Origin of the sequence: Microseira sp. BLCC-F43, assembly GCF_041929235.1 — a bacterium.
Lineage (GTDB): Bacteria > Cyanobacteriota > Cyanobacteriia > Cyanobacteriales > Aerosakkonemataceae > Microseira.
This window is the reverse complement of record NZ_JBHFNP010000337.1, coordinates 1-53,244: the sequence shown is the minus strand read 5'-3', so window position 1 is coordinate 53,244 and position 53,244 is coordinate 1. Positions and strand designations below refer to the sequence as shown.

The 53,244-nt window shown below is 45.5% G+C and carries 48 protein-coding genes; 22 read left to right on the top strand and 26 right to left on the bottom strand.

Annotated elements, in window-relative coordinates; translation table 11 throughout:
* Positions 1 to 1,746, bottom strand: a 1,746-nt coding sequence (locus ACE1CM_RS44610) for an HAD-IC family P-type ATPase (protein WP_374885933.1), incomplete at its 3' end; no start/stop codon positions are given.
* 445 nt (positions 1,747 to 2,191) lie between these two features.
* On the opposite strand from ACE1CM_RS44610, the gene ACE1CM_RS44605 reads away from it, so the two are divergent.
* From ACE1CM_RS44605 to ACE1CM_RS44585, 5 genes are all read left to right on the top strand, one after another.
* Positions 2,192 to 2,665 (top strand): Nif11-like leader peptide family RiPP precursor, encoded by a 474-nt coding sequence (locus ACE1CM_RS44605; RefSeq protein ID WP_374885932.1) that lies wholly within the window; start codon positions 2,192 to 2,194, stop codon positions 2,663 to 2,665.
* Positions 2,666 to 3,249: 584 nt separating this feature from the next.
* Entirely contained in the window at positions 3,250 to 3,723 is a 474-nt protein-coding gene (locus ACE1CM_RS44600) for a Nif11-like leader peptide family RiPP precursor (RefSeq protein WP_374885931.1), read from the top strand.
* A gap of 288 nt (positions 3,724 to 4,011) precedes the next feature.
* Complete coding sequence (locus ACE1CM_RS44595; protein WP_374885929.1) at positions 4,012 to 5,301, top strand: nif11-class peptide radical SAM maturase 3; 1,290 nt, start codon at positions 4,012 to 4,014, stop codon at positions 5,299 to 5,301.
* 93 nt (positions 5,302 to 5,394) lie between these two features.
* Positions 5,395 to 5,541, top strand: coding sequence for a hypothetical protein (locus tag ACE1CM_RS44590; RefSeq protein WP_374885927.1), 147 nt, complete (start codon positions 5,395 to 5,397; stop codon positions 5,539 to 5,541).
* A 337-nt stretch (positions 5,542 to 5,878) separates the two neighbouring features.
* Positions 5,879 to 6,148 (top strand): hypothetical protein, encoded by a 270-nt coding sequence (locus ACE1CM_RS44585; protein ID WP_226577851.1) that lies wholly within the window; start codon positions 5,879 to 5,881, stop codon positions 6,146 to 6,148.
* A gap of 405 nt (positions 6,149 to 6,553) precedes the next feature.
* Here ACE1CM_RS44585 and ACE1CM_RS44580 read toward each other — a convergent pair whose 3' ends face one another.
* A complete protein-coding gene (locus ACE1CM_RS44580) occupies positions 6,554 to 7,087 on the bottom strand; it encodes a hydrogenase maturation protease (RefSeq protein WP_374885925.1) in 534 nt (177 codons plus the stop codon).
* Positions 7,088 to 7,748: 661 nt separating this feature from the next.
* On the opposite strand from ACE1CM_RS44580, the gene ACE1CM_RS44575 reads away from it, so the two are divergent.
* Positions 7,749 to 8,537: a PEP-CTERM sorting domain-containing protein gene (locus tag ACE1CM_RS44575; RefSeq protein ID WP_374885923.1), complete on the top strand. Its 789-nt coding sequence runs from the start codon at positions 7,749 to 7,751 to the stop codon at positions 8,535 to 8,537.
* 149 nt (positions 8,538 to 8,686) lie between these two features.
* Here the strand turns inward: ACE1CM_RS44575 and ACE1CM_RS44570 are convergent, their stop codons facing one another.
* The 14 genes from ACE1CM_RS44570 to ppsA form a co-directional block, all read right to left on the bottom strand.
* Positions 8,687 to 10,027: a polymer-forming cytoskeletal protein gene (locus ACE1CM_RS44570; RefSeq protein ID WP_374885922.1), complete on the bottom strand. Its 1,341-nt coding sequence runs from the start codon at positions 10,025 to 10,027 to the stop codon at positions 8,687 to 8,689.
* A 125-nt stretch (positions 10,028 to 10,152) separates the two neighbouring features.
* Complete coding sequence (locus tag ACE1CM_RS44565) at positions 10,153 to 11,739, bottom strand: hypothetical protein (RefSeq protein ID WP_374885921.1); 1,587 nt, start codon at positions 11,737 to 11,739, stop codon at positions 10,153 to 10,155.
* A gap of 245 nt (positions 11,740 to 11,984) precedes the next feature.
* Entirely contained in the window at positions 11,985 to 12,521 is a 537-nt protein-coding gene (locus ACE1CM_RS44560; protein ID WP_374885919.1) for a universal stress protein, read from the bottom strand.
* Positions 12,522 to 12,998: 477 nt separating this feature from the next.
* The gene (locus ACE1CM_RS44555) at positions 12,999 to 13,142 is read right to left on the bottom strand and encodes a hypothetical protein (protein WP_374885917.1); all 144 of its coding nucleotides are present in this window, start codon (positions 13,140 to 13,142) and stop codon (positions 12,999 to 13,001) included.
* Between the two features lie 24 nt (positions 13,143 to 13,166).
* Positions 13,167 to 14,327: a SpoIIE family protein phosphatase gene (locus ACE1CM_RS44550; RefSeq protein WP_374885915.1), complete on the bottom strand. Its 1,161-nt coding sequence runs from the start codon at positions 14,325 to 14,327 to the stop codon at positions 13,167 to 13,169.
* Complete coding sequence (locus tag ACE1CM_RS44545) at positions 14,320 to 14,838, bottom strand: PAS domain-containing protein (RefSeq protein ID WP_374885914.1); 519 nt, start codon at positions 14,836 to 14,838, stop codon at positions 14,320 to 14,322. Before ACE1CM_RS44545 ends, ACE1CM_RS44550 begins: the two co-directional genes overlap by 8 nt.
* A gap of 12 nt (positions 14,839 to 14,850) precedes the next feature.
* On the bottom strand, positions 14,851 to 15,102 hold the full coding sequence (locus ACE1CM_RS44540; RefSeq protein WP_374885913.1) for a (2Fe-2S) ferredoxin domain-containing protein: 252 nt from the start codon (positions 15,100 to 15,102) through the stop codon (positions 14,851 to 14,853).
* Between the two features lie 91 nt (positions 15,103 to 15,193).
* Positions 15,194 to 16,621, bottom strand: a complete 1,428-nt coding sequence (locus tag ACE1CM_RS44535; RefSeq protein ID WP_374885912.1) for a Ni/Fe hydrogenase subunit alpha — start codon at positions 16,619 to 16,621, stop codon at positions 15,194 to 15,196.
* A gap of 90 nt (positions 16,622 to 16,711) precedes the next feature.
* Positions 16,712 to 17,260 carry an oxidoreductase gene (locus ACE1CM_RS44530; protein WP_374885910.1) on the bottom strand — a complete coding sequence of 183 codons (549 nt, stop codon included), beginning with the start codon at positions 17,258 to 17,260 and terminating at the stop codon, positions 16,712 to 16,714.
* A gap of 127 nt (positions 17,261 to 17,387) precedes the next feature.
* Positions 17,388 to 18,104, bottom strand: a complete 717-nt coding sequence (hoxU, locus tag ACE1CM_RS44525; protein WP_374885908.1) for a bidirectional hydrogenase complex protein HoxU — start codon at positions 18,102 to 18,104, stop codon at positions 17,388 to 17,390.
* A 62-nt stretch (positions 18,105 to 18,166) separates the two neighbouring features.
* Entirely contained in the window at positions 18,167 to 19,753 is a 1,587-nt protein-coding gene (locus tag ACE1CM_RS44520; RefSeq protein WP_374885907.1) for a NuoF family protein, read from the bottom strand.
* 95 nt (positions 19,754 to 19,848) lie between these two features.
* Positions 19,849 to 20,364 carry a bidirectional hydrogenase complex protein HoxE gene (gene hoxE, locus ACE1CM_RS44515; RefSeq protein ID WP_374885906.1) on the bottom strand — a complete coding sequence of 172 codons (516 nt, stop codon included), beginning with the start codon at positions 20,362 to 20,364 and terminating at the stop codon, positions 19,849 to 19,851.
* 180 nt (positions 20,365 to 20,544) lie between these two features.
* Complete coding sequence (locus ACE1CM_RS44510; RefSeq protein WP_374885904.1) at positions 20,545 to 21,081, bottom strand: universal stress protein; 537 nt, start codon at positions 21,079 to 21,081, stop codon at positions 20,545 to 20,547.
* Between the two features lie 223 nt (positions 21,082 to 21,304).
* A complete protein-coding gene (gene ppsA, locus ACE1CM_RS44505) occupies positions 21,305 to 23,812 on the bottom strand; it encodes a phosphoenolpyruvate synthase (RefSeq protein ID WP_374885902.1) in 2,508 nt (835 codons plus the stop codon).
* 736 nt (positions 23,813 to 24,548) lie between these two features.
* On the opposite strand from ppsA, the gene ACE1CM_RS44500 reads away from it, so the two are divergent.
* The 7 genes from ACE1CM_RS44500 (at position 24,549) to ACE1CM_RS44470 (ending at position 34,374) form a co-directional block, all read left to right on the top strand.
* Positions 24,549 to 26,009: a hypothetical protein gene (locus ACE1CM_RS44500; protein WP_374885901.1), complete on the top strand. Its 1,461-nt coding sequence runs from the start codon at positions 24,549 to 24,551 to the stop codon at positions 26,007 to 26,009.
* Between the two features lie 15 nt (positions 26,010 to 26,024).
* Positions 26,025 to 27,383 carry a DUF1822 family protein gene (locus ACE1CM_RS44495; protein WP_374885899.1) on the top strand — a complete coding sequence of 453 codons (1,359 nt, stop codon included), beginning with the start codon at positions 26,025 to 26,027 and terminating at the stop codon, positions 27,381 to 27,383.
* 253 nt (positions 27,384 to 27,636) lie between these two features.
* Complete coding sequence (locus tag ACE1CM_RS44490; RefSeq protein WP_374885896.1) at positions 27,637 to 28,440, top strand: hypothetical protein; 804 nt, start codon at positions 27,637 to 27,639, stop codon at positions 28,438 to 28,440.
* Positions 28,441 to 28,469: 29 nt separating this feature from the next.
* Positions 28,470 to 30,983: an ABC transporter substrate-binding protein gene (locus ACE1CM_RS44485; protein WP_374885894.1), complete on the top strand. Its 2,514-nt coding sequence runs from the start codon at positions 28,470 to 28,472 to the stop codon at positions 30,981 to 30,983.
* A 577-nt stretch (positions 30,984 to 31,560) separates the two neighbouring features.
* Entirely contained in the window at positions 31,561 to 32,160 is a 600-nt protein-coding gene (locus ACE1CM_RS44480) for a calcium-binding protein (protein ID WP_374885892.1), read from the top strand.
* A gap of 105 nt (positions 32,161 to 32,265) precedes the next feature.
* Positions 32,266 to 33,003 (top strand): PspA/IM30 family protein, encoded by a 738-nt coding sequence (locus tag ACE1CM_RS44475; RefSeq protein WP_374885891.1) that lies wholly within the window; start codon positions 32,266 to 32,268, stop codon positions 33,001 to 33,003.
* Between the two features lie 27 nt (positions 33,004 to 33,030).
* The gene (locus ACE1CM_RS44470) at positions 33,031 to 34,374 is read left to right on the top strand and encodes an ABC transporter substrate-binding protein (RefSeq protein WP_374885889.1); all 1,344 of its coding nucleotides are present in this window, start codon (positions 33,031 to 33,033) and stop codon (positions 34,372 to 34,374) included.
* Between the two features lie 48 nt (positions 34,375 to 34,422).
* Here ACE1CM_RS44470 and ACE1CM_RS44465 read toward each other — a convergent pair whose 3' ends face one another.
* From ACE1CM_RS44465 to ACE1CM_RS44455, 3 genes are all read right to left on the bottom strand, one after another.
* Positions 34,423 to 35,142 carry a DevA family ABC transporter ATP-binding protein gene (locus ACE1CM_RS44465; RefSeq protein WP_374885887.1) on the bottom strand — a complete coding sequence of 240 codons (720 nt, stop codon included), beginning with the start codon at positions 35,140 to 35,142 and terminating at the stop codon, positions 34,423 to 34,425.
* A 13-nt stretch (positions 35,143 to 35,155) separates the two neighbouring features.
* Positions 35,156 to 36,331: an ABC transporter permease DevC gene (gene devC, locus ACE1CM_RS44460; protein ID WP_374885885.1), complete on the bottom strand. Its 1,176-nt coding sequence runs from the start codon at positions 36,329 to 36,331 to the stop codon at positions 35,156 to 35,158.
* A gap of 216 nt (positions 36,332 to 36,547) precedes the next feature.
* Positions 36,548 to 38,188: an efflux RND transporter periplasmic adaptor subunit gene (locus ACE1CM_RS44455; protein ID WP_374885883.1), complete on the bottom strand. Its 1,641-nt coding sequence runs from the start codon at positions 38,186 to 38,188 to the stop codon at positions 36,548 to 36,550.
* 145 nt (positions 38,189 to 38,333) lie between these two features.
* On the opposite strand from ACE1CM_RS44455, the gene ACE1CM_RS44450 reads away from it, so the two are divergent.
* Entirely contained in the window at positions 38,334 to 38,960 is a 627-nt protein-coding gene (locus ACE1CM_RS44450; protein WP_374885881.1) for a TetR/AcrR family transcriptional regulator, read from the top strand.
* A gap of 164 nt (positions 38,961 to 39,124) precedes the next feature.
* On the opposite strand, the gene ACE1CM_RS44445 is transcribed toward ACE1CM_RS44450, so the two are convergent.
* Positions 39,125 to 39,340: a hypothetical protein gene (locus tag ACE1CM_RS44445; protein WP_374885879.1), complete on the bottom strand. Its 216-nt coding sequence runs from the start codon at positions 39,338 to 39,340 to the stop codon at positions 39,125 to 39,127.
* A gap of 101 nt (positions 39,341 to 39,441) precedes the next feature.
* On the opposite strand from ACE1CM_RS44445, the gene ACE1CM_RS44440 reads away from it, so the two are divergent.
* The 3 genes from ACE1CM_RS44440 (at position 39,442) to ACE1CM_RS44430 (ending at position 40,891) form a co-directional block, all read left to right on the top strand.
* On the top strand, positions 39,442 to 39,630 hold the full coding sequence (locus tag ACE1CM_RS44440; RefSeq protein WP_374885877.1) for a CsbD family protein: 189 nt from the start codon (positions 39,442 to 39,444) through the stop codon (positions 39,628 to 39,630).
* 165 nt (positions 39,631 to 39,795) lie between these two features.
* Entirely contained in the window at positions 39,796 to 40,233 is a 438-nt protein-coding gene (locus ACE1CM_RS44435) for a hypothetical protein (protein WP_374885875.1), read from the top strand.
* A 127-nt stretch (positions 40,234 to 40,360) separates the two neighbouring features.
* Entirely contained in the window at positions 40,361 to 40,891 is a 531-nt protein-coding gene (locus ACE1CM_RS44430; protein WP_374885874.1) for a hypothetical protein, read from the top strand.
* Between the two features lie 257 nt (positions 40,892 to 41,148).
* Here ACE1CM_RS44430 and ACE1CM_RS44425 read toward each other — a convergent pair whose 3' ends face one another.
* The gene (locus ACE1CM_RS44425; RefSeq protein ID WP_374885872.1) at positions 41,149 to 41,625 is read right to left on the bottom strand and encodes a hypothetical protein; all 477 of its coding nucleotides are present in this window, start codon (positions 41,623 to 41,625) and stop codon (positions 41,149 to 41,151) included.
* Positions 41,626 to 41,678: 53 nt separating this feature from the next.
* On the opposite strand from ACE1CM_RS44425, the gene ACE1CM_RS44420 reads away from it, so the two are divergent.
* The gene (locus tag ACE1CM_RS44420; protein WP_374885870.1) at positions 41,679 to 42,128 is read left to right on the top strand and encodes a GNAT family N-acetyltransferase; all 450 of its coding nucleotides are present in this window, start codon (positions 41,679 to 41,681) and stop codon (positions 42,126 to 42,128) included.
* On the opposite strand, the gene ACE1CM_RS44415 is transcribed toward ACE1CM_RS44420, so the two are convergent.
* The 3 genes from ACE1CM_RS44415 to ACE1CM_RS44405 all read right to left on the bottom strand — a co-directional run bounded on the left by ACE1CM_RS44415 (position 42,094) and on the right by ACE1CM_RS44405 (position 44,656).
* Positions 42,094 to 43,074: a sucrase ferredoxin gene (locus ACE1CM_RS44415; RefSeq protein WP_374885868.1), complete on the bottom strand. Its 981-nt coding sequence runs from the start codon at positions 43,072 to 43,074 to the stop codon at positions 42,094 to 42,096. The two genes, ACE1CM_RS44420 and ACE1CM_RS44415, sit on opposite strands and share 35 nt — an antisense overlap.
* 131 nt (positions 43,075 to 43,205) lie before the next feature.
* On the bottom strand, positions 43,206 to 44,357 hold the full coding sequence (locus tag ACE1CM_RS44410) for a cupin domain-containing protein (RefSeq protein ID WP_374885866.1): 1,152 nt from the start codon (positions 44,355 to 44,357) through the stop codon (positions 43,206 to 43,208).
* A gap of 146 nt (positions 44,358 to 44,503) precedes the next feature.
* Positions 44,504 to 44,656, bottom strand: a complete 153-nt coding sequence (locus ACE1CM_RS44405) for a hypothetical protein (RefSeq protein WP_374885864.1) — start codon at positions 44,654 to 44,656, stop codon at positions 44,504 to 44,506.
* A 271-nt stretch (positions 44,657 to 44,927) separates the two neighbouring features.
* Between ACE1CM_RS44405 and ACE1CM_RS44400 the strand changes: the two genes are divergently transcribed.
* Positions 44,928 to 45,116 (top strand): CsbD family protein, encoded by a 189-nt coding sequence (locus ACE1CM_RS44400; RefSeq protein WP_374885862.1) that lies wholly within the window; start codon positions 44,928 to 44,930, stop codon positions 45,114 to 45,116.
* 205 nt (positions 45,117 to 45,321) lie between these two features.
* Here ACE1CM_RS44400 and rpe read toward each other — a convergent pair whose 3' ends face one another.
* Positions 45,322 to 46,023 (bottom strand): ribulose-phosphate 3-epimerase, encoded by a 702-nt coding sequence (rpe, locus tag ACE1CM_RS44395; protein ID WP_374885861.1) that lies wholly within the window; start codon positions 46,021 to 46,023, stop codon positions 45,322 to 45,324.
* Positions 46,024 to 46,138: 115 nt separating this feature from the next.
* Here rpe and ACE1CM_RS44390 point away from each other — a divergent pair, with 115 nt between their 5' ends.
* Entirely contained in the window at positions 46,139 to 47,743 is a 1,605-nt protein-coding gene (locus ACE1CM_RS44390) for a S8 family serine peptidase (protein WP_374885859.1), read from the top strand.
* A gap of 277 nt (positions 47,744 to 48,020) precedes the next feature.
* Here ACE1CM_RS44390 and ACE1CM_RS44385 read toward each other — a convergent pair whose 3' ends face one another.
* Positions 48,021 to 50,729 (bottom strand): EAL domain-containing protein, encoded by a 2,709-nt coding sequence (locus tag ACE1CM_RS44385; protein ID WP_374885935.1) that lies wholly within the window; start codon positions 50,727 to 50,729, stop codon positions 48,021 to 48,023.
* A 309-nt stretch (positions 50,730 to 51,038) separates the two neighbouring features.
* On the opposite strand from ACE1CM_RS44385, the gene ACE1CM_RS44380 reads away from it, so the two are divergent.
* On the top strand, positions 51,039 to 51,383 hold the full coding sequence (locus ACE1CM_RS44380) for a hypothetical protein (RefSeq protein ID WP_374885857.1): 345 nt from the start codon (positions 51,039 to 51,041) through the stop codon (positions 51,381 to 51,383).
* Between the two features lie 263 nt (positions 51,384 to 51,646).
* On the top strand, positions 51,647 to 52,987 hold the full coding sequence (locus tag ACE1CM_RS44375; RefSeq protein WP_374885934.1) for an LCP family protein: 1,341 nt from the start codon (positions 51,647 to 51,649) through the stop codon (positions 52,985 to 52,987).
* Positions 52,988 to 53,244 lie beyond the last annotated feature (257 nt).

Genomic DNA, 53,244 nt, shown 5'->3' with positions numbered 1-53,244 from the left:
TAACTCTGTATTGGGGAGAGGTTGAAGAGAATTAAGTTCCCACTCTTGTGGGGTAGGCATCTTGCCTGCCCTTAACTCTGTATTGGGGAGAGGTTGAAGAGAATTAAGTTCCCACTCTTGTGGGGTAGGCGTCTCGCCTGCGCTTAACTTTGTATTGGGGAGCAATCTAATAAATTGACCCTCAGAAACCTTGATGCATTGATTATTCGTGCATACTTCCACCACCGACATTTTGTTTGCCGTCAGCGTTCCGGTTTTATCCATGCAAATAACCTGAACCGAACCCAAGGTTTCTACGGCATCGAGGCGGCGGATGAGGACGTTGTGCTGCCGCATCTTGGCAATACCCAGGGCGAGGGTGGTGGTAGCAACTGCTGGTAGTCCTTCGGGAACTGCTGCAACTGCTAGGGATATGGATGTTTTGAGCATTTCCAGGAAACCATATCCGCGCCAAAGTCCGATAGCAAAGACAACGCCGCAAACTGCCCCGGATATGAATACGAGTTGATTTCCAGCTTGGTCGAGTTGTTTTTGCATTGGGGTTTCGGGTATTTCCGCTTCGCCTACGAGGGTTTGGATCTTGCCCATTTCGGTATATTTTCCCGTGGCGACGACAACGGCATAACCTTGTCCCCCGGTGACTAATGTTCCCATGTAAACCATGTTCGCGCGATCGCCCAAAGGAACATCTTCCCCGACGAGGGTTTCAATTGTTTTGTTCACCGGCATACTTTCACCCGTCAGGGCAGACTCATCCACACTCAAACGATTTGCTTCAATTAATCTGGCATCTGCGGCGACATAACTGCCCGGTTTAAGTACTAAAATATCCCCCGGAACAACTTCAGCAGCGCTAATTTCTATTTGAGTCCCATCTCGGATTGCCAATGCTGATGGTTTAACCAGACTTTTCAGCGAATGAATTATCTTTTCTGATTTGCTTTCTGTGGCGTAACCGATGATGGCATTAATAACAACCACGCCCATAATCACCAGTGCATCTGCAATTCCTCCCGTGACAACCGAACAAGCCGCCGCGACGGTTAAAAGACCGACTGGAAGGGATTTAAACTGTTCGATAAAAATACTTAATCCCGAGCGCGGAACGGATTCTGATAAAACATTTTCCCCGTATTTCTTGAGCTTTTCTCTCGCAGATTTGCTCGATAATCCCGCTTTTTTTGATGTTTTAAACTCCGCCATGACAGAGTCTGGCGATTTTAGATGCCAGGGTGCAATTTTTTGCCCTTGAGTCGCAGCGGGCGGGTTTTCCACATAAACCATAATTTGGCTTAAATTGCTTCTATCTTTAGGTAGATTTTTGACCCGTTCTTGAGTTGAGACAACAGGGGAATCTGTTCCTACTATATATTTCCGGGTGCGGTCAATTGTAGTTAGTGAAAGTTGGGGCTCTGCTCCTAGTTGCATCCTACCAACTTGTTGCGACCACAGCCGATATTTCCCGCCTTGTTTTCTGTAGTCTAATACAAGGCGTTCGATCTCGGTGGCGATATGGTAAAAGCTGCGATTTGGAGCGAAAAAGACGAGAATATTGCCAGTTAAGGGGTTGGCACGAACTTGCACGATGCCAAAGTCCTTAGCCAGGTTGAATTCTAGGTGTTGTTTGAGAGATTCCGAATGGTAAAGTCCGTTGACTTTAAACCTAGCCCTTCCCTTGACAGCGGTGTGGATTGGCTGAACCAAAGGGTGGTTATTTTTATGGGTAGTTTCTGTGCGAGCGCTCATTTTTCTAATTGCACCTTGTCCGTCGCTCTCTTAACAATTCCGCATTTTAAGATACAGAAAGAATGTGAGTAATTTGTGAGGTTTTTGTCAATAAATGTTACAAAATCCTAATATACCGAGGTGAGCGCTCGCTAAGCAGCAAACAAAGTATGTGCCAAAAATTACTAATACACGACTTACGCAAGGGCGTTCATATCACTAAAGTTTCTGGGTAGATCTCTAGTTGCCTTGACCGACGATTTTGCCAAGAAACTTTGGCGATATCCGTAATTCCTGTAAATAATTTAGTTGCCAAATTGGCAACCAGCCTTTGATTTTCTTAGCTACATTTTTGAGAACGACTTACTTGCCAGATAAATCTAGAGAGATCGACTGTATGCACGCGAGCTTACAGAGCAGAAAGCAGTGAGGTAAGTCGGGTTTTTTAATAGCTAAGGAGAATGTAATGTCGTTAGAAATTTTCGCAAAAGTCAAAGAGTTCATTGTCAGAATGGTGAAAGACCAAGATTTCCGCGCCGAACTAATGAGCGGGAAAGTCGAACAAATTAGAACAGCGATGCTAGAAAGTGGCTATAACTTTTCCACTGAAGAATTTGAAACAGCCACGCTCAAAATATTGGAGTTAAAAGAAGCGGGTGAATTCCACGAACTCTCTGAAGCAGAATTAGTGGGAGCCGTGGGTGGGTATATAAGAAGGCCTCCTACGATGCAGCCAATGTACGGGGTAATCTGGTGGCCTCCAAAACCATATCCAAAACCGCTACCGCAACCGGAACCGGAGCCTTGTCCGAAGCCAATCGAGCCGATCTATCAAGCGTTGTATGGAGTGGTAATCGAGCCAATCGAGCCGATCGAGCCGTATCCACCGGCGCAAGCGGAGTACGGAGTTGTGATAATTGATCCAAATCAATTAATGTAAGTTGCTAGTGACATAGAGCCAAAGAAACCCGGTTGCTGAGCCCTCGCCCAGAAGCAAACCAAGTACGTGCCAAAAATTAGTAATAGTTACATCCCAAGGCATTGAAACTTTGGTGAGCGGAAAAATCGTGGTTTTGACGCTAAAGAAACCCGGTTTCTCTGAAAAATCGTGGGTTTCTTGCGAGAAATCTACTCAGAAACCAACCGGGTTGATGACTGGGGTAATGGATAATTGTACTGAGCAGACTGCCAATCAATCCAATTACCAATTACCTATTACCAACTTATAACTAGCAACTTGAGTTAATACAGGACTGACGCACGACGAGCGTATCATCAAAGTTTGTTGCTACAATCTCTAGTTGCCTTGACCGACGATTTTTCCAAGAAACTTTGGCTATCTCCGTAAGTCATGTAAATAATTTAGTTGCCAATTTGGCAACCCGCCTTTGATTTTCTGAGATACAGTTTTGAGAACGGCTTACTTGCAAGCTCAATCTAGAGCTCCTCGACTGTATGCACCCGCTCTGACACAGCAGAAAGCAGCCAGGTAGGTCGGTTTCTTTACTGTCTAAGGAGAATGTAATGTCGTTAGAAATTTTGGCAAAAGTCAAAGAGTTCATTGTCAGAATGGTGAAAGACGAAGATTTCCGCGCCCAACTAATGAGCGGGAAAGTCGAACAAATTAGAACAGCGATGCTAGAAAGTGGCTATAACTTTTCCACTGAAGAATTTGAAACAGCCACGCTGAAAATATTGGAGTTAAAAGAAGCGGGTGAATTCCACGACCTGACTGAAGAAGAATTAGTGGGAGCCGTGGGTGGGTATATAGGAAGGGGTCGTAGGATCCAGCCAATGGACAAGGTAATCAGGTGGCGTCCAAAGCCGGAACCAAAACCGCTACCGGAACCGGAACCTTGTCCAAAACCAATCGACGTGCAGCCGGTTTATGGGGTGGAGATCGATTGGAGCGCTCTGGACGGATTGATGGGTCAAGCGGCGTATGGAGTGGTAACCGATCCAATGGACGAATTTATTATTGCAACTGTAGCAGAGTAAAAGTTGCTAGTGACATCGAGCCAAAGAAACTTTGGTGAGCGGAAAAATCGTGGGTTTGACGCTAAAGAAACCCGGTTTCTCGAAAAAATCGTGGGTTTGACCTAAAGAAACCCGGTTTCTCGAAAAAATCGTGGGTTTCTTGCGAGAAATCTCGGAAGAAACCGGGTTTCTGACTCAGGGGTTTCTGACGCTCGGTAATTGTACAGAGGGCAATTAGCAATTAGCAATTACCCATTACCAATTACCGCTGTTAATGATAACTAAAACTCAAAATGAGGGTTAGCACCAATGCAATATCGTCGCACCAGTTATGCTGTCTGGGAAATTACTTTAAAATGCAATTTAGCTTGTAGCCACTGCGGTTCCAGAGCGGGAGATGCACGCAGCAAAGAACTTTCTACAGAAGAAGCTTTGGATCTCGTCCGGCAGATGGCAGAAGTGGGAATTAAAGAAGTGACTTTGATCGGCGGTGAAGCGTTTCTGCGTCCAGACTGGCTGGAAATTGCTGCCGCTATTAACCAGGCGGGAATGCGTTGCACCATGACAACTGGCGGCTATGGCATCACGTTAGAAACCGCAGGCAAAATGAAGCAAGCGGGTATTGTAACGGTTTCAGTTTCGATTGATGGTTTAGAAGAAACCCACGATCGCTTGCGGGGCAGAAAAGGGTCTTGGAAATACGCTTTTAAAACCATGAGCCACCTGAAAGAAGTGGGGATTCCATTTGGTTGCAACACTCAAATTAACCGCCTGTCTGCACCGGAATTTCCCCGCATTTACGAATGCATTCGCGATGCGGGTGCGCGGGCGTGGCAAATTCAGCTGACCGTGCCGATGGGAAATGCCGCAGACAACGCACATATACTGCTGCAACCCCATGAATTACTCGATATCTACCCAATGATTACCCGCGTCGCCCGTCGTGCTTACAGTGAAGGCGTGCAGTTGCAGCCGGGAAATAACATCGGTTACTATGGCCCGGAAGAGCGAATGTTACGTAGTCGCGGCAAAGCTAATGAATGGGCATTTTGGCAAGGATGCGGCGCCGGACTTTCCACGTTGGGAATTGAAGCTGACGGTGCGATCAAAGGTTGTCCTTCCCTACCGACTGCTGCTTATACGGGTGGCAATATCAGAGATCGAAGCTTGAGAGACATTGTCGAACATGCAGAAGAATTGCGCTTTAATTTAGGCGCAGGGACACCCGAAGGCACAAAACACATGTGGGGTTTCTGCAAAACCTGTGAATTCGCCGAACTTTGTCGGGGAGGTTGTTCTTGGACGGCGCATGTTTTCTTTAACCGTCGAGGTAACAATCCTTACTGCCATCACCGGGCGCTAGTTCAAGCCGAACGAGGCGTCAGAGAGCGGGTCGTTCCTAAAGTTCGCGCACAAGGACTGCCGTTTGACAATGGTGAATTTGAATTAATTGAGGAGCCAATTGATACTCCCTGGCCCGAAAACGATCCGCTGCACTTTACAGCCGACCGCATTCAGTGGCCTGAAAGTTGGCAGGATGAAGCCGACGTTTCTTCAGAACTTACGCAGGACGAACCGATCGCTAAAGTTTCTGCCTAGATCTCTAGTTGCCTTTCCCGACGATTTTTCATAGAAACAAAGGTTCCTGTTCTTATTCGTTAGTTGCTGGTTAATTAAAGGAGGGTATAGATCGTGACAGAAAATTCTTCTAGCCAAAATGCAAAATTTGATGGGGAACCCTCCCTGCTTCCCCGCCAAGCTTGGAACAGTCAATTAGCTTATTTCAAAGCAGTTTTGAAAGCAAAGCAAGCCTTAGATCGAAGGCAAAAATTTAATTGAGTAGCGAAGAAACAAAGTAAATCCGAGGGATAAGCGAGCAATCTAGAATCCCCCGCTACGCCAGCGCCACCCAAAAGTTGCGGTGCCGCTTGAAAGGTGACGATCTCAATGGGATTTTCTCAGCTTAAAGATAGCTAGTCCCAAGCGATCCGGGGCGGAACATTGCCTAGTTTCTGAAGGTGAAACACCGACCCCACTACCTTGCCCCAAAGCAAGAGCGAAGCAAACTTAACCCAGTCATGGAGATGCAGAAATACAGAACTTTGTATTCCTTCATCAAGATATTCGTGATTTCCTAGCAGGCAAACCCGATCTATTGCAGCGAATTTTGGCACACATGAAGCGCCCCTTAGCTGATGCGGCTGCGGTGAATTCTACCCGATTTGCCATGGTCAAAATGACGCAGCATCTGTGTGACACGGTGAAGTGTTGCACGGGTGGCAGAACAAAATTTAACCGCACTCAGCAGGGGTTTGAAAAGGCTCACAGTATTGATGCTGCCTGGGTTGGGGAGTCTGGCGCCCGGGTTCAACTGCGAACAAACCAGCCTTTAATCGTGACTTGTAAGGGTGATGGAAATCGCCAAGCTCGTCGCGTCAATGGGTGAGGATTCCCGGCAGTTGAAAAGGCGAAAGACTTGTTTCATCACGTCAGTGCAGGTGACATCGTTAAAGTTCATCTCGTAAAGCACAGAAAGAAGGTGAAACCACCCGACTTACACGACGCAGGTCAAGACCCCGACCCAGAAAGGATGCGAAGTTCTGATTAATGGAAATCCTATCACTTTATCGACGATGAAAGACATTGTTTTTGTACACCGTAGTGATGGGTATGGATATGTATTCTAAAATGCTACTTTTTGCGCGAAATTACTCCGATATGACGCTACTAACTCAAGTTGCTAGTTATCTCTCTGGGAGCGGCTAATGGCTAATGTCAGTAAAAATCCAAGATTAGCAATTAGCAATTAGCAATTAGCAACGCCGTTGTTTATAACTAGCAACTTGCGTTACTAGATGATATCGACCAGCTGCTTTTTGCCATTTGGCAAGGTGGTATGGGGTGGGGAAGGCTGGTGTTTAATTAGGCGGTCAATTTCCTCTAAAGCTTCTTCCATACCTTGAGAGGCGATGGGTGAGAGGTCATTGCTTAACTCAAAGTTGACCGCCGGTATGCCTACCCACCAAGCTTGGGGATGAGCATTGTACAGTGCTTGCGCGATCGCTAACAACATTTGCGGGTCGCTGGTATGTCCCGTTGTGGCTACGGAATGGGCGGGTTCTAAGGGACATACCCTTACTTCCTGCGGTGTCGCCTCGGTATAAGCATCTACAAAGATCGCGCGATCGACAACAGCAAGTTCCTCCGCCAATTCCGGGGTGAGTTGGTGAACCGCAAGACTTCGCAGGTTAGGCACTCTCCATTCTGCCACCGCACGTGCTACCCTTTGTCCCACCCCGTCGTCGCCCCGCAGTTCGTTACCGTAGCCAATCACCAGAATAGACTGACGCAGGGTTTTTAGCGTAGCTGTTAAATGGCAACTCATAATTATTCCCTCAATTTCTCCCTTTTTTCGTTGAGCAGGACATTATTTGAGCTTTTGCGCGCGAGGCGACCTGCTTTCGTCCAAAGCCAACTCTACTTTCAGCTTAGGAGGAAAATTTGAGGAAGCCGTGAGGAATCGTTTCTCTGTAAAACTACGCAGATAACGGTAAACTTAGATATTCGTTCTTAGGTTAGATCTAAAGTACCAGCGGCATTGTGCCGCGAGCGCTCAAATCCCTCCTCTCAGTAATTATACGGTAATGCACTTCTAAGTAAGTGTTAAATTTTTATAATAATTTACGTAAATTTTAAAATAACGGTTAGATTAATAATTTTTTGATGAAGATTGGGTACAGGTGCTGGAACAGCGGCAGGGAAAAACCTTAGATTTAGTAGATGGGTAAAGCTTGAGCGATCGCCAGCTTTTGGCTTTCAGTAATTACCACAGGTACAACTGGCGGAAAAACTTTGGCGATACGCAAGGGCAGGCACAGTTAGAGATCGCATCTATTTCAAGCTTTATACACCTAGATAGATGCCAATTACCTGAGATTTGGTGCAAATTCTTGGCATGGTAAAATTGCTTTGCAGGAAGATGCTTGGTGTCGCTTTTTACCCTTTAATAGAAACCAATTCATAAATTCCCTGGAGAGACTCGATTAATGACGAAGAATCTATCAGTAGTAGCTGCTGGAGCTGCTTTGCTTACTTTTGGGACGGGTGCAGTGGGTGGGGCGGCGATCGTTCCTGGTAATCTGGAGAATATTGAAGGTAACGCTAACAGGGGTTTACCGTTCAATAGTTCTTATTTTCCCATGTCTTCGCTGCGGTATCAGCAAGTATTTGCCGCCAGGGAATTTTCATCCCTATCCGAACCATTCCTGATTACCCAAATTCTCTTTCGCCCTGATGCCGTTTGGGGCTGGTCTTTTTCCTCGACTCTGCCCAATATTCAAATTAACCTTTCCACAACAAAGAAAGCCCCTGATAGTTTAAGTACGATTTTTGCACAGAATGTCGGTTCAGATGAAAGGGTAGTTTTCAACGGGCGACTGTCGCTTAAGAGCGCATTTACTGGCGCTGCAACAGCGCCGAAAAATTTTGATATCGCCATTAATTTGGCGACGCCATTTCTCTATAACCCCAGTGCGGGAAATCTTTTACTCGATGTGAGAAACTTTTCAGGAGGCTTTTCAACTCAGTTTGATGCTGAGGACACTTTTGGAGATTCTATATCCCGCGTTCTCAGCACTCGTGTCGGTGCATCTACAGGTACGGCAGATACTTCGGGATTAGTAACAAAATTTGTCACAACATCAGCAGTACCCAGAGTACCAAACAAGGCAGTTCCCGAACCTGCCTCGGTGCTGGGTATACTGGCTGTTGCTGCTTTCGGTGCAACTTCAGCACGCAAGCGCAAGGGTTGTTTAAGTAGTAACTCAAGTTGCTAGTTAGCTAATGGCTAATTGCTAATGGCTAATTGGGTAGCATTGTTCTTTCCATTAGCAATTAGTGGTTGCGGTGCGTTACGCGCAACGCTTACGCACCCTACATTTACTGGGAACGCAATTAGCAATTAGCAATTAGCAACTTGGGTTAATTAAACTGCCATCAGTTGTCGATCTTCTGGCGCAAGATTGAGTTTTGTTCGCCCCCAGATCCAAATAGCACCCAAACCTAGCAAGACGACAATCAAATCGAGAATGCCACCCAGCACGGGTATTGCTGTCAAGATGACAAATGCTACCAAGCCAACAACTAGCGCCACAAAACTCCTATATGTGGCGTGAGGGCGCAGTTTTTGCAGTAGCCACCGCCCACCCAAAAAGCTGAGGACAATTTGAGGCACGAAGCTGGTAACAATTCCGAATCCAATTAATAAGGCGAAATTAGCCAACATACCAATGCCGATGGCAGGCAAAATTAAGTTTGGTAGGGTGAAAGCCAATACCATCATCAACAGCATCGTGACGATAGCGATGGCGATCGCCGCCGCAAACACGGTAACAAATGTCACAACACCCCATCCCAAACTCGGCAGTGGCTTCGCTTGCACAGTCCCTGCCAAGGTGCGAGTCCAACCGGGGACGAACCGCAGCAGCAGCCAGCCAATTAGCACCAACGCACCAAAACGCTGTAATTGATAGAGCAGATTGTTAGTTGAACGCTGCGGCGTTGAGGTTGCAACCCCTTCCCTCTGCAACGGCTCTCGTACCACACCGCCTGCTAGTTGGGCTTTTGGACTAATTTTTGCTTCATTAACCGATTGGTAAGTCAGTTTGCCACCAATGCGAGCCGTATCGGTCAGGGTAAGACCGGGTTGCACTTTCGGTATTTCTACGGGGGGTTTTGGTGCAAAAGGAACCTCTAAAGGCTCGGAGTCGCCAACTGCCGCGACGCGCAGGTTCTGACCCACGGTGCCGCTGAGGGCAAAGGAATTCATCGCGCCTAAGACGTTTTGCTTAACGTTACCTGCCAATAAAGCTTGAGCGCCGATAAAGTTGAGATTGCCGCCGATTGTGCTACCTGCCTTATTTTCCAAACTCAAGCCAGCAGCGATCGCATCATCTCCCACCCGCGCTTTATTCCCCAGGGTCAGGACTTGTCCCGCGATGCGGACATCATCGCCAACGGTACCGTTAATCGTCACCACTTGACCAGCGGCAATTAAATCTCCCTCGACTTTACCGTTAACGGTGACTCGCTTTCCAGCCAGTACCGCATCTCCTTTCACCGTCCCGTCGATGGTGATAGTTTCCTCAGCCAAATATAAGTCATCGTTAATCACCTGCCCAGCGGTGATGATAACTTGCTTTGGAGTTGGATTGTTGCTCGACCAAACTGGGGTAACAGCCAATAGCAGGGGTAATAACGCCAAGGCTAAGAGGAATAGGAGTCCTCTTTTAGTTGAAATTCGCCATCGTTTGATGTGGTGCATCATTTTTTTCTCCCTAATATGAGAACGACGCTCCTAGAAACCGGGTTTCTTTGTCTGTTAATGAGAAATTCCAGATGGGAGCATTTGATTTCAACTACTTTCGAGCCTTGGCGGATATTCAACCTGATCTAGTAATTAGAATTAAGCAGACTAGCCATGAGGTTGAAATTATTGTCCACCCAACCAATCAGATTGAAAATGTTGTTAGCCAAGCGGGGTGGTTTAGAAATCAACGTATCCAACTCGATTAAGCGTTTGAAATCGATATTTCCGCTCCCATTAAACTTAACTCCCGCCAACTTCATGATATTCATCAATTCTTGCGCCACAATGCCGTAGCCAATTGTAGTCGGATGCACTCCATCTAAAGAGAATAAACCGCCTTGAATCCGCCCCTGGGCATTAGATAGATAAAACATGGAATCCGGCTTTGGTTTGAGGACTTGCAGTGGTTGTGGCAAGGGGTACTCCGTCCACCAATCTGGTCTGGCATCGGGGTCTTCAATATAGCGGCGAGATGCCAAACGATCTAGCAAACCAACGGTTTCAAACAGATACCAATCTCGGCCTTCAGAGCGACCCTTTCGCACTGCATCCGCGATAAACTCGTTGTATTGGTCAATCGCACTATCGATCGCTCTGGCTTCCTGTGCGGTGATGTGCGGGTGCTTTTTGGAGTCGAATTCTGCGTCGCCGATCCAAGGTAAACTGTAGTGGGGAAAATATCGCGAACCCCGCTCAATTTTATGGCTTATGCCACGGGCAAAAGGCACGATTGTGACGTGAGGAACCGTACCCCAAATCACGTGACGGGCGCGGATTTTCTTAACTTCCTCGACCATTTCATCCAATTCGGCCTTAAAGTGAAACGGATGCCAAACGGTATAGATATCGTTTTTATCCATATCGTCGTAACCGTCACCCGTCCACTTCACCTTAAATGTCAGAATACTGCCGAGTGCGTTATTAGCACCGATGAGGATAATTAAGGTTTCAATCCCATCTCCATCGCCAGTTTCAGAGGTTCCTTCTGCACCCAAAGCTGCGGCTGCTTGTAGGGGTGAAAGTGCTTTCCCCGCTTTATCTCTTGCCGAGTTCAACACCCGCAACGCGGCGCGTTCGTTGTGATTGCCGACGATTTGCTGCACGGGATCGTCTTTGGGTGGATTGTTAGCAATAACCTGTTGGCAAATATCCGCCGTGCGCGAGATAGTATTCCGCAAATCCCAGCCATAAACTGCCAAGTTGTGGTTAATTTTTGTTTGGGTTGGTAAGCGGGAACCATTGCCCCGTTCCCAATAATCCTCAACGGCGTCCATCGATGATTGTAAAAATAACCCAGCTGAAACAAATTCCCACCAATCGATATTGCTGCCAAATTTTGCTTCTAAATCTCGCGCTAGTCGTTCGATGTTAAGTGGTAGTCCATCCCCCGGACTGTTGTAAACTGGATAGCGGAATTTATCAAACCAGCCTAATTCTTTGGCAATCATTGCCGGATAGGAAAGGCTGGTATTAAAAATCGCTCCACTTTGAAAACCGTGGGTAAGCGAGTCGCCAATGGTGACGAGTCGATGGCGGGGCGTTCCTTGTCGGTTAACGTTAACTGGAATTCCTAGCTTTGGATCGGTTTCCGGGCGGCGCGGTTGGGTTGTAACATTTACATCGGGCGGTGTTTTCGGATCGAGCATTTCGGGCGTTAGTTGTCTTGCCATGTAGCCTCCTAGTAATCGATTATTAGGTAGAACTTACGCCCATATTCCCGGTTTCTCTGAAAAATCCTTGGTTTGGCAATCAGAGATATGCCTCCGGCACGCGCAAGGGACGACGGTCGAAACCGGGAATAAGCCTCGTCGTGCGTAAGTCCTGTTAAGGTATAATAACGCTCCAAAAGCATTCAACTGAGATCCGGAAGCACGCAATATTTCGCAATTTTTACCCAACCTAATTCCTTGCCGTTTTATGACACTACAGACTCTTTTTCTGGTGCAGTTTCGATTTTATGAACGATCGCTTGCACGGTGAGAACGGAACAGGGCGCATGGTGGAGAACGTAGTTGCTGACACTACCCAAGAATAACTCGCTCAAACCCGCTCGACCCCGACGCCCGACGACAATCAGGTCTGCGCCCCAATTCAGGGCTTTTTCGCAGATAATTTTACCGGGACTACCGGGTATTTGGGTGAATTCGGCGTTGATGCCAAGGGTATTGGCACTCACGGTGCGCTCGCGCAACAATTCCAAGCATTTCCCTTCAAATTCATCCCACTGCTTGCGATAGTTCATTACGATTTCTTCTCGCACTTCGGGATATATCTCCGGATACAGATCCAAACTGGAAAATCCAGCTATTTTTGGACTGCCCTCTTCTTCGGAAGATAATACGTGCAATAACATCAGACTCGCTCCCATCGCCTTAGCAAGAGTTAGAGCTTCCTCAAAAACGCGATCGCCGATGTAGGAACTGTCCATCGCTACTAGAATTTTGCGTAACATAATTTTGGGTCCTTTTTTTGAAAGGATTTTTTTTGTGATTAGCTTTCTGGGTAATTGCTAATTGCTAATTGCTAATTGCTAATTGCTAATTGCCCCTACACCTATTTCCGATGCAACCGGAAATGATATTATTAGCCGCTCAAGGCGCTGATTTTTCTCAGATCCGCAAAAATCCGATTGGTTTTCCCGGTTAAACTTTTCGGAATCGGTTAATTTTTTTATGCTTCAAGCTTTTTGATTTCAGCAGCCATCGGCAACAGCAATTCTTTCATCTCTAATGATGACACCTTTATTCGTATTTTTCTATACTTTTTTTCTAATCTACATATTTCTACAACTTTCCTCACAACTGCAGTTTTGGATGGGCAGTTCGCTTTCCAGGGGTGATATCGAATCCGGTTGCATCGGAATTACAGCAGTTTTCAATTGGGTGCAACACAGTTATTGTAGGGGCTAAGGCTAAAGTAAGCTTTGTCGCTAGCACAAAGTTCCTCTAGCCTTAGCCCCTACTAATGATTCAAATGCAACCGGAATCCAGATGATGAAGCGATCGCCCGCCGCCCATACTCCTAAACTACCCCGCTTTGGAGCCGATACCACATTGGGTATAATTTGATCCATCCTTCTCTGGGAGGATTTAGCCGGTTAACAGTATTCTAAAATGACTTCTTTTTGTTTTTCTCGCAAGATTTTAACTAACTCTTCTATTAAATTACGGCGAATTGAGATATTTTTGGGCAGCAGGGGGTTTTGGTAAAAGTCGTTAATTTTCTGACCTACTAAAAATAAAAGCGAATCCGCTGACAAAATTTCCCTAACTAACATTACAGAACCATTATTATCGTCAGGCAATCTAGCTATATCGCAATGACATTGTTTTAAAATTTCAATTGCTTTTGACATGGTTAAGATGCCTTCTGTGACTAAATCAATCCCCTTTAATTTTCCAATGGGGGGAAGGTCTTTCCGCATTGTCTCAATTTCCATGTCAATTGTTTCCCCCAAATAATTAGCGACAATATTCCCCGTTGTCCCGCCGCAAATGACTTTTCTACCCTCGAATTTTAACAGTCTTTCTACATACTCTCTATCCTTATTTTTATCGATAGGGGGGCCAGTAAATATCATTAATGGGTTTGTTTTCCTAACGTACAAGCCTACAAAGGTTGCATCATCGCCAATTTTGCCGCGATAAAGCGAATGAGTTTCTTTGATAACGCTATTAACAATATTCCGCGAATTATGAACTTGGCTAACAAACAATTCTTCTATATGTTTAGCGATGCTTTCCCATCCCCAACCAAAATTTAGCGTTTGCCCCAATCCTGCATAAAGGATACCATCGCTAATTGCCCCTAAAAAATCCCCATTTTCCAGATAACCTTCGGCTACGGTAACTTTTTTATCTAAAATCTGTTCGGTTTTGGTTTCTAATTTAACCAGCTTACCTTGTTTAAAATAAAGAACTGGAGGATTATCAAAATTAATCGATTTAAACTTATTCGTTTCCCGTTCTATTTGAATAATTGTAAATGTAGCGTAAGCAATTTTTCTAACTTGACAAATCGGTAAAGTTCCGATAACGGTTTTAATTACCTCTTCTATAGAAACATCTGCATTGAGCATTGTAATAATAATTTCTGTGGTTAAGGTAGCCAGAATATTGGCTTTTACCCCACTCCCTAACCCATCGGATAAAACAATTGTAGTTTTCTTTTCATTTTTGCAAAACTTGACTTTGTCGCCGCAAAGTTCTTCTTCTTTTTTATTTAAACTTAAATTGTAAATATCCAAAAAGTTATCCATCTTCAAACACCTCCTGTTCCAGCATTTTGACTATTTTTAAAAGACTGACTTTTGTTTCTGCGGTTGTTTCTCCCAGTAACCCAGCAATTTGTTGGGCGACTTTCATTTGATTGTCTACGACCTCGTTAACTTTGGCGATGGTTTCGGTTTTTAATTTGATGATTTCTTTTTGGCGTAGTTTGTCATGGGTGGTATCAACCATGATACAAGCGACGATGCTTTCATCGGGGATGGGAAAAATCACTTTTCTGACATATAAATTATGTTCTTTGTATTCGGATTCTTCCACGCGAATCACTTCATTTTTATCCCAAACTTTTTGAAAATCCCTGACGTCGCTTTTCAAAATGTAGGATACTGGCAGACCAATTATCTCTTCTGAGTCTACACTAAACATTTTACAAAATGCCGGGTTGACAATTGTAATATTCATTTCCTTGTCAACTACTATTAGACCATTGGGGTCATATTCCCATAACAGTTCCCACAGACTTTTCTCGTTTTTTTTCACAATCCCCTGCCTTTAAATTATATTTGGCAATATTTCGTCTTTGAATTTTTGCTCGACGTTTTCAGGACTAATCTTGCTGAAGACTTTATCTTTGTATTTCATCACTATACCATCGCTACAGGTTTCTAGACAAAAAGATCCCTTGAGTTCGACTTTGTCTTCGAGTTGATATTGGATCATCATACTTTGGAGTTTGGGCAAGACTTCATAAACTCCCAGTTGATGACAAGCGGAACCCATGCATAGATAGAGATTTTCTTTCATAGGTGATTGCTAATTGCTAATTGCTAATTGCTAATTGCTAATCTAGTATTTTTACCGATTGAGCGATTAGCCATTAGCCATTAGCCATTACCTAATTTCGATAAACTTCGTTGAGAACGGTTCCATCTGCGGCAATTAATTGGACGTGCAGGGGCATTTGTCCGGCGGCGTGGGTGGAACAACTGAGACAAGGATCGAAGGCGCGAATTCCTGCTTCGACGCGGTTTAACATGCCTTCGGGGATTTCGCTGCCTTTGATGTAATGTTTGGCAATTTGGGTGACGGTTTTGTTCATTGCCAAGTTATTTTGTCCGGTGGCAATGATGAGATTGACTTTTTTAATTAGCCCATTTTCATCTACTTGATAGTGGTGGAATAACGTGCCTCTTGGTGCTTCGCTGACGCCGATACCTTCTAAACTATTAATGTCTGCGATCGCGCGAGTGCGAGGGGAAACAACATCCGGATCGTCTACGAGTTGTTCGATTTTTTCAATTGCTGCCAGAATTTCCACCAGTCGGGCGTAGTGGTAGAAGAATGAGGATGTAACTGCTTTACCACCAGAACGATCGCGCATTTCCTGCAACTCTCTATCTGCATCTGGGGTGCCGATGCGATCGCATACATTCAATCTCGCCAATGGTCCCACCCGATACATCCCCTCCGGATAACCCAGCGGTTTGTAATAAGGGAATTTCAGATAAGACCAGTTTTCCACCGCTTCGCCGATAAAGTCTTTGTAGTTATCTTCACTGAGGTTATCGGCAACAATCTTACCTTCGCTATCCCGGAAGCGAAGCACGCCATCGTAATGTTCCCATTCGCCATTTCTGGTGACTAATCCCATGAAGAGGGAAGGGAAATTGCCAAACGCCTGAACTTCGTCTTGGAATTGGTCTAAAAGGCGCTTGAATAGATTGAGGGCGTGTTCTGCGGTGGCGCGGGATTCGGGGAGGCGATCGCGTATCCACGATCTGCCTTCTTCTGAGATAGGCGATCGCACTCCACCAGGCACCGCCCACGCCGAGTGAATTTTCTTGCCTCCCAATATTTCCAGAATTTGCTGCCCAAATTGGCGCAAGCGAATTCCACCCCTCGCCAAATCCGGATCTGCTGCGATTAAACCAAATATATTGCGAGTTGCTGGATTGCTATCCCAACCTAATAAAAAGTCCGGACTAGATAGGTGGAAAAACGAAAGCGCGTGCGACTGGGTAATCTGCGCCAAATTCATCAAGCGGCGTAATTTATCCGCTGCCGGGGGAACCTTCACCGCCAAAATTTTATCCCCAGTTTTCGCCGATGCCAGCAAGTGACTTACCGGACAAATGCCGCAAATTCTGGCAGTAATCCCCGCCATTTCTGCCATCGGACGACCTTCGCAGAACTTCTCAAATCCGCGAAATTCGACAACGTGAAACCGAACATCATCCACTTCATTTCCATCGTTGAGATAGATGGAGATTTTCCCGTGACCTTCAATGCGCGTAATTGGGTCAATAACAACTGTTTTAGCCATAGTAATCCTCTTTGATTGGTAATTGGTAATTGCTAATTGCTAATTGCTAATTGTATATCTGATAAACCATTAGCCATTAGCCATTAGCCATTAGCCAAACTTAATCATATCTCGACCTTGCATGACGGGTTTTTCGCCATGTAAAAGTGGTTCGATGCTGGCTTTAATTCGCTCTGCTGATGGGGGACAACCAGGCATAAACATGTCAACTTTTACGACTTCATGCACTGGGGAAACTCGTTCGAGCAATTCTGGAACAATGCCGGGGAAATGGGGCAATTGGGGCGTCGTATCTCCCAATTCTAGGTAGCAGCGCCTTAAAACCGGATCTGCACCTTTGATCATATTTCGCATTCCCGGTACGTTGGCAGTTACGGCACAATCTCCGAAGGAAATTAGGAACTTGGTTCTTTCTCTAACTTTGCGAAGCAGTTCCAGATTTTCCTCATTAGCGACTGCGCCTTCAACCAAGCAAACATCCACGCCTTCCGGGTAGTCTTTAATATCAGAACCAACCGGACTATAAACAACATCGACTTTTTCCGCAAGTTCAATCAACCACTCGTCCAAGTCGAGAAAAGACATGTGACATCCCGAACAACCTGCTAACCAAACTGTGGCGAATTTAATCTTTTCCATTGCTACCCTCTCTCTGAAAATTGCTAATTGCTAATTGCTAATTGCTAATTGCTAATTGGTGATTGGCGATCGCTTTTTCTGTCTATTAGCCATTAACCATTAACCATTAACCATTAACCATTAGCCATTACCGCGTCCATTGATGTTTCTCCCTTGCCGTGACGAGGAAGTCTAGTTTAGTGCGATCGCGATCCATTTCCGCCACAGTCACACCTTTGCGGAAAATTGCCCCAGTGGGACAAGCTTCCACGCACTTCCCACAACTCGTACAAGCACTCACCGTACCCCAAGGTTGATTTAAACCCGTCACGACTTTAGCAGCAGCGCCGCGAAATGCCACATCCCAAACATGCGCCCCTTCAATTTCATCGCAGACGCGCACGCATCTGGTACACAACACGCAACGGTTATGATCGATGCCAAAGCGATCGTGAGAAATATCCACATCCCTTTCCGGAAAACGATAAGGGAAGCGCGCATGATCCATCCCCATTTCTATAGCTAAATCTTGCAACTCGCAATTCCCATTCGCCACACAAACCGCACAAACGTGATTGCCCTCCACAAACAACATCTCTACCGTCATCCGCCGATATTCTTGCAACTTAGGCGTATCAGTTTGAATTTTCATCCCCTCCCAAACCTGCGTCACGCAAGCAGGAAGCAACTTATTCATCCCCTCAATTTCCACCAAACACAAGCGACAAGCACCAACATCAGAAACCCCATCTAAATGACACAAAGTCGGAATCCGAACCCCCGCCTCTTTTGCCGCTTGAAGAACAGTCGCCCCCTCTTCAACCGCAATTTCATTACCATTAATACTTAACGTCTTTACCGACATAAACCCTCTCTTCTCTTCTCTTCTCTTCTCTTCTCTGCGTCCTCTGCGTCTCTGCGGTTCAATTACTTCTCAATCAAAGCCAAATACTCATCCCGGAAATAACGCAGCGTACTCAAAACCGGATTCGGCGCAGATTGTCCCAAACCGCACAAACTCGTGCATTTCACCATATCGCACAAAGCTTCCAGCTGCGCCAAATCCTCCATCGTTGCTTTCTTATTCAGGATTTTAGTCAATGCTTGATACATCTGTACCGTTCCCACACGGCAGGGGATGCACTTCCCGCAGGACTCGCCCCGACAGAATTCCATGTAAAACTGGGCAACTTCCACCATGCTCGTAGTATCATCCATCACCACCATACCGCCGGAACCCATCATCGATCCGAGTTGCACCAGAGAATCGTATTCAACCGGAGTATCCAACAACGACGACGGAATGCAACCGCCAGAAGGCCCCCCGGTTTGCACCGCTTTAACTTCCCCTTCCACAACGCCGCCGCCCATTTCTTCCACGATTTCGCGCAGGGTAATCCCCATCGGTACTTCAATCAAACCGTTGTTACGGATTTTACCCGTAAGCGCAAACACTTTAGTCCCTTTGCTTTTTTCTGTCCCGATGCTGGCATACCAGTCTGCACCTTCGCGCACGATCGCAGCAATATTAGCAAAGGTTTCCACGTTATTAATCAGCGTCGGGCAATCCCACAATCCAGATTGGGCAGGGTAAGGTGGACGGGGACGCGGGTTGCCCCTACCGCCTTCAATCGAAGCAATCAACGCCGTTTCTTCGCCGCAGACAAACGCACCGGCACCGATGCGGATGCTGACTTTAAAGTCAAAGGGTGAATCAAAAATTTGACTGCCTAAAATACCGAGTTTTTTCGCTTGTTTGATCGCAATTTCCAAACGTTCGATCGCCAGGGGATATTCGGCGCGGACGTAGATGTAGCCTTCACTAGCACCGACAGCATACGCTGCGATCGCCATCCCTTCCAACACCCGATGCGGATCGCTTTCCAACACCGACCGATCCATAAATGCGCCCGGATCGCCTTCGTCGCCGTTACAGACGACGTATTTTTGTCCGGGAGGCATTTTTGCCACCGTTGCCCATTTCAACCCCGTAGGATAGCCAGCACCGCCTCTCCCGCGCAAGCCGCTTTTACTAATTTCTTCCACGACTTGCGCGGGGGTCATGTCGTGTATGACTTTATACAAAGATTGATAGCCCCCGGCGGCGATATATTCTTCAATTCGTTCCGGGTCAATTTTGCCGCTAGTTTCGCGCACGATGCGCTTTTGACGGGCAAAGAATGGGTGTTTAAAATCACCTTCTTGTGCGGTTGTCGTGCCGCCATTGAGCGAGTCAATAATACTGGCAGCTTGTTCTGGTTCGACTCGTTCGTAGAGTTTATCTTGCGGATCGATTTCGACAAGTGGACCATTACCGCAAAAACCCATGCATCCGACGCCGACGACTTGGATGCGATCGCTCATTCCCAACTCTTTGACTGCGCCTTCTAAATTCTTCTTCACCGCGACAGAATTGGCAGCGCGACATCCAGTTGAGGTACAGCAATGCACGCGAATCGGTTTGTAATTGTTGCGCTCTTTTTCGGCAAGTTCGAGTAGTTCTGGTAAGTCCATAATTGCTAATTGCTAATTGGTAATTGGTAATTGGCGATTGGTAATTGGTAATTGGTAATTGGTGATTGTTCTTTCTTCCCATTACCCATTACCTATTACCCATTACCAATTCCCCATTTTTCGATGCGTTCTAGTGCCTGTTCTGCCGTCACTTTTCCTGCTACTTCGCCATCGAAAACAACGGCGGGGGCAATGCCGCAAGCACCGATACAGCGTGCTGTCATCAAGGACATTTGTCCATCTGGTGTTGTCTCGCCTTGATGAATGCAAGCTTTCTTTTCTAGCGCTGCTAAAACTTCGCCGCTGCCTTTGACGTAACAAGCAGTTCCCAAGCAAACTACGCAGCTATGAGCGCCGCTGGGTTTGAGGGAAAATAGATGGTAAAAAGTGGCAACTCCGTACACGCGACTGAGGGGTAATTTTAGACCGCGCGCGATGTATAGCAGCACGTCTTCTTCCAGGTAACCGAAAGCTTCCTGCGCCTTGTGCAGAATTTCAATTAAAGCATCTTGGCGATATTGATTCCGCTTCATGGTAATATCCAGCGCTTTGAAGCGTTTATCGCCGCTGGGATGCTGTTTTTGAGTTACTTTCTCTGCGTTTGCAACCATGTTCTTTATCCCAATAAGTTTTCAGGCTGAAGCACGAGCCTTGTTATTTTTCCCCCTTTTTAAGAATACCTATTTAAGCGCCAATCCGTCAATAAAACAACATATTTTATAAATAGGTTTATTCTCAAGAAATTCAAAATTTTGTAGCTCATGCTTTTCCCCGATTAATAGATGACAACTTTAGACTAAATTTGATTCTTCTAGTTGAGATTCCTCGGTAGTTGTTTTAACAGTTTGTACGGTTAAAACCGAGCAGGGGGCGTGGTGGAGTACGTAGTTGCTGACGCTACCTAGTAAGAATTCGCCCAAACCAGAAAGACCGCGACGACCGAGGACAATTAAGTCTGCGCCCCAAGTGCGGGCGATGCCGCAGATGGTTTTGCCTGGGTTGCCGACGTTTTGAGTGAATTCGGCGGTGACGCCTGCGGTGTTTGCTTGGGCGGTGCGCGATCGCAGCATCTCTAAACACTGAGTTTCAAATTCATCCCACTGTTTGCGATAACTCATCAACATGTCTTCGGAAACTTCTGGTGCTAAATCTGGATAAAATGCCAAACCAGAAAAAGTACCGGCAATTCTGGGACTGCTTTCTTCTACTGGCGTTAGTATGTGCAACAGCATCAGCTGAGCATTCATTGCTTTACCTAATGTCAAAGCTGAATCAAAAACTTGTTGACTGCTATCACAATCCATTGCTACTAAAATTTTTTGAAACATATTTTTTAATCCTTTTTAAACTCAAATTTCATTTTGAATAAATAAACCGCAGAGGCGCAGAGGACGCAGAGAAAGAGAAGAGAGAGCGGGAATTTCGATGCGAAGGGATTTGGTATCAGATGGCAAATTAAAAATCTGCCATCTGAAATCTCTTAATGCTTCAGATTACAAATTGCCGAAATCTCTTAAATCTGAAATCTGCAATCTGCAATCTGAATTCCTCCTAGCCGCCTATTTCAGCTTCGGTTTTGGCGATTTCCAGCATCGTTTTGAGAACGGTGTCGGGGTTCAAGCTGATTGAGTCAATGCCCTGTTCAACTAGGAAGCGGGCAAATTCTGGGTAGTCAGAAGGTGCTTGACCGCAAATACCGATCTTGCGATTGTTCTTCTTCGCCCGTTCGATTACCAAGCGCACCATTTCTTTGACGCCTTCGTTGCGTTCGTCGAATAGGTGGGCGACTAATGCGGAGTCGCGGTCTAGACCTAATGTGAGTTGGGTTAGGTCGTTGGAACCGATGGAGAATCCGTCGAATACTTCGCTAAATTGATTCGCGAGGATGACGTTGTTGGGGATTTCGCACATTACGTAGACTTGTAGGCCATTTTCGCCGCGTTTCAGGCCGTATTTTTCCATTTCTGCCAATACTCGGCGACCTTCGTCGGGGGTGCGGCAGAAAGGTATCATTGGGATGACGTTGGTTAAGCCCATTTCGTCTCGTACCCGTTTGAGGGCGATGCATTCTAATCCGTAGGCGGCGCGGTATTTTTCATCGTAGTAACGAGATGCGCCCCGCCAACCGATCATTGGGTTTTCTTCTTTGGGTTCAAATTGTTTGCCACCCAAAAGGTTGGCGTATTCGTTGGATTTGAAGTCGGACATCCGCACGACTACCGGATTGGGATAGAATGCGGCTGCGATCGTGCCGATACCGTGGGCGAGTTTATCGACGAAGAAGTCGGGTTTGTTGTCGTACAATGCGGTCAGTTCGCCGATTTCTTTCTTCACCAATGGATCTTCGAGGGTATCGAAGTTCATCAATGCTAATGGGTGGGCTTTGATGTGGTTGGCGATAATGAATTCTAACCGTGCCAATCCCACGCCATCGCAAGGAATGGCTGACAAACCGAAGGCTTCTTCTGGGTTACCCACGTTCATCAAAATCTTGGTGCGGGTGCGAGGCAGGTTATCGAGTTGGGTTTCGATGATTTCAAACGGTACTAAACCGTCATAAACTCGTCCTTCTTCGCCTTCGGAACAAGATACGGTGATTTCTTGCCCTGTCTTTAACGTGCCGGTAGCGTTACCGCAACCAACGATCGCAGGGATTCCCATTTCCCGTGCAATAATTGCGGCGTGGCAGGTGCGTCCACCTTGGTTGGTGACGATCGCACTCGCTTTTTTCATGATCGGTTCCCAATCTGGGTCGGTCTTATTGGTTACCAGTACTTCACCAGGTTGGAATTCGTCGATGCGGTGAACGTCTAGAATCACGCGGGCTTTACCGGCACCGATCATTTCACCAACGGCACGTCCGGTTGTCAAAATGTTACTCGTACCGTTGAGTTTAAAGTTCTTGATGACGCTGGCGGATTTTTGCGATTGTACTGTTTCCGGGCGGGCTTGAACGATGAATAGTTCGCCGGTTAAACCATCTTTTGCCCATTCAATATCCATTGGGCTGTTGGTGCCGCGCACTTCGGAATAGTGGTCTTCAATGATACAAGCCCACTTAGCAAGCGTGAGAATTTCGTCATCGTTGATGGCATATTTGCCCCGTTCTGATTCTGGTACGGGGACGTTCTTGGTTTGCTTACCGCCGCCTACGTCGTAAATCATTTTGATTTCTTTACTGCCGAGGCGTTTTTCGAGGATTGGGCGGAAGCCTTCTTTCAGCGTGGGTTTGAAGACAAAGTATTCGTCTGGGTTAACGGCACCTTGGACGACGTTTTCACCCAAACCGTAGGCGGCGGTGATTAATGCCGCATTCTTGAAGCCAGTTTCGGTGTCGATGGAGAACATGACGCCGGAGGATGCTAGGTCAGACCGTACCATCTTTTGCACGCCGACGGAGAGGGCGACTTCAAAGTGGTCGAAACCTTTAATGGTGCGATAAGAAATAGCGCGGTCGGTGAAGATAGAAGCAAAGCATTTATGGCAAGCTTCTAATACTGCATCAACGCCGTAAACGTTGAGGTAGGTTTCTTGTTGTCCGGCAAAACTGGCATCGGGTAAGTCTTCCGCAGTGGCGCTGGAACGAACCGCTACGTCAACATCGCTGCTGTAGCGCTTGCATTCTTCTTGTTCTTCCGGCGGGAGTTTTTCGCAGAATTCGGCGCTGGTGCCGTAGCGATCGCATAATTTCAGGTAAGCCTGAGTGATAGCTTCTTCTAGTTCTTCCGGAAATGGCGTGTTGAGAATTAAAGCGCGTGCTTGCCTTCCTCGCATCCGCAAGTTCTTTACGTTTTCCACATCGAGGTCGGAAAATAACTGGCGCAGAGTCTTCTCTAAACCAGCTTGTTCGATAAAGTACCGATAAGCGTAAGCTGTAGTGGCAAAGCCAGTGGGTACGTTTACCCCTTTGGGGGTCAGCTGGCGAATCATTTCACCTAATGAAGCGTTTTTGCCGCCCACTAATGGAATATCGGCGATGCCAACGTCCTCGAACCACAGGACTAAGGCTTGTTCTTTCGGAGATTGGAGAGTTTGTTCTCTTTCAGTTGCTTGCACCATAAAACTCAATCCGCCTCACAATTCGGTTTTTAGAGCTAGTGCATTCCTTGCTACTCTGGCTGTTGAATCACCCCCGATTACCATTTTTTCGCATCTCGAGCATCGCTCGCTGTGGATTATCCAACAAACGCGATCTGAGAGACTCTGTAGGCTGAAATGCTCTTAGGCTCTACATCTTGAGTTATAGGACAAGAATTTGAGGAACTTGTGAGGATGGGTAATGGCTAATGGCTAATGCCTAATGGTCAGCGTAGTTGAGCCTCTAAATGTAGGGTGCGTAAGCGTTGCGTAACGCACCGCTACCGCCACCGCCACCGCTATATAGCAGTTTGTGACTTGGTGGAATACAGCCCTTGGGGCTGAGTTTGTCAAGCGCGCACCCTTAAGGATGCCGCTACACAAACTCAGCCCGCCTACACGGACTCTTAGCTTATGCAAAATAAAGTGTATTCTATCAAGTCACAATCCGCTATAAGGAGTCGCTGCGTAATATCATGTCAGGCTTTTCACCCTTAATTAAAACTCAGAGCGTCCGGTGTGTCGCCGCGTCCCCGCCTCAGTCCTAATTATGGGTAATCGACCGGACATGATATAAGTCCTGAAATAATTTAACTAATCCCGCCCTGGCGCGCATAAATTTTTGCACCGCACTCAATCCATAAATGTAGACCCCAATACAGGAGTCGAACGGGGAAGCTAGTTTAGAGCGCTCAACCTAGTTACTCAGGTCACTACCATGCCATTGGAATGTTTTTATACCTTACCCTACCGCGTAGAAGAACATCGCATTTTCTGGCAAATCAAGCCCCGATTGAAACAGAACATTGACTATCTGTGCCAGATCGTACAACCAGTTGATTGCTTAGTTAACGACCCGTGGGAGGCGGCGATCGCTCGCTATCTATTCGAGCAATTCCAGCAGCATCCTGAGTCGGAACAATTGCGAACCCATTGGATTGCATTTCTGCAAAGGCGTTGCGAAATACTAGCCAAGAGAATTTTGCCTCTGATCGACACCGATGGGAATGTTGGTTTCCAAGACTTATTTATGATGGCGTCTCTTGCAGCAATCGACCCAGCTAAGTTCTTTAACAATTTTGACGAAAGTCGCGTTCAACTGCGCTATTGGTATCCGACATTCATCAGGTTTACTGACATCAAACTCAAGCATCTGTTACTACCCGAATTAAGGAGGATTACAGGAAACAATATGTTTGGACAAAGTAAGTTAGGTTTAGTCGCACGCTCGAGTAGAACCCGAGTCAGAGAAGCACTAGAACGCTCTGGTTACACAAAAGCACAAATCTCTCAATATCTGATCGCTTGGCAATGTTTTAAGGAATACAGCGAGTCAGTCAACCTCAGCGTCAATACATTTAGAACCGAAAATTTTAAAGATATCGCCTACCGTTATAATGAGTTGAATGAAACTGAAAATAGCGTGAGCGGATCGGAAATTAAAACCTGGTTGGAGAACATCTATGAAGCGATTCGACGATTATCAGATCCAACGCGTAATTATTTTTGGGAGCGTTTTTCTTCCAACTTTGATCGGGAAACAAATTTGCTAGAAAACATTCCATTTGAGACAAGCTACGCTCGGGAGATGGATGAAACTGTAAACGCATTCAGGCAAGCGATCGCTAATCTTTTGAATGGGTTACAAGAAGTGAAAGACAAACGAATTCTTTTTCTCAAGTATGGGTTAGAACTGAAACAAGGTCAAGTTGCTAGCGAAATAGGAGGTATAAATCAATCGACAATCAGTCGCTATCTCCAGAAGTTAAACAAGCATATTTTGTCGCAAATATGCGATTGGGTCAGACAACATCTAGAAATCGAACCGAGTTGTACAGGATTGGCTGAAATACAAGCAGTGTTGTCCCAACATTATTCTGAGGAACTCGACCGCTTTGTTAAAAATTCAATTCGTTCGTTAGACGAGCAAAGCTGGGAATTTTTAAAATTGTTTTATGTGGTTAAAAAGCCACTTTCAGACATGGGAAAAATGATGCAAAAAACTGAAGAGGAATTGCGCGATAGCTTAAAAGCAATGCAACAAAGGTTATACAGCAACACGCTCGCTCAAATTCAGGCTGAATTTAACCTAGAATTGCAACCAGAGGGTGCAGCTATCGGGACTATTCCTGCAATAGTCGAAACTCGACTAGAAACAATTCTGCAATATTTACACTAAGCGGGGAACAAAACAATGACATTGAGCAATACCAGCCTCAGCAATATTTATTCCGAGCATTTGTGCTTAGAAATTTCAAACAGCGATTTGGAATTAGCGCGCCCAAATCCTAAAAATTATTCCAACGATACGGGACGCAATTATGCTTTTTTCAATCGCCTGTGTTTGAATGTATTTTTGCGTTGGTGTGAGGAAAACTTAGGATTAGAAACTCCCCCCAGTGTATTTCCCAATCGGGAAGTTTTACCCATGCTTTGGGAATTTTTTACTGGTTCTGCTATTAATCTTTACGGTAAACGACTGGTACTGATTCCCACCGATACCGTCGATATGGAAGATTTCGCCGTACCTCAAGAATGGGTGGATATTCCCAATTTAGTAGCGGATTATTATTTACCCGTCCAGGTTGATGTAGAAAACCGCTCGGTTCATTTTTGGGGTTTTGTTTCCCGACGCACTTTGAAAGCTAAAGCAGATTACGACCCGATTTATCGCCTGTATTACATCGAGGGAGACTGGGTTATTCCTAATTTAGAGATGCTGGAGGGTGCGTCTAATTTGTGCGACGAAAAAGGACAAGTTGCACCTTTAGCAACACTATCCAATCAAGAGGGAGAAAATTTAATAGCAGAATTGAGCAAACGTTCACCTTATTCTCCCCGCTTGCAGAAAAAATTTCAAAAGTGGGGAGCTTTATTAAATGAGAGGAGTTGGTTACAGCAACTCTATGAGACACGGACAGTCGGATTTAATCTCAGTAAGTGGTTAGACGGGATAGTTGAAGCGGGTTGGCAGACATTTGATGAATGGTTCAATGCCAAAATCCCAGCATTTCGAGCCAAACAAGTGAAGGGAATTGAACTAGACTCACCAGACAAAATTCAAGGAGCAGTCAAGCAGTTTCGTAACAGTCAAAGTGAGGTAGTTGTTCCTACTGACATTGAAGATCGAGAGGCGTTGGTTCATTTGTTACAGCATACTCGCGATGAAACAATTCGCTGGAAAGCGGCTGAGTATTTGTGGGCAATCGCTCCAGATTATACCAATTATGCAATCAGAAGGGTGATGGATTTAGGCTTAAATTTGATGGGTTATCCCATCGCTTTAATGATTGCAGTTTTGCGAAAAGTAGATGGGAGAATTGCCGTGTTGCTGCGAGCGTATTCCATGGGAGGTCAGACTAAATTACCCCCCGATTTGCGATTGATTACACTCGATGAAAATGGCGATCCAATTCCGCGTTTGGAAGCCGTAGCAAGACGGGAACCGCTAGATGATTACATCGCGCTTTATTTTACGGCGGATGTTGGCGATCGCTTTAGTGTCCGCCTAACTTTAGAAGATACCAGCATCACAGAACAATTCCTAGTTTAATCCAGATGTTTCTAGGGGCGGCTTTTACCAATCATGTATGATTCTACTTCAACCAGCCCCTAACAGTTGAATCTAGGTTGGGTTGAGGTAACGACACCCAATTATACTGTTATGTGTTGGTTGCGCCTTCGCTCAATTCAAATTACTTAAATAACTTATATAAAGTTTATTAAAATACCATAAACAGACTTTGATTAGGGAAATTTTTCTAGTATTATAAAGCTCAATGATTCCAGCTAAAGGAAGATGAGAAATGAGCAAGCGAGTCATCTTCAGAATTGATAATGGTGATTTTGAACGAGGTTTTCCCGTCAGCTTAACGATTAAGGAGAATGGGGAAGTTTGCGCTGAAGAGGTTAAGGGTAAGCTTGCACCCGCACCAGAAATTCTCAACCTATATAATGACTGGCAACAAGTATACAGCTCTAGGGGGCAAAGCAACCGCTGGTGGATCTGGAAAATTGTTGTTCCAGATGAAATCGTTAAAAACACTTCGTCTGGTTCGAGTGAGAAAGATGTTACAGTTAATGAAAACGAATCGGTAAGTTTTATTGTCCAGACTGATAACCAAGAATTACAGAAGTTACCCTGGGAGTTATGGGGTTTCATGCAGGAGGAATATAACCAGGCTGAAATTGCTTTGAGCAGCAGAAGCGCACCCAAAACAGGACGTTTGAGCAGTCGAGTCAAAATCTTGGTAATTTTGGGTAGTGATGAGAGAATTGATATTCAAACCGACTGGAAGATTCTCCAAAAAAGATTACCCAATGCCAAATTAGTTTTACTACAAAAACCTCGCGTCGATGAACTCAAAGACCAACTGAGGAGTCGGTCTTGGGATATTATCTTCTTTGCCGGACATAGTTCAACTCACCCAGAGGGGAATGATGCACGCATTTGGATTAATGACAACGACTATCTATCGCCTAACGATCTAAATACTTCTCTCAAAAAAGCTGTCATAAATGGGTTGAAGCTGGCAATTTTTAACTCCTGGGATTTAATCGATCCAGATTGTTCGTCGGACTCTTGCTATTGGCAGACAATTCAGAAGTAGTTAACAACCAAAATTAAAGGAGGATCTAAATGAGTAAGCGAGTAATCTTTAGAATCGAGCAAGGTGATTTCGATCAAGGTTTTCCCGTCACCTTGACTATTAGGGAAAATGGCAGGATGTGCGGTAAAGAAGTCAAGGGTAAACTGGCGATCGCCGAAAAAACTATCGAACTTTATAATAAGTGGCAAGAAAATTACAAATATTGGGGAAAAAGCTACCGTTGGTGGAGGCGAAAGATTGATGCTCCCGACCATATGGAGACAAACTCATCGAGTTATGACTTACAGCATGAAGCTGAAAAATCTGCTGGCGAATTTGAAGAGTATTTTAATACATGGCTAAATAATTCTTCATTAGAACAAATTACGCGACAACTGCTACATACCGTTGGCAAAAATGAATTGGTGAGTTTCGTTGTCCAGACCGATAACCAAGAGTTGCAGAAACTCCCTTGGGAAGAATGGAATTTCCTTCAGGAATATTATAACCATGCTGAAGTGGCTTTGGGGACTGCCAGCCGCTCTCCAGCAGAAGGTTTGATCGGAAGAGTAAAAATCCTAGTAATTTTGGGAAGCGACGAAAACATTGAGATTGAAACCGATGGGAATATTATCCAGAATAACTTCCCTAATGCCGAATTAGTTTTGTTGCAAAAACCTGACTCAAGTAGACTCAGAGATACCTTGAGGAGTCAGCCTTGGAATATTATCTTTTTTGCCGGACATAGCGCAACTAAACCCGAGGGAAATGATGGCAGAATTTGGCTGAATGAATCAGAATATTTATCCCCAGCTCAGTTAAGAATTTCGCTGATTCAAGCTGCCAGAAATGGATTAAAGCTGGCGATTTTTAACTCATGTGACGGATTGGGATTAGCACGACAATTGGATAGTTTGGAAATTCCCCATATTATAGTAATGCGCGAGCCAATCCACGATCGAGTGGCTCAAATGTTTTTGAATGCTTTTCTAACTGAGTTTACTAAAGGTGCTGCTTTACACGAAGCAGTGCGCGAAGCACGCGATCAATTAAGATTATTAGAAAATGACTCTCCCAAGGCTTCTTGGCTACCTGTAATTTTCCAAAATCCTGAAGAACCACCCCTATTTTATCCGCAACCTGCGGTTACAATAATACAAGACCCTCAACCAAAATCGGCAGAAAAGAACCAAAAAGATCGGCAACTTGCCTGGTGGGGAATGGGAGCGATCGCACTCATCACCCTAGCCTTTGCAATCCATAAAATTATCGATATGGGTAAAGATTCTACCCTGGGATCAGGAATCAGCTTAGGCGAAGAAATCCTCAGCCAAAATACCACGCCTGAAAAAGAAGCAGGCGTCAAAGCTTTTGGGAATAAAAACTACCGGGTGGCAATAGCAAATTTTAAGGCATCTCTTGATAAGAATCCCAAGGATCCAGAGACGAGAATATACCTCTCTAATGCCAAAGCAGCAGCGAATAGCAAAGAAACCATTAGAATTGCCGTCAGCGTACCCCTTGGTGGTAACCAAAGTGTAGCCGAGGAAATTTTACGGGGAGTCGCCTTGGTGCAACAGGATATTAATCGCGACGACGGAATTAATGGCAAACCATTACAGGTGGTCATCGCTAACGATAATAACAATCGCGATCTGGCTCAAAATGTTGCCCGTAAATTTGTCAAAGATACCGCTATTTTAGCCGTCGTCGGACATAACGCGAGTAATGCCTCTGTTGCAGCAGTTCCCATCTATATAGAGGGGAAATTAGTCATGATTTCCCCGACTAGCTGGTCTAACGACTTCACAAACAAATACGATTCGCATATTTTTCGGATGATGCCGCAAATCACATTTTTTGCAGCTCAGCTATCTCACTCCATTGGCAAAGAAGTCTATAAACCCAAGATTGCCATTTGTTTAGATATCTCCTCAGATGATAATCAATCCTTTAGAAGAGAGTTTCAGTTTGTTCTTTCAGCCTATAAAGGACATCACATCGATCTACCCTGTAACCTAGCAGACCCCAACTTCGATCCGAGTATGTTTGTGGATATAATAAAAAGGAACAAGGTTAACAGCCTCCTGGTTGCACCCCATGTGAATAACCTACCAAAGGGAATCGGGATATTCAATGCGGTTCGAGAAAATGGGTTATCGATTAAACTGTTTGGCAGTCCCACTTTGTATACCGAGCAAACCATTAAGTTAGGAGGAGAACCAGTAGAAGGTTTAACAATATCAGCTCCCTACTACCCCGATGCCAAAGAAAAAGATGCGTTTCGCTCGCTTTGGAAGGCGGAATTAAATACTTGGCGAACCACGATGGCTGGGGATGCAACGCGAGCGATAGCCACCGCTTTACAACAACTCCTGTTAGAAAAAAATCCCACTCGTGACCAATTAAACAATATCCTCAGAGATCCCAACTTTACAGTCCAAGGTGTCACCGGAGAATTTAAATTCAACAGCCACACAGGCGAACGGGAATTCCTATTTCAAAAACAGCGATCTGACGCATTAATCAGAATTGAAAACGGTCAATTTGTCAAGCTTGAATAGCTTGTTCTCTTGTGGGATGGGCATCCTGCCCGTCCGACTTATTTTTATAGCAATAAAATTGTTCCTAACCGCAAGCCCCATAACACCCAGAACCCCGACTTATCTTGTGAAGTCGGGGTTCTAGCAGCGAGCGCGCATTTTACTAACTATATTGAGTCTTGCACCTTTCCCATTAGCCCACCAGGGAATAAATTCCCACAGCGAGCAGCGCAAGTCGTTTAAAACCGACTGGTTTGATTGCATTGAGTCGGTTTTAACCGACTTTCGCTAAAAGCCTTTGAAATTTATTTCCGGGCGGGTTGGGAGACTGATGCAAGATCTGAATATACCTACATACTTAATTCGCCAAAAGAAGCGTAAATTTCCTGGCGGGACTGCATATTTTTTTCACTTCATCTCATATCCCTAATTAGACAAGCACAGGACTTACGCACGACGAACCTAGAAACCGGGTTTCCCTGTAGATATAGAGTGACAAATTTTTCAGATAAACCCGGTTTATTTGTGTAATTCCTGAAGCAGTTTGAAACCATTCAAAGCGTTCAAACACTTACTTTCATTTTTAGGAGTAACGAAAATGGCTAACATCAACGGCACCATCTTCAATGACAACAATACCTTCAACAACGGCGCTTTCCGCCCTCAAATTAACGGCACAATTTTTAACGACAACATCTTTGCTAACAGCGGTAACGACATTGTCTACGCTGGCGGGGGCAATGACACTGTAGATGGTTGGTCTGGCAATGACACCCTCTACGGAGAATCGGGCAACGACACCCTGTGGGGCTACACGGGCAACGACCAACTCTATGGCGGCAGCGGCAGCGATAGACTCAATGGGGAAGCAGGCAATGACTTGCTAAACGGCTTTGGCGGCACGCAGTTTGAATACGACACCCTCACAGGTGGCGCTGGGGCGGACAGGTTCGTGCTGGGAACAACAACTGGTGCCTCTTATCTGGGTGTTGGTCATGCCACCATCACGGATTTTAAGTGGTTAGAAGGCGACAAAATTCAGATTCGGGGGGCATTTTCCAGTGGCTACTCCCTGGTCAAGACTAGCAACTTCTCCGGAGGAACCGCACTCGATACGCTCATCTACAGGAATGGCGATTTGATTGGTGTTGTGCAAGATACGACCAGCGTTTTCTCAAGTGATTTCGTCTCGGTTTAAGTCCGCACTGGCATAGTTTCCTGGTGAAACCCGGTTTTTTCAAATAACCGGGTTTTTGTCACTCCATCCCAATCCTAAATTGGATGCGTTAGCAGTGAGAGCAAAATGAAACAACTTATCCGTTGGCTAATTGGCGAAGGTAAATTAAAACACTTCATCTACTGGTTAATTGGCGAAACCGCTGGACGGACTTTAGTAGCCGTCTGGAATTGGCTGTGGGGTATCCCGGTGGAATCTGGTGGCAAAGTTGCTGTCGAAGTGGCGCGGGAATCTCTCGAATCAATGCAAATATCCATCGCCCAACTCACAGAATCCGTTGCTACGGTAGTCGCTGCTTATGAGAAAGCAAAAGCCAAATATACAGCCAAACAGCAAGAGTTTTTACTGGCAGAAAATCAGGCATTAATCGCCCATCAAAAAGGAAATGAAGAAGCCGCAAGATTGGCAATGAGTCGAGCCATAGCAATCGAACGCCTCCTGCCCAAAATGGCAGAGCAAGTAGCCCGTGCTGAAAAAGTTGTAGTGGCATCTGAAGACAAACTCAAGCGAGAACGAGAAAAGTTAGAAGCTTATCAAACAGAAATGCAAAATCTTAAAGCTTTAGCAGAAATCAACGAAGCCTTAGCAACAATCGCCAAAGTCGATAGTAGTTTAAACACTAACTCGGCTCGCGATCAATTTGAATCAGCACAATCAGCTATCGAAGGTCGATATCTCAAAACAAATGCCCAAGCAGAACTGTCTGAAAGTCATACAGAAAGACTGCAATCGGATTTAGACAGCTTGACGCTTAACGATGAAATTTCCCGTCGCCTTGCCCGATTGGAAGATGAAAAAATTTGATTTTGAATTTTGGATTGGAAAACTGTTATGGCACAACCTAAAACCCGTAGACTCCCTCCCATTGTCTACATTTTTTTGGGAGCGATATGTCTAGTCGTATTTCCTCGCATTCAGGCGTTGCTTAAAACTGATTCTGGGCGCGGGAGTATCGGAAACCGTTTGTTGATTCAAGACAAAGCAACCCCAGACAAACAAAAGGGAATTGAAGCCTTTGAAAAGGGAGATTACCAAAAGGCGATCGCATCCTTTAAATCCTCCCTTGCTCGAAATCCCAATGACCCAGAAACTCTCATCTATTTAAACAACGCCCAAGCAATCAACAATTCCCTCAAAATAGCAGTGAGCGTCCCAATTGGTAGCAATTTAAACGTGGCGCAAGAAATCCTGCGCGGCGTGGCGACAGCCCAAGATGAAATTAACCAAAAAGGCGGGATAAACGGCAAGAAATTGCAAGTTCAGATTATCAACGATGAAAACAACCCAGAAATTGCCCAAAAAGTTGCTCAAGAATTAGTCAAAGATCCGGAAGTTCTTGGAGTAATCGGACACAACTCCAGCAATGCTTCTCTTGCTGCTGCGCCCATCTATCAACAGAGTGGATTAGTGATGATTTCACCGACCTCGTTTGCCAATAATCTCTCTGGCATCGGTCAATTTATTTTTCGCACTGTTCCCACTAGCAAAGTCATGGCAGAAGCGTTAGCAGACTATACAATTAAAACTGCCCGCCAAACCAAAATTGCCTTTTGTTACGATTCCCAAGCACCGGATAATGTCTCTTTCAAAGATGAATTTCTGGCGGCATTTATTAGTAACGGAGGGCAATTAATTCCCACAGTCTGCGATCTATCAAAGCCTAACTTTAACTCGATTGCGGCAGTGAATGAAGCTATTAACAGCGGTGCGGATGGCTTGTTTGTTGCTAGTCACATCGATCGCGTAGAAGCAGCAATCTCTGTCGCCAAAGCAAATCAGAATCGATTAGCTTTATTTAGTAGTCCGACGCTGTATAACATCAAAACCTTAGAAACAGGACAGCAAGCAGTTAAAGGATTAACCCTCGTCGCACCTTGGCATCCTCAAGCTAATCCGTCTTTGGCAGAAATGATGCGTCAACGGTGGGGCGGTAAAATAAACTGGCGCACCGCTACCGCTTATGATGCAACGCAAGCGATAATTGCCGGATTGCAACAAGGTGCTTCGCGCGATCGCTTACAACAAACATTGCACAATCCTGAATTTACTGTCAGCGGCGCAACGGGTACGATCAGATTTGCACCATCGGGCGATCGCATCGGTAGTCCAGTGATTATCCAAGTCCAATCTAACGGCTCAAATTACGACTTTGTGATGTTATCGAAAACGCCTTAATAATTGCTAATTGCTAATTGCTAATTGCCAGAAAGGAACGATTAGCGATTAGCTATTAGCAACGGCAACATTAGGATTATTTGCCAATCGTCCATCTTCCATATAAACAATACGATCGGCAATATCGAGAATGCGATTATCGTGCGTCACTAATAGAATCGTACAACCTTGTTCTTTTGCCAATCTTTGCATCAAATCAACCACATCGCGACCCGATTTTTTATCTAGTGCTGCGGTGGGTTCATCCGCCAAAACTATTTTCGGATTAGACACTAACGCGCGCGCGATCGCAACACGTTGTTTTTGTCCGCCGGATAGGTCATCGGGATAGTAATTCAGGCGATTTCCTAAGCCGACATGTTCTAACATTTTAGCAGACCGGCTTTGCATTTCTTCTGGGGAAATCTCCGGATGCAATTCTAATCCCATCCTGACGTTTTGCAACGCGGTCAAACTGCCATGAAGGTTATGTGCTTGGAAAATATAACCGTGGTGGCGTCGTGCTTGGGTTAATTTTTCTGGACTAGCACCGCAAAGTTCTCGCCCTAATATTTTTAAACTCCCAGACTGGGCAGAACGTAACCCACCAACTAATGTCAATAGCGTTGTTTTTCCCGAACCCGATGGCCCGGTCATGATAATAATTTCCCCGGCATTAATTTCTAAATTGATATCAAACAAAACTTGCTTCCGCAATTGACCTTTACCAAAATAATGGTCTAGATTTTGAATCGAGATGACGGGTTTAGAGTCAATGAGGCTTTGCATAAATCCATTTCTCCTAGAACATATCCGCCGGATCGGCAGATTGCAGTTTGCGGGTGGCGATCGCGCCCGAAATCGTACACATAATGATAGTCAAAATCAGTACTGTCACCGCTCGCGCCATCGTCATGTACAGGGGTAAATTCGTAGCATTTCGCGTCAATCTGTACAATCCCAAAGGCAGAAGCGATCCGGGGATAAACCCAAGAAGTGCCAAAATTATCGCCTCTTCAAACACCACACCCAGCAAATATATATTGCGATATCCCATTGCTTTAAATGTGGCGTATTCTTTCATATGGGCGTTCACGTCGGTTGAGAGGACTTGATAAACAATAATCACGCCGACTACAAATCCCATCGCTACGCCCAAATTGAAGATAAACCCAATCGGGCTATTTGTTTGCCACCAATTTACCTCAAATTTAATAAATTCCTCCTGCGTCAGCACTCGCACATCATCAGAAAGGTGGGATTTTAAGGCGGCTGCTACTTGCTTCGGGTCATAACCCGGTTCGACTCGAATTAAACCCAAACTCACACTCGCAGCGTCTCGTCTGGGAAACAGTCGTAAAAAGTTCTGATCGCTGGTAATTAAGCTACCATCGGCGCCAAAGGATGCCCCCACTGTAAATAAGCCCCCGACGGTAATTGTGCGCCGTTCGATTTCGGTAGTGACGGATTTTCCTTGGTCAACTTGGGTAATGACTTCTTTGTATTCTCCCCTCGATTTGCGATCGAATAAGACGGTATCGGGGAGTTTAAGTTTATCCAATTGTTGATTCACTTCTGGCAAGTTAAAGGCGGGTCGATCCGGGTCGAATCCGATAACTTGCACTTGTCTTTGGGCGCGGGTATTGGGATTTTTCCAGGTGATAATATTGACATACATTGCATCTGCCGATTTCACCCCCGCAATATCTTCAGCTTGATACAATCTTCGTCGAGAAAATGTTGATAATCCTTGCCAATTTCGGGCTTGAGGACTCATTAAAATGATGTCCGCTTGTAAACTGCGATGCAGGCGGGTGTTACTGTCGTAAAGTGCAGATTGAAAGCCGAGTTGCATGAATATAAGAACGTCGGCAAAGGCGATTCCTGATAAGGCAACTAGCAATCGACTTTTTTCTCGACTTAGTTGTAACCATCCCAGCGGAGTTCGTCGTCGTAGTTGTTTAATCAAACCTGTCATATGCTTATCTTCTTTGAGTAATGAATTTTTTAAACGAACCACTCCAGACGCAGAGGACGCAGAGAGGAGGAAAGGAAGGTATATCAAATCCAAAGCGACAACGCCTCTTATCTTCTTCTTCTTCTTCTTGGCGTTCTTGGCGTCTACCCTACGGGAAGCCGCTGGCGCGTCTATGGCGGTTCATTTAAAAAGGGGGTTATGGCAGCGGATTAGGTATTATTTATGGTTGTCGAGTTCCACCACTACTTTGACTTGTAGGTTGGTGAATTTTGCTGCTTTTTGGCTGGATGCTTCGTCGAGTTTGATGTGAACTTCTACGATTCTGGCGTCAATGTTGGCGCTGGGATCGGTGTTGACGATGTTTTGTCGTTTGACTTGCCAACCAATCGAGTCTACGGTTCCTTGCAGTTCTTCGGGAAGGGAGTCGCTGCTAATTCGCACTGATTGTCCGGGACGGATATTGTTAATATCGCTTTGGTAAATTTCTGCGATTGCATACATCTGGTTGGTTTGTCCGATATCGATAATGCCATCGTTGGACACTAATTCACCCGGACGTGCGTGAATTTCTAATACTGTCCCTTCTTGAGGCGATCGCACGATTGCCCGATCTAAATTTACCTTGGCTTGATTCATTGCTGCCATCGCCCGCCTAACTTCTGCTTTTGCCGCTTCTACGTCTACTGGACGCACTTCGGCAATTCTGTCTAATGTCGCTTGCGCTTCACCGATTTGTTGGCTACCTGTAGAATTGGTGCGATTTAAAACCGCTTTGGCTTCGCTTAGTTGTTTGCTACCTGTAGAATTAATCCGATTTAAAACCGCTTTGGCTTCGCTTAGTTGTTTGCTTCCCGTCGTATTAATCCGATTTAAAACCGCTTTGGCTTCGCTTAGTTGTTTGCTACCTGTAGAATTAATCCGATTTAAAACCGCTTTGGCTTCGCTTAATTGTTTGCTTCCCGTCGTATTAATCCGATTTAAAACCGCTTTGGCTTCGTTGAGTTGCTGGAGAGCTGTTTCTACGGCAAGACTCTTACTTTCATAAACAGACCGAGAAATTGCACCTTGTTTGTAGATTTCTTCGTAGCGTTTATATTCGGCTTGTGCGTTCTCTAATTGTGCTTCGAGTTTCTTAATCGTTGCCTGTTGTGCCGTGCGATCGCCTTGCCACTGCGCTTGGATGCGTTCAATGGTTTCTTGTTGTGCTGTCTTGTCGCCTTCCCACTGTGCTTGGATGCGGGAGATGGTTTCTTGTTGTGCTGTCTTGTCACCTTCCCACTGTGCTTGGATCCGTTCAATGGTTTCTTGTTGCGCTGTCTTGTCGCCTTGCCATTGCGCTTCGATGCGGTAAATACTTTCTTGTTGCGCTGTCTTGTCACCTTGCAACTGCGCCTGAATTCGGGCAATTTCAGCTTTTTGCGCCGCAATTTCGCCCCTTTTGGATCCCGCTTGCACTTTGGCGAGGTTTGCCTGCGCTACGCTGACGGCTTGTTCTGCTTCTGCCAATGCTGCCAAGAGGCGATCGCGACTGTCTAGAATGGCAATTTCTTGTCCCGTTTTGATGCTATCTCCCTCTTTCACCAGCAGTTTTTCTACCCGACTCCCTTCATTTGACACGGGTGCCGAGAGTTTAACGATTTCTCCCTTGGGTTCCAGTCTTCCCAAGGCTGTTACCGTTCTTACTTCTGGTTGAATCGCTTCTGGTACGGGTGCGTTGGTTTCTGCGGGAGTATACCACCGCATTGCTGTATAAATTCCTACCCCGCTCGCTCCCATAAATGCCGCGAGCGCTAGAACGCTGGGCGAACGCCCTATGACATCAGAAGGTATATTTCCTAGCTTCCAGTGCTGAACCATAACTGCCTCGCAAAAGCAGATATATAAACTAAACCGTTTAGTTTTGTCATATAATCATATTAGACTAAACTGTTTAGTTTAGTCAAGTCGATTCCTAGAGAGGGAACATCTTTCTCTTTGATGAAAAAGACACAAGGGTAAAAAAATGGCGCGCATCAAAGCTAGTGAAGCAGAGCGAGAGAGTTCAGTTGATAAATCTGAGAAAATTCTGCAAGGAGCAATGCAAGAGTTCTTGGCACATGGGTATGCAGGTGCGAGCATGGATCGGGTAGCATCCCGTGCCGGAGTTTCCAAAGCAACCGTCTACAGCTACTTTCAAGACAAAGAAGGACTGTTTAAAACCCTAGTCGAGCAAATGGCAGCCAAGCGGTTTCAGTCTGTGTTTGGCAAGCAACCCCCCGAAGGAGATGCCAGCGTCGTGCTGCCAAAATTAGCCAGAACCGCATTAGCTCAGATGATTGAGGACAAAGAACATCGAGCGTTTATGCGAGTAATCTTTGGCGAATCGGGTCGTTTCCCGGAGTTAGCGCAAGTTTGCGTCCGCTGTCTGGCAAAACCAGCGATTGAAACGGTTACTCAATACCTGACCGCTCATCCCGAACTGAACCTACCAGATCCAGAAGCCACAGCATGGATCTTAATCGGAACTTTGATTAGTTTTATGAACATTCAAGAGATGCTGCAAGGGAAAGAGATTATACCAATCGAAAGCGATCGCCTGATCGAGTCCCTCACTTATTTAATTACTGGTGCTGCCAATCCCAAATCCTAGCACCTCTGCAATAACTCTTGTGGGGTAGGCATTCTGCCTGCCTTTGAGGGTATTTATGGGAGCAGTCTATTAAACCTCTGCAATAACTCTTGTGGGGTAGGCATTCTGCCTGCCCTTTTGTTGATATGTCGCAAGTTGAAGAAACTGGGTTTTTGGGCTACAAATCAACACGACCCTTGCGACACAAAACCCGCCCAATAATAAGGACGATCCAAGGGCAAATCCCGATCGCCGCATTGTTTTAACCGCCGCTGCTGCGCTGCAATTTTCCCCGCCGCCTCTTCTTGGTTAGAAACCCGGTTTGTGGTGCAACTATCTGATAGCATAGGCCGTTGGGAATAGTAAATAGACCCAACAATGTTTCTTACGAAAGACGACATAGTTTTAACCTTTGAATTACATTAATTATTGTGATTAAAGTAACATGGCAACGCAACAATAAACGGTTGAAATCAAACCATTTTTTAAAGGAAGGTACAAAATGAGCCTGGAAGATAGAGCCAAAGCAACTGCCAAAAATATCGAAGGCAAAACCCAAGAAGCAATGGGAAACCTTACCGGCGATCCAGAAGATAAAGCAGAAGGCAAAGCCAAACAAGCCGAATCTGAACTGCGTCACGGCGTAGAAGACCTCAAAGATAAAGCCAAAGAAACAATCGACCGGGCATAGTTGCCAACAAGAAACCCGGTTTCGTAAAAAAACCGGGTTTCTACCTAGATCTCTAGTTGCCTTTCCCAACGATTTTTTATAGAAACCCTGTTTCTTTGCCGCAAACCAGAAACCCGGTTTCTTTAAGAAACCGGGTTTCTCCCCTAAAGTAAGGAGGAAATTAAGGTGAATTTTCTCAAGCAAAGTCGCCAATTTTTAACCGCGCTGGTCTTAATTTTAGTCTTGACAATTACCACGGCTTGTGCAGGGCCTAGCGTCGCGACCCAAAGACCTGAGGTACCTTCAGTGGGTCAAATTTCTACGCAACTGCAACGGGGTAATACCTCGGCAGGTCAGAAGTATGGTGACTGGGTGGTTCAAACTGCCAAAGGACTGGTTAAAGATGCTTACGTGCGCGACAACAACAAATTGGGGGTTGTAATTGCGCCACAAGTCAAGCCAACCGAAGTTCGCGACTTAGCGCGAAGTCTCGTGCAAGGTTTCCACAATAATTTCCCCAATCAAGACGTATCGGTTTTAGTCTACGGTCCCGATAAGCACCTAATTTTAACCGCGCAGTACGACCATCAATCGAATCAAGTTCAGTATCAGGCTAATAGCTAATTGGTAATTGGTAATTGCTAATTGCTAATTGCTAATTGGTAATTGTATTTTACCATTTACCCTCGTTCCCACGGCTCTGCCTGGGAACGCTATTAGCACCCACAGGATGAAAAAGGAGAACAACAACATGACTTACTCTTCTGACGAATACAAGCGTCAAATCATGAACGATTTGGCACGTGGGAACGTCGAATCCCTCGGCGATGTTAAGAGCGATCCATCTAGAGACTATCAAGATTTTGATGATTTTGCTCAACGTTCCAGCGTTGACGAACGGCGTCAATTGTTTGGTCAATCTCTGCATCCAGAACGCATTCCCCCCAGCGAAATGGAACCGGAATTGCGGAAAGCAATCGAACAAATTAAACCCAACGAACGGGATGATGTTGCTCGCGCTTTCATGAAGCGGTTACACGAAAGGGGATTTAGCGATCGCCAACTAGAGCAACAACTCAGTCTTTCTACTCACCATGCTAGCCGCATGAGTGCTGACGACGTTGCCAAAATGGCTACGTTCGTTTATCACAATCATCCCGATATTTTCCAAGATGTCCTTGCTGAAAAACCCGGTTTAATGAAGTTTCTCAGCAATCCGCTAGTTGCCGCAATTGTTGGTATCATGGCAGCTAAATGGCTCAGCGGTCGTCGTTCTTCATAACGATTGTCCTTAAGCAACGGTTGTGTAATTGCTAATTGCTAATCGCTAATGGCTAAATAAAAAAGAAACAGTCAATAATTACTGAGCAGCTCTGGAGGCAATTGACCATTAGCAATTAGCAAGCGAGCAATTAGCTATCCATACACTACCGATGCCTAAGGACATGATATCATCCGATCGCCCTTTGCACGACTCACCCATCACCAAAGTTTCTTTGCGTAAGTCCTGTTTTAGTTTTGTAGGTTGGTCGCGATATGCTAAGACATTAACTCGAGTTCATCTAACAACATAAACTCGCAGCCTCCAGGACAAAACCAAATCTTACATAATAGGTCATCGCACCACTCAACTTCAACGATAGTCCCTGCTTTTAGAGTCTTGTCCCCTACAAAATCTAGATTTTCTACATATACATCTGCATCAAATCGCAGTTTTGCCTTTTTGAGTAAACCTTTTGCCTTGACTTGCTGGTAAGACTCAAGTAACTCAGCCTCAGAGGGTAGATTTTTGACAAAATCCTGTAAAAAATCCCATCTTTCTGACCCTAGCCTAGCCTTTAACCCCTCGGAACGCTCAGAACTCTCCTTGGCTTTGACTTCCAGTTGCTTTTTGTACAAATTAAACGCATCGCGGAGGCTAATCTCGTGCGCCTCTGCAATTCCCATAACGCGAGCGATTATTTCCAGGTCTTTGCTTAAATCTTCCTCCATATTTCCTCTTGCTGCAACTTGCATACAATACTCTAGCTCAGGATATTGAACTTCTAAGGATTTCTGCAAGAGGTGTAATGGATAACATCGAAGTGCGCCCCATACGGGATAATCTTGAACTAAATGAAATGTTATACCAGCGCTGGTTGGTCCTCAGAGCGCCTTTAAATATGGACATAGGAACCGAAAAGGACAGTTACGAAGATAGCGCCTTTCATCTAGTTGCTGTATGCCACAACCAAATCGTCGGTTCCGCTAGACTGCGAGAATTATCCACAGAATTAGGCAGCATCGCCTATGTCGCCGTGCTACCCGAATTCCAAAACCAAGGAATTGGCAGAAAACTAATCAAAAAATTGATAGAAACAGCCACAGAAAAAAATCTCAAACGTTTAAGGCTAAGATCTCGCATCTCAGCCTTAAATTTTTATCAAAAACTAGGCTTTTCCCCAGAAGGGGAACCCTTCGATTACCTTGGGATTCCCCACATCTTCATGCACTTAGACATACCAACATCTCTGAAGTAACGCGGAGATTTTCCACAGAATACTTCAGAAAGGTTGATTCGCGAGCAGCGCCGCAAGAACCCTTAATTTGCAGGGTTTTACTTTCATCTTTTACCAACTCAGCTTGGTAACTGTACCCCGAACCATCCGGTTTTTCAAAAGATATCTCTCCTTTAATTATGCTCTTGTCTGCGCTTTGCTCGATGATTTGACCCGCCACTTTATAGTTAAACCAATCCCATCCGTAACGCTGGAGCATTTCTCTTTCCAAAACCTGGATGGGATTTGGTAAAATTCCCCAACCTCGATAAACTTTATTCAAGCAGTTTATATCCCCAGTCCGCGTCAAAATTGACTTGAACGAATCTGGATCTAGAACCCCATAATACCTGCCATCTGGGAAATCTATCGCTGTCGGTGCAAACCGATGTCCTCCAAAGTGACTCGCTTTCCACATCCGAACGTTATCCAAGCCTAATTCCGCAATAGTTGCTAATGCTTGAAGATAGAATCCATTACCATACCTGGCACAACATTGGTCGTGACTTCCGTGAGTACAAACTAAAATATCTCTTGTTGGCTCTGTCAAAACTTCGCAGTTGGAATTCTTGCCAGCTAAGTAGTTTTTTACAACCCCAGCTACTTGGTCAATGCTACCTACATTAAACTCTCTTTTGTTGTATCCACGGGATAATTTTTTCCGGCTTTTATCGTAAATTAACACCTTTGTTTTTTTTGTCTTTTTCCCGTCATTATTGGTTATCAATAAAAACCGAATCTCCTGGTTAGATTGACCGATTTCTGCTACCAAATTCTTGAGATTATCGGGAACCTGTTTCGACTCAAACGCTTCGTATTCCCACGGATTCGGACACTCCACTAATACATAAGTTTGGAAAATTGAGCCACTACCGATAATATCTTCTCCAGCTTGTCGAGAAGCTTCAGCACAAAAGAACTTATTCATTTCTTTCTTCCTGTGTGTAGAATTTACCTGATGTTACTCCTCTCCTTAATATATTTTAACCAATTTCCTTTAAGCCGAGATCTAACCACTCATTTAAAAAGGCAATAGCTGCCATAGAAGAAAAAACATAGTTAATTGCCAACGAAGATAATCCCTTCAGTAACTAAACGGGTTAGCAGAGGCACAATATCGATCTCCCAGTCAAAATCGGGCAACCAATTCATCACATCGGTTCCTGTAAAAAAATCTTGGCTAAATAATTTTATGACAAAACTTTCCGGCACTCCTCTAAGGGTTATTTCTTTCCCAGCAACGATAATTTTATATCCACTGCCATCGGGTATTTCTGAAATCTTTACCCTTTGCAACTTGGGATTTTTGAATTTTGTTTCGCTTCCCTGTCGGAATATATTGAATCCAGCTTGGTAGGGGAAAGAGTATCTAGCACTTGGCTTGACTATATTTTCAAAATAGTTGATAAAATCTTCGCGAATATTGTTGCTTGCCAGTAACCGCTCTAAGTCTTGAATTAAACTATCTACACTATCTTTTACCAAAGCTGTCTCTACAGGTAAGGGTAAGCTTTTCCGCCATTCTTCTTTTTGGCGTAATTCGCTGACTAACCATTCGAGCAAGTCAATTCTTGTCTGGCAATGAATTCCTAATGTTAGATGCAACGAGGGTTCATCTAAGGCAACTGCATAGTGCCAATGTCCGCGCGGAATGTATAAAATATCTCCTGGTTCTAGAGTACAGGTTAAATATGGATCTACTTCTCTTGGTGAAAAAGATGTTGATTTTTGGTCGGGTAAAGGGTGTTTAATCGTATCGGTAAATACATACCATTGCTTTTTGCCGTCTACTTGTAATATAAAGACTTCGTGGGTATCGTAGTGACAGGAAAAACCCTGTCTTCCAGGCCAGGAACAGTAGGCGTTGACTTGAGTACTATAACCTAGATCGTATTTGATTTCGGCAGCAAATTGCGTTACTTCCGGAATTAGCTTATGAATTTGGTCAACTATTAAAGTTGCTCCTGACTGACACAACTTCATCAAATTATCGTTGTCGCTTTCATTTAGTACTTTTTCATCTAAGGCAAGGCGCAGGTCGGGATATTTTAATTTGTGATAGTTCAACAGATAGTTGAGTTTTTCCCACGAAAACAGATGGGTAAATTTTTTCTTTCCTTCACCATAAATTACCACCGCTTTGCTCGTCCAGTTTTGTTCTAAAAACTCTGATACGCTATAGGGTTGCAATAAATTAGCCAAAAACAACATACTTGATAATCTTTCTCAAAAGAAACTCAAAAAAATTTGTACTAAGCGAGGTGGAACCTCCCGTCACTCGTTCCCAGGTTCAACCTGGGAACGAAAAACCTCCCGTCACTCGTTCCCAGGTTCAACCTGGGAACGAAAATCAAAAGCTATTCGTTGCTGGCGTCGCCGCCGTCACCATCAACACCATGATGGGACTTGGTGTGGCGACTGGTCGTTGGTTGGGCAATTTCCTTGATTTCTAGCTGAATTTTGCTGGTACGGGGTTGTTTGTTGTCTAAGGCTTTGAATTGTTCTGACATGCTGTATCTCCAAGTTTAATACACCCATTTAGAGCAGATGCTGCTGGCACGATTCGCTGACGCCATAGCTTCGCTGCACGCCCCAGTACGCTTACCTGGCTCTTTGGCAGTAAGTCTAGCACGCTGTCAATACAAAAGCTATCTAGTTAAGAATTTTTTTCAACTAATTTCAGCGGGAGAGGAGGAAAATTGACGGATGAAACAATATATTATAGAATAGCGGCTTCAGGGTACATCTAAAGTAGCCAAGTCTACAAAAGGAGATGGCAAAATGAGCTTACAAGATAAAGCTAAAGCGATCGCCAAAAACATAGAAGGCAAAATTCAAGAAGCTGTAGGTGAAGTCACCGGCGATGCTCAACAGAAAGCTGAAGGCAAAGCCAAGCAAGTTCAAGCTCAAGCAATGAACACCGTTGAAAACGTCAAAGACAAAGTTAAAAACTTTATCGACAAAATCTAGTTTTTGAACAAAGAAACCGGGTTTCTTTAACAATACCTGCGCCAATTTTCTGAAACGCCAAGATCCCGCAGGTTAAAACCTGGGGCTACACAAACAAAGCCCGCCTGGGCGGGCTAAAATTCTTACAGCCCGCGCAGGCGGGCTTTGTTTGTATAGCGACACCCTTAAGGGTGTCGGATGCAAGGCTATCGGTTGCGGGATGATTTTAAACAACAGCTAATTCAGGCGTGGGACGCTTGCTGTGGCGAATCCCTTCAATCGCTTGGGCATAATCCTTAGCCTTAAATACAGCAGAACCAGCGACGATCGCATTGGCACCAGCTTCGAGAACCTGCCAAGTATTATCGCCTTTGAGACCGCCATCGACCTCAATCCAAGGATCTAAACCGCGTTCGTCGCACATTTGACGCAGCTTTTGAATCTTAGGCAAAACCGCCGGAATGAACTTTTGACCGCCAAAACCGGGGTTGACGCTCATGATCAGTATTAGATCGCAAACCTCTAACACATATTCAATCAGAGCTAGGGGCGTCGAGGGATTGAGAACTACACCTGCTTGCTTACCGCATTCCCGAATCTGGCACAGGGTGCGGTGCAGGTGAGGAGAAGCGTTATGCTCAGCATGAACCGAAATAATATCAGCCCCCGCCTTGGCGAAGTCTTCGACATACTTTTCCGGTTCCACAATCATCAAGTGGACATCCAAAGGCTTTTGGGTGACGGGGCGAATCGCTTCCACAATCAGCGGTCCAATTGTGATGTTAGGAACAAAGCGACCATCCATCACATCAACATGAATCCAATCGGCACCGGCGGCGTCAACGGCGCGAATTTCATCGCCCAGACGGCTAAAATCAGCTGATAGGATTGATGGAGCAACAACAATTGGCTTGTGGGTTTTGGTCATGACTGGCACTATTCTCCTGGGTTCTCGGTATCCAGTTTATCAAAATCTTTAGCAAGTCTTAAGAAAATTGCGCCTCACAATCAAAATAAGATAGCGATCGCGTGGAGAAGCTGCCGTGGTTCAGCAGAAGATGGAAAAAAAACTGGCATGGCTAATTTGTGGTTTCGGTGCAGTCTGTCTTTCTACACCCGTGCAGGCGACTGAAACCCCCATCGACGCAACGGGAATCGATGCTTTGCGCCTGCGTCAGTCACCCTATAATTTGCTCGGTCGCAAAATCGCCATCGGTCAAGTAGAAATCGGTCGCCCCGGACAATTTGGCGTCGATAAGGCGGCAAACCGCAACCCCAATGCCGTACCCGTGACGCGAGTATTTTGGCGCGATGACCCAGCCAAAACCGATACAGATGTAGACCCCCACGCCTACAGCGTCGCGGGGATGATGATTGGCACTGCCAAAGAAGTACCGGGGGTCGCACCGGGAGCAAGGTTGTATTCCGCCGCCGTGGGTTCGATGGAAAAAAGCGGACAACCCGAAGAATGCCTCGCCGCCCAAAACTTAGCCTTGCAGAATGGCGGCGATTTGCGCGCAATTAATTATAGCTTTGGCGAATCCTTAGAACGCGACCCGCGACCCGATGCAATTTTAGATGGTAACGCCTTGCTCACCCAATGTCTCGATTGGTCTGCCCGGGTTTACGACGTGCTGCACTTGGTAGCGGGAAATCAAGGACGGGGAGGAATTCCCATTCCCACCGATAATTACAACGGTATTAACGTCGCTTTTACCAAGCGCGTCAATGGTATTTTTAGCAAAATTGACTTTGCCAACATCGGCGATATCGCCGAAGGAATTAGAAGGCGACTCGAAGGGCGAGAAATTAACATTGGTCCCCGTCGCGCCATCGGTTTAGTCGCCCCCGGTCATGAAATTCCCGTTCTCAACCTCGATGGTAGGGTATCCGAAGTCAGCGGTACAAGTTTGGCAACGCCCCAGGTAACTGCTACCGTTGCTTTAATACAGGAATTCGGCGATCGCCAACTGGTCAGTCGCAAGCCAAACTGGAGTGTAGAATCCCGCCGCCACGAAGTATCCAAAGTAATATTGCTAAATTCCACCGACAAGATCAAAGATGAAGGCAACGGTTTGCGCTTGGGCATGACCAAGACAATTACCGATAAAAGCAATCGCACTTGGCTCGAATCTGATGCGTATAAAGATGACAAAATTTCCAAAGACATGCAAATGGGAACGGGTCAACTCAATGCCTATCGGGCAGTGCAGCAATTTAGCGGCGGTCAGTGGAAACCCGGTAAAGAAGTAGCACCCGTTGGTTGGGATTACAACAAAGTAGAACTGAACAAATCCCAGGATTACGTCTTAGAAAAACCCTTGCAGCAGGGAAGTTTTGTCGCGATTACGATGGCTTGGGACAGGTTAGTCGATCTCAACGATGCCAACAAGAATGGAGTGTACGACATCGGCGAAGATTTTCGCGATCGCGGCTTAAACAACCTCGACCTCTATCTCGTCCCCGCCGACAGCAACGACACCACCCGCTACACCTGCGCTTCGATTAGCGAATTAGATAGCACAGAACATATTTTTTGTCAAGTACCTGCAACAGGACGTTACAAAATCCGCGTAGGGTATCGGCAACAAGTCAACGAAGCGAGTCAACCTTATGCGATCGCTTGGTGGACAGTACCGGCGCGATAATTTCCACCTGTAGGGGCACGGCATTATACAATTTTTGGGTAGAAATCAAAAGTTATCTACGCCGTGCCCCAAAAACCCACAGATTTTGCACCTAATAAACCCGGTTTCTCTGAGAAACCGGGTTTATGGAAACGAAGCGAGCGCGATAAATGTCGATCTGTAGGGGCACGGCATTCTACAATCTTTGGGTACAAATCAAAAGTTATCTACGCCGTGCCCCAAAAACGCTTGAAATTATTTCAATGCTGATTTCAATGCGTATCCCAAAACCTAATAACTAACCACTAAAAGGACGCGGTTTAGCAATACCATAACCTTGAGCATAATTCACGCCAAGCATTCTCAGTTTATCCAGAATTGCGTCATTTTCTACAAACTCGGCGATCGTTTGAATTCCCATCACTTGTCCGACTCGATTAATCGCTTCAGTCATTGCCAAATCAGTTGGATCGTCCACAATATCTTTAACGAATTGCCCATCAATTTTGAGATAATCCACGGGCAGATTTTTTAGATAGGTAAACGAAGACATGCCGCTGCCAAAATCATCCAAAGAAAAATAACAACCCAATTGCTTCAGTTCCTGAATAAATTGAACCGCTTTGCTTAAATTGGTAATCGCCACGGTTTCGGTAATTTCAAAACAAATAACTTGGGGCGGGATTTGGTACAAGGCAAACCGATCGCGGACAAACTCAATAAATTGGTCGTCGTTAATACTTGAACCCGAAAGATTAATCGCATAGAGACAGCGATCGCCTTGCCTTTGACAACGCTCCCAAGCTTGGCGATAATGCTCTTTCTGAGTTGAAAACAGCGTGTCGATCACCCAGCGATCGACAAGGTGCATCAGATTGTAACGTTCTGCCGCTGGAATAAAAAGATTGGGCGGTACTAGCTTGCCTGATTCATCGTAAAGGCGCAGGAGGACTTCGTAATGCTCCCCGTTGGAATCGGTGTTAGCAACGGGAACAATTGGTTGATAATAAAGACAAAAACGATTTTCTTCTAAAGCTTTAGTAATCTGTGATGCCAACTGCATTTCGCCGCGTTGTTGCGCCAATTCGGAATCATCGACTTGATAGACGTGAACGCGATTTCTGCCTTTATTTTTAGCAGCGAAACAAGCTGCATCCGCAGCGCTTAAAGTACTGGCTAAATCTTTACTATCAACATCGATCGCAACTAAACCGATACTGACACCGACGGTAAAAGATTTGTCCTGCCAGACAAAGCGGAAATCCGACAGACTTTGGCGCAGCGCATTGGCAACTCGCGATGCATTTTCTAAGGGACAATGATTGAGTAGAAGGCCAAATTCATCGCCGCCGAGACGAGCGAGTACATCAGTGGAACGAATATGCATCCGCAACAAAGCACTCACCTGACGCAGCATTTCATCCCCCGCCCCATGACCGCAGGTATCATTGATAATCTTGAACTGGTCTAGATCTAGATAACATAGGGAATGCTGTGTGCCGTCAGTTCTGGCATCGCTCAAAGCCAACTCCAAACGACGCTCAAACTCCCGTCGATTAACCAATCCGGTCAAATCGTCGTGACTTGCTTGCCAAGCTAAGCGTTTCTCGCTCTCCCGCAGTGCTGCTTCAGCTCGCTTGCGATCCGTAATATCGCGGACAACGATGCAAAAAGCATTTCTGCCAGCGTAGCGAATTAAATTAGCACTCACCTCAACATCGATGATGTCGCCATTGTGACGGCGATAGCGGCGCTCGCTGGTCAAGTAGCGAGCGCCTGTTAAAATATCCTCAATATCCCGGTCAATCGTTTCGCTCTCTTCTGAAACCACATCGTACAAAGTAAGTTGCAGAATTTCTGCCACCGAATAACCGAGCAAATTTTCAAACGCCGCGTTAATTTCCAGAAACTTTTTAGTATCTGCATCGAGCAAGAAAATCCCTTCCCTCGCTTGGACAACAACGGCTTTGTATCTGGCTTTACTTTCTTCCTGTTCTTGCCAAATCTGAATTAATTTTTCTGCAAGTAACTGAGTCGTTACCCCCAAAACTAAGCCTACCATTGCCAATGCGATAATCAGATACAGCAAGCTGATCTGACCTTGGCGATGAATTTCTCTCGGCATATCCACCTGCACAAGCATTGCAGGGTTTCCAGAGAGATCCTTGAGCAAGGTATAACCCGAAATTAAATCTTCGCTTTGGGGCTGGATAAAAATCGGTGTTGCTGGCGAGAGCGAATCGCTGATAACACGCAGTCTCCGAGGCAGTTTAACCCTACCATCAAGTCGATGTAAGCGGATAGCCAATCGAGTAGTTTTAGCTAATTTCTGGATGGTATTTGTGTTTAAGTAGCGCCCTAGAATCAGAGTACCGCGAATAGGTGCTTTTACTTGGCTGGTGACGACGGGGCGGGCGGTAAACATCATTGCCCCTTCAGGTAATAAAATAACTCCCCCATGGCTGACATTGGGAGCCTTGTGCCGCAAAACCCATGAATTTTCCCGGATGTATTTTGTTAACCCCTTTGAGATCGGACCTTGGCGTTGCTGTTGCAAGTCGTAACCTTGACTGTGGACAATTTGCCCAGTGGCATTAATAAATAAAATCGCGTTGATTCCAGCTTCAAAGAAAAAACCTTCGTAAAAATTTCTCTTGATATAGTCTTGGCTGGGACGCTGAACGAAGTTGTAGGTATCGTCCCAAGCTGCCCAATAGTAGTTAGTCAGGTTCAGTTCATTTAAGCTGTTGGTATAGGCTTCGAGTACTCGTTCAACGTTTTGGTGCGTGTTTTGCTCTTCTAGCTTGGCGTAGCCTTCTAGTAAAATGGTTGCTGTGGCAACGTACACAATACCGATGAGACTGGTGAGCGCCGCGCCAATAGCGATCGCTGTTTTTTGACGCAAGGTTGACGTTTGGCTCTTTTCCGGTATATTTCGGCAATCAAACCCCATAAAGCCGGGTTTGATGTTTTTCCAAAAAGCGTGAACTTTTCCCAGTAAAAACATCACGGTTAAATTTGATTTACTTTTTTGTGGCAGCTACCTATAATTTGAAACTATTTAATCAATTTACACAGTATACTTTTACTGCTTGAATATGGACAGTCAGAATTAAGTTCAGTTCTAATCTAGCCTAGCTTTGGGTTTTGGCGGGCAACATCGGTAAAACTAAGGAAAAATTTTTAGAGAACCATAAAAATTCAGTTTTAACAAGCAATCAAGCGGTTTTTTCTCCCCCACCTGCCCCACCACCCCCACCTGCCCCATCTCCCCCTGGGTGCGCAACTGGGATAGGATCGAGAAAAAGCGATCGCTATGCATGACATCGACCCGTTTGAGAATCCAGACATCAACCGCTTACAGCTGTATCTGTATTTAACCCCTGGGATCGGTTTTTTGCCTGCGCTGTGGACGCTCTACCGGCGCAATGGCAGCCGCCGACAAAAAGCAGTCAGTCGATTGGCGGTAAGTCTGGCGTTTTGCTGGCTATTGGGCTACATTTTGTTAGGAGCTTCTGCCGATGCTTCAGAATCTCTAAAACTACCCTTATTGGTAATGAATAGTTTGCTCACTTCCGGTTACTTTATCGTCAGCGTTTGGTTGATGCTTCGCTTATCCCAGCGCCAACCCCTGACCTTGTGGAAAAAACGCCATTTGTAGTACGAAGTAGGGAGCAGGTGGGCAAGGGAGCAGGTGTGCAGGTGGACTGTTGAGAATTACACTTGCTTCATGCTCGATGCCCAGTTCCCAAGCTAATTAGCCGGATGAGTGTACCAAAAGGAAGGAAATACTGGTATGAGTATTCTGGTGGAAAACTCTCAGTATTTTTAGACACTCCTAGTTTTTAGTGTGTGAGGAAGTCAGTGCCAACGCGAAACTTTTTTGATATGTCGTCTGTGGGACAGTTCCTAGCCCCGCCTTTTATGAGCCAGTCTTCCAAAGCAAACCAGTTACGTTGGCTCTGGCTGGGATTTGGCTTGACTGGGGTGGCGATGTTGTCGGCAACCGCAGGCGCTTTGCTGGCGGTGTCGCTTTCCACTACACCGTTGATGCAAAGCCAACTCACGGCTGAACAAGCCGCAGTGTTTAATTCTGGCGGCATCTCCAAGACGAATCTGCAATTGCCAGAACTAACCCGACCTGTGAATATCTTGGTGTTGGGGGTCAAGGTTCTAGCTTCAGATTTGGGGGAAGAACCCGATCCAAACTTGGGGGGATATGACCCGGTAGTCAATTCGTTTGATGGTCTTTCCGATACAATGCTGCTGCTGCGGTTTAACCCGCAAACTAAGAAGTTAACCGTGCTTTCGATTCCCCGCGACACCCGCACGTTGGTGGAAGGACACGGGATGACTAAAATTAATGCAGCGAATGCTTATGGAGGCCCAGCCCTGAGCGCCCAAGCGGTGAGCGACTTGCTCGGCGGTGTGAGAATTGACCGCTATGTCCGCATCAACGTTCAGGGTGTGGAAAAACTGATCGATGCCTTGGGTGGGGTGACGGTTTACGTCCCTCAAGATATGAAATATACCGACAACAGCCAGCACCTGTACATCGATTTGAAGGCTGGTAAGCAACACCTCAACGGCAATAAGGCGTTGCAATTGTTGCGCTTTCGCTACGACAAGCTTGGGGATGTGGGGCGGGTGCAGCGTCAGCAAATGGTGATGCGCGCTTTGATGGAACAAGCGCTCAATCCAGTCACTTTAGCTAGAGTGCCGCAAATTCTCTCGGTGATTGGGTCCCATATCGATACGAATTTAACCGTCGAGGAGTTGGTGGCTTTAGTCGGTTTTGGCGTCCAAACGAATCGCGATGACGCGCAGATGTTGCTGGTTCCGGGTGAGTATAGCGAAGTCGGGCAGTACGATGCTAGCTATTGGTTGCCTCACCGCCGTAGCATTGCCCCGCTGATGACCCAACACTTTGACTTGGCTCAAACTAACTCCAGGAGGCGTTCATCTGTTCCTAGAGAGTTGAATATAGCGATTCAAGATAGCACGCGCGATCGCAAAGCAGTAGAAAGGTTGGTGAAAAAACTCAAAAAAGCTGGCTATCGTAACGTCTACGTGGCTGAACCTTGGACTGAACCGTTGAGCCAAACTCGCATTGTGGCGCAGACTGGAGACGATAAGGCAGCCCAAAGGATTCGCGAGACACTCGATTTTGGAGAAGTGCAGGTAGAAAGCACGGGACATTTAAACTCGGACATTACAATTAAGTTGGGTCGGGATTGGTTGCAACCAAAAGATACTTCTGATTAAGAACAATTATCCCAGGATTTCTGGAATCGTCGATTGTAGGGACACGGCGTCGTAAAACTTTGGATTTAACCGCAAAACCAATGGATGCCGTGTCCCTACAAAAAAACCCGATTTCTGGAATCGTCGATTGTAGGGACACCGCGTCGTAAAACATTTGATTTAAACGCAAAAACAATTTATTACATTAACCAACAAAAAAACCCTAAATCATAAAAACAAAAATTTAAGGACAAGAAGTAGTAAAAAAATTGAATTAA

Coding starts and splice junctions, on each gene's coding strand:
- ACE1CM_RS44605 (WP_374885932.1), top strand. CDS start 2,192: ATGTCGTTAGAAATTTTCGCAAAAGTCAAAGAGTTCATTGTCAGAATG.
- ACE1CM_RS44600 (WP_374885931.1), top strand. CDS start 3,250: ATGTCGTTAGAAATTTTGGCAAAAGTCAAAGAGTTCATTGTCAGAATG.
- ACE1CM_RS44595 (WP_374885929.1), top strand. CDS start 4,012: ATGCAATATCGTCGCACCAGTTATGCTGTCTGGGAAATTACTTTAAAA.
- ACE1CM_RS44585 (WP_226577851.1), top strand. CDS start 5,879: ATGAAGCGCCCCTTAGCTGATGCGGCTGCGGTGAATTCTACCCGATTT.
- ACE1CM_RS44580 (WP_374885925.1), bottom strand. CDS start 7,087: ATGAGTTGCCATTTAACAGCTACGCTAAAAACCCTGCGTCAGTCTATT.
- ACE1CM_RS44575 (WP_374885923.1), top strand. CDS start 7,749: ATGACGAAGAATCTATCAGTAGTAGCTGCTGGAGCTGCTTTGCTTACT.
- ACE1CM_RS44570 (WP_374885922.1), bottom strand. CDS start 10,027: ATGATGCACCACATCAAACGATGGCGAATTTCAACTAAAAGAGGACTC.
- ACE1CM_RS44565 (WP_374885921.1), bottom strand. CDS start 11,739: ATGGCAAGACAACTAACGCCCGAAATGCTCGATCCGAAAACACCGCCC.
- ACE1CM_RS44560 (WP_374885919.1), bottom strand. CDS start 12,521: ATGTTACGCAAAATTCTAGTAGCGATGGACAGTTCCTACATCGGCGAT.
- ACE1CM_RS44555 (WP_374885917.1), bottom strand. CDS start 13,142: ATGGATCAAATTATACCCAATGTGGTATCGGCTCCAAAGCGGGGTAGT.
- ACE1CM_RS44550 (WP_374885915.1), bottom strand. CDS start 14,327: ATGGATAACTTTTTGGATATTTACAATTTAAGTTTAAATAAAAAAGAA.
- ACE1CM_RS44540 (WP_374885913.1), bottom strand. CDS start 15,102: ATGAAAGAAAATCTCTATCTATGCATGGGTTCCGCTTGTCATCAACTG.
- ACE1CM_RS44535 (WP_374885912.1), bottom strand. CDS start 16,621: ATGGCTAAAACAGTTGTTATTGACCCAATTACGCGCATTGAAGGTCAC.
- ACE1CM_RS44530 (WP_374885910.1), bottom strand. CDS start 17,260: ATGGAAAAGATTAAATTCGCCACAGTTTGGTTAGCAGGTTGTTCGGGA.
- hoxU (WP_374885908.1), bottom strand. CDS start 18,104: ATGTCGGTAAAGACGTTAAGTATTAATGGTAATGAAATTGCGGTTGAA.
- ACE1CM_RS44520 (WP_374885907.1), bottom strand. CDS start 19,753: ATGGACTTACCAGAACTACTCGAACTTGCCGAAAAAGAGCGCAACAAT.
- hoxE (WP_374885906.1), bottom strand. CDS start 20,364: ATGGTTGCAAACGCAGAGAAAGTAACTCAAAAACAGCATCCCAGCGGC.
- ACE1CM_RS44510 (WP_374885904.1), bottom strand. CDS start 21,081: ATGTTTCAAAAAATTTTAGTAGCAATGGATTGTGATAGCAGTCAACAA.
- ppsA (WP_374885902.1), bottom strand. CDS start 23,812: ATGGTGCAAGCAACTGAAAGAGAACAAACTCTCCAATCTCCGAAAGAA.
- ACE1CM_RS44500 (WP_374885901.1), top strand. CDS start 24,549: ATGCCATTGGAATGTTTTTATACCTTACCCTACCGCGTAGAAGAACAT.
- ACE1CM_RS44495 (WP_374885899.1), top strand. CDS start 26,025: ATGACATTGAGCAATACCAGCCTCAGCAATATTTATTCCGAGCATTTG.
- ACE1CM_RS44490 (WP_374885896.1), top strand. CDS start 27,637: ATGAGCAAGCGAGTCATCTTCAGAATTGATAATGGTGATTTTGAACGA.
- ACE1CM_RS44485 (WP_374885894.1), top strand. CDS start 28,470: ATGAGTAAGCGAGTAATCTTTAGAATCGAGCAAGGTGATTTCGATCAA.
- ACE1CM_RS44480 (WP_374885892.1), top strand. CDS start 31,561: ATGGCTAACATCAACGGCACCATCTTCAATGACAACAATACCTTCAAC.
- ACE1CM_RS44475 (WP_374885891.1), top strand. CDS start 32,266: ATGAAACAACTTATCCGTTGGCTAATTGGCGAAGGTAAATTAAAACAC.
- ACE1CM_RS44470 (WP_374885889.1), top strand. CDS start 33,031: ATGGCACAACCTAAAACCCGTAGACTCCCTCCCATTGTCTACATTTTT.
- ACE1CM_RS44465 (WP_374885887.1), bottom strand. CDS start 35,142: ATGCAAAGCCTCATTGACTCTAAACCCGTCATCTCGATTCAAAATCTA.
- devC (WP_374885885.1), bottom strand. CDS start 36,331: ATGACAGGTTTGATTAAACAACTACGACGACGAACTCCGCTGGGATGG.
- ACE1CM_RS44455 (WP_374885883.1), bottom strand. CDS start 38,188: ATGGTTCAGCACTGGAAGCTAGGAAATATACCTTCTGATGTCATAGGG.
- ACE1CM_RS44450 (WP_374885881.1), top strand. CDS start 38,334: ATGGCGCGCATCAAAGCTAGTGAAGCAGAGCGAGAGAGTTCAGTTGAT.
- ACE1CM_RS44445 (WP_374885879.1), bottom strand. CDS start 39,340: ATGTCGTCTTTCGTAAGAAACATTGTTGGGTCTATTTACTATTCCCAA.
- ACE1CM_RS44440 (WP_374885877.1), top strand. CDS start 39,442: ATGAGCCTGGAAGATAGAGCCAAAGCAACTGCCAAAAATATCGAAGGC.
- ACE1CM_RS44430 (WP_374885874.1), top strand. CDS start 40,361: ATGACTTACTCTTCTGACGAATACAAGCGTCAAATCATGAACGATTTG.
- ACE1CM_RS44425 (WP_374885872.1), bottom strand. CDS start 41,625: ATGCAAGTTGCAGCAAGAGGAAATATGGAGGAAGATTTAAGCAAAGAC.
- ACE1CM_RS44420 (WP_374885870.1), top strand. CDS start 41,679: ATGGATAACATCGAAGTGCGCCCCATACGGGATAATCTTGAACTAAAT.
- ACE1CM_RS44415 (WP_374885868.1), bottom strand. CDS start 43,074: ATGAATAAGTTCTTTTGTGCTGAAGCTTCTCGACAAGCTGGAGAAGAT.
- ACE1CM_RS44410 (WP_374885866.1), bottom strand. CDS start 44,357: ATGTTGTTTTTGGCTAATTTATTGCAACCCTATAGCGTATCAGAGTTT.
- ACE1CM_RS44405 (WP_374885864.1), bottom strand. CDS start 44,656: ATGTCAGAACAATTCAAAGCCTTAGACAACAAACAACCCCGTACCAGC.
- ACE1CM_RS44400 (WP_374885862.1), top strand. CDS start 44,928: ATGAGCTTACAAGATAAAGCTAAAGCGATCGCCAAAAACATAGAAGGC.
- rpe (WP_374885861.1), bottom strand. CDS start 46,023: ATGACCAAAACCCACAAGCCAATTGTTGTTGCTCCATCAATCCTATCA.
- ACE1CM_RS44385 (WP_374885935.1), bottom strand. CDS start 50,729: ATGTTTTTACTGGGAAAAGTTCACGCTTTTTGGAAAAACATCAAACCC.
- ACE1CM_RS44380 (WP_374885857.1), top strand. CDS start 51,039: ATGCATGACATCGACCCGTTTGAGAATCCAGACATCAACCGCTTACAG.
- ACE1CM_RS44375 (WP_374885934.1), top strand. CDS start 51,647: ATGAGCCAGTCTTCCAAAGCAAACCAGTTACGTTGGCTCTGGCTGGGA.